We start from the raw sequence: 57,171 nt of genomic DNA, 5'->3' as shown, positions 1-57,171 counted from the left end.
GATGACGCGATCGAGTCGCGGGGGAGTCGAGGACTAGGCGGCCCCACCCTTGGGGAAGCGCTTTCCATGAGTCGAACCACCCGTCACCGCGCCGCCGTCGTCGGCACCGGCCACCGCGCCCAGCTGTTCACCCGGGCCCTGGCCGAACGCCCCGGCCACCGCGTCGCCGCCCTCTGCGATCCCAGCCCCACCCGGATGGCCTTCCACAATTCACTGCTGACCGCGGCCGGTGAACCCGTCGCCACGACGTGGGAGCCTGACCGCTTCAGCGACATGCTGGCCGCGGAGGACATCGACGAGGTCGTCGTCACCACGGTCGACGCCGAGCACGACCGCTTCATCGTCCCGGCCCTGAACGCCGGCTGCCGGGTGGTCACCGAGAAACCGATGACGGTCGACGCGGACCGCTGTGCCCGCATCCTCGACACGGTCCGGGACACCGAGAACTCCCTGACCGTGGCCTTCAACTACCGCTTCAACCCCGTCCACGAGAAGGTCCGCGCGATGCTCGCCGACGGCGCGATAGGCGAGGTCCTGTCCGTCCACTTCGAGTGGCTGCTCGACGTACGGCACGGTGCCGACTACTTCCGCCGCTGGCACCGGGACAAGCACCGAAGCGGCGGCCTCATGGTGCACAAGTCCGGCCACCACTTCGACCTGGTCAACTGGTGGCTCGCCGACGAGCCGCAGGACGTCTTCGGCTACGGGCGACTCGGCTTCTACGGCCCCGAGGCGGGCGCCCGGCACGGACTGCGCCGTGACTACGACCGCGCCCATGACGCCGCGCCGGCCGCCGACGACCCCTTCGCGCTGGACCTCACCGCCGACGACACCCTGCGCGCCCTCTACCTGGACGCCGAACCCGACAACGGATACGTCCGCGACCGCAACGTCTTCGGCGGCCCCGTGACCATCGAGGACGACATGGCCGTCCTGGTCCGCTACGCCCGGGGCGCCACGATGACGTACCACCTCACCGCGTACTCCCCGTGGGAGGGCTACCGGGTGATGTTCAACGGCAGCGCGGGCCGACTGGAGCTGGAGGTGGAGGAGAGCCGCTGGCAGCCGCCCCGCAGCCGGATCACCTCGGGCAGCGGCGCGGTGCACGGCGACACGGCCGCCGAACACGCGGGCGGGGCCCGTCTCACCCTCCGTCCGCTGTGGCGGCCACCGGTCGACGTCCCGCTGGTCACCGCGCACGAGGCCCACGGGGGCGGTGACCCGCGCATGCTGGACGCCCTCTTCGGGCCGGTGGGCTCGGGACAGCCGGCGGACACCGGGGCCGAAACCCACCCGACGGCCACCGAACGGGACGGCGCTCTCGCGCTGGCCGTCGGTCTGGCGGCCAACCAGTGCTTCGAGTCGGGGCTGCCGGTGCGGGTGCGCGACCTGGTGCCGGGGGTGTGGCGGCGGTAGGGCTTGTCGTGTGCGAGGCCTGCGGGTGACCTGCGTGAGGGAGGTTTCCCGGACGGCCGGGCAGGGGGAGGAGGGTTCGTCAGATCCAGGCCCGGTAGGGCTCGTCGAGCAGTTGGAAGACCGGCTCGCCGCGCACCGGATCCTGAGCCGTGGACAGTCGCACCCGGTCACCGCTGTGGATGCCGATGAGCGGGCCCATGACCCGGCCGCGCACGACGAAGCCCTCCGACATCTCGATCAGCGACACGTTGCGTGCGGCGGGAGTGTTGCGGTGCACCACCGTGGCGTGGCGGACCGTCCCCGTGCCGCCGCTGCGCTCCGTCCGCAGATCGCTGCCCTGGCAGACCGGGCACAGCAGTCGGTGGTACATGGCGGTGGCACACCAGGTGCAGCGCTGGAAGAGGATGGCCTCGCTGTCGGCGCTCCGCAGGGCCTCGCTCCTGGGTTCCAGCAGGCCCGCGGCAGAACCGGCTGTCTGACGAGCAACGCTTCCTGAAGGGTGGTACATGCTGGTCAACTCCCTGCACTCGGCCGGAATCCCGCGCCCGGATCACCGTGCGCGCACGTGCCCGGCTCACCGTGCCACCGTGCACGCGCCCAGCGTATGGCACTGAGTGCCACTCGTAAAGGCACTCCGTACCCCCGATCTCGGTCACACTGATCTCGTCCCTGAATCGGACCCTGATGTCGGTCACCCTGCGATCGGTCAGTCGCGCCCCAGCGTGGTCTCGATCTCCTGGACCACCCGCCACAGCGGGGCCCCACGCCGGGAGACGACGACCACCACGTCCTCGGGCTGCTCGGCGACGAACGGCTGCGGAGCGGCGCCGAAGGCCGACCGCACGTACCCGAGGGCGTGGTCGACCGTGGCGCTCGCGTCGCCCTGGCCGTCCGAACGCAGCCAGGACCGCAGCGCGTTGTTGTGGGCCGCGACCACGGCGGCGGCGATCACGTCGGCCTGCAGGGTGCCGTCGGGCCGGCCCGCGAACCGGGCCCGCAGGTACTCGGCGAGGGCACGCTCGTAGCGCCACACCACGGACAGCTCGTACGCGCGCAGGCCCGGTACCTTCTTGGTGAGGCGGTAGCGCTGGACCGAGAAGGTCGGGTTCTCGGCGTACATCCGCAGCACCAGCCGGGCCGCGTCGCAGACCCGCCCCACGGGTTCCTCGGTGTCGTCGCCGGAGGCCAGGAACTCCGTCATGTCGGCCAGACAGCGCTCGTGGTCGGGGAAGACCACGTCCTCCTTGGAGGGGAAGTAGCGGAAGAACGACCGGCGGCCGACCCCGGCGAGCGCCACGATGTCGTCGACGGTGGTCTGCTCGTATCCCCGCTCCAGGAACAGTCGGAAGGCCGCCGCGACGAGCGCGTCCCGCATGGGCGGCTTCGCGGCCGCCGCCTGCGCCTTCTCACCGCGGCGGGGCGTCGCGCTGCTGGAGCTCATGGACGGGAACGTAGCACCTGGTCGGACCAGATGGCACTCAGTGCAGTGGACTGAGGGAACTGAGTGCTCTGTGCCGACCGGGGCGGCCGACGCTGAACTCCTCGCCCCACCGCGACGTATCCCTCCCCGGGGGATGCCGCAGGTCCCTGAGCAGGGGACGGAAGGAGAGCAGCGTGCCGACACCGCCCGACCAGGGCTCGCCTCAGGACAGGGAGCCCCTGGAACCGATCCGTGTGCTGCGTCCGCGCCGCACCGACGCCCTCGCCGAGCTGATCAGGGAGTACCGGGAGCAGAACGGCATCTACGACCGGGAGCAGCCAGGCCCCCAGGACCGGGAGCAGCCAGGCGCCCCCCACCGAGAGCAGCGAGGCGCCGACGACCGGGAGCGGAACCGCGTCTACGAGTCGGTGGCCCTGGTCACAACGCCGCCGCACGCCGAGGAGGAGACACAGGAACTCCCACCCGTCGCGCCCGTCCGGCGCCCGGCCGCACGCGGGGCTCGCCGCGACCGGCCAAGGCATCTGCGTCGCTCGGCCGTCGTCGGTGCCGTCGCAGCCGCCGCGGTGATCGGCTTCGGCTGCGCGTTCCTGCTGCCCGGCCGCAGCGACACATCCGCCGCGCCGCCCCCCGCCCCATCCGCCCCGACGTCCGTCCCGACGTCCGCCGCGCCCGCCGCACCCACGTCGGCCGCGCCCACGCCGACCGCCCCGTCCGGCGCGATCGACCCCGACGGCGCCGGAACCCTCCGCGAAGGAGCCGACGGTCCCGAGGTCACCGACCTCCAGCAGCGCCTGCTGCGCATCCCGGACGTCTACACCGACGGCTCCACCAGCGGCCGCTACGACGCCACCCTGACCGAGGCGGTGGCCCGCTTCCAGCTCTGGTACGGCATCCGCGGCGACGAGACAGGCGTCTACGGCGACGACACCCGCCGCGACCTGGAGTCCCGTACCTGAGGCGGACGAGCCGGCGGCTGCCAGGACGACCTCTCCTGCCCGGTATGTCATTCCGGACGGCGTGGGTACCCGTGCCGTGATGGGCTGGGGCCGGGACACCGGCCGCGGGTGACAGGACGAACGGATGCGGAGCGGTATGACGGGCATGGACGCGTTCATCGACCGGCTGAACCCCGACATGTGTGTGGTGACCGCGACCGCGGACGGAGAGCGGGCCGGGTGTCTGGTGGGCTTCTCCTCCCAGTGCTCCATCAACCCGGCGCGCTTCGTGGTGTGGCTGTCCAGGATGAACCACACCTACCGGGTGGCCCGCTCGGCCCGACACCTCGGCGTGCATCTGCTCACCCGCGAACAACGGGACCTGGCCGAGCTGTTCGGCTCCCGCACCGGCGACCGTACGGACAAGTTCGAGCACGTCCGCTGGCAGGAGGGGCCACAGGGAGCGATCGTGCTGCGGGACGCGGCGGCCTGGTACGTCGGCACCGTCATGCTGCGTGCCGACGCGGGCGACCACGTCGGTTTCGTCCTCGACCCGGTGGCGGCCGGCGCGCGGGAGGACGCGGACGACGGACCGCTGCTGCGACTCGACGAGGCGAAAACGATCCCGCCCGGTCACCCGGCCGACTGAGATCCCGCCGCGAACTCGAACATCAAGCAACGGATGGGGAAAACCACGGCGAAAACACCCCGCGGACGCCAGCATGGGCGCACCCCCGTCAGGGGCCCCGTACGTCCTGAACGAAGGCCACGCCGATGAGCGGCTCCCGTATCCCGGGCCTGGTGCTGCCCGCCGTATTCCTGCTGGCCCTCGTGGTGGGCGTGGTCTGGTACTGGCGACACCGTGACGAGGAGTGACAGCGCGGCGGGCGCGGCATGGTGCCGCCGCCCGTCACTCCGGCTCGGTCGGCACCCGGATGTCGACGACGCAGACGTCGTCCCGCGGGTCGTCCCGGAGCAGGGCGGCGAGCAGCGGTCCCAGGGAGTCCAGCCCGTCGGGGTGGTGGCTGACGACAGCCTCCGCGAGCCGCTCCAGGCCGAGGTCGATGCTCTCCCCGGGCCGCTCCACCAGACCGTCCGTGTACAGGATGAGCCGGTCGCCCGGTTCCAGACGGAACTCCGACTCCGTGTAGAGCGGCGAGGAGCTCGCACCGAGCAGCATTCCGCGTGGGCGCTCCAGGTAGCGCACGACCCCGTCGCGCAACAGCAGCGGCGGAGGATGGCCCGCCTGCGCCCACACCAGACGGCGCTTGCCCGGGCTGTAGCGGGCCAGGACCATGGTCGCGGCGCCGTGGGAGTCCCGGGAGTGCAGCAGCAGGGTGTTGAGCCGGGCCAGCGCGCCGGTCAGGGACGATCCGGTGATGACCATGCCCTTGGCGGTGAAGCGGAGCTGGGCCATCGTGGCGACGGCGTCGATGCCGTGACCGGCGACGTCGCCGACCACGAACAGCGCGTCGCCGTCGGGCAGTTCTATGGCGCTGAACCAGTCGCCGCCGACATGCAGCCCCGTCTGGGCGGGCAGATAGGCGACCTCGACGCGCAGCCCGGCCAGCCGCACCGGCCTGGTGGGCAGCGGCAGCAGCGCGTGCTGGAGCCGGGCGGCCAGGGTGCGCTCGGCGCGCAGCACGCCGTGCTGGGTGAGGTTCTGCTGCTCGCTCTCCACCAGGGCGAGTTCCACGCTGCGTTGCGCGGTGAGGTCCTGGACGAAGCCGTGCACCTCGACGGGCGTGCCGTCGAGGTCCGTGAGTGCCTCGGCGACGACCCGCAGATGCCGGATCCCGCCGCCCGCCCGGATCCGGAACGGCACGTCGAACGCCCGTCCCGTCTCCACCAGTTCCCGGATGGCGCGGGCCAGGGCCGGCGCGTCCTGGGGCAGGGTGTGGGCCGGGAGCTCGGCGAGGGGGATCGTCCCCTGATCGGGGGCCCGGTCGAAGATGGCGAAGACCTGGGACGACCAGCTGCCCTCGTGCGTGACCAGGTTCCAGTTCGCCCAGCCCAGATTGCCCAGCCGCTGCACGTCCGCCAGCCGCTGCTCCTGTCGGTCCGAGGACTCGCGCCGGATCCAGGTGACCACCAGTCCGTCGCCCAGCCGGGCCGCCCGTAGGGTGTACAGGGAGAGTTCCGCGACCCCGGACACGATCTCCTGGCTGGCGAACGGTTCGCTTTCGAACGGCTCCCCGGTGGTGAGCGCGCGCAGGCAGCCCTGCCACAACTCCTCACCGGCCATGCTCGGGAAGCACTCCAGGATCCTGCGGCCGACCAGCTCGTCCCCGGCGCGACCGACGATGTCGACCGTGTCCGCCGTCGCCGCGTCGATGCGGTAGTCCTCGACCCCCAAGGCCCCTGTCCGCAGCGGGGTCACCAGGATCGCGACACCCGGCAGCGAACCGAACACGGCCTGTGCGGACCCGGTCGTGTCGTCGGCCGGTACCTGCTGGGCACCGAACGAGCGCAGCGGTCCGGCGCACAGCCGTGGCACCGCCCGCAACAGGCGCCGGACCGACGGTGTGAAGGCGCCCTCGCGGGTGCGCAGGACGCCGAGGCAGACATCGGCGGTCTTCCCTGCCGACAGGGGCAACCAGGCCCGGGAGCGCCAGCGCTCGGGCGGATCCCCGATGAGCAGGTACCGCTCCCGGTCCGCCTCGATGTCCTCCAGCCACTGCGGATCCCGTGCCCGCAGCGCCTCCAGCGCGGCCACCCCGGTCAGCGGTGGCACGTGGCACCACTGGGCGGCGAGCGTGTCGTCGATGCCGGCGTGCCCGATGAGTTCGAGGCCCCCGGTGGCCAGTTGCTGGTAGAGCATGATCCCGTCGGCACCGGCGGCCGGCGCCAGGTGTTCCAGCAGGCACCGGGCGAGTTCCTGCGGGGTGCGCACACCCACCAGGGCCTCACCGAGACGGCCCAGGGCGGCCAAGTCGTCGTCCGCGCCCTCGGCGTCGTTCGTGCCGTCGACGTCGGCGTCTGCCTCGGTGCCGGCCCTGTGGTGGGTGGTCGGGACGCCGGTTGCGTGCGCCGGGTCGCCGGGCCTGGCGAGGGTGGGCCGGGGTTCGTGCACGGCGCCGTGCACCGGGGGCACCAGGCCGCCCAGGGCGACCCAGCACTCTTCCGTCAGCGTGCGGTTGGCGGCCTTGGCCCGCCGCAGCAGCTCCTCGACGGCCTCGTCGGGAGTGCACCTGCTCAGCGCCATCAGCGCGCCCTTGGCCCGCTCCAGGACGGCGGACGTGACTGCCTGGTCCCGCAGCCGGTCCATCTCGGCACGCTGCCGGGCAACAACCTTGGCCAGCGCAACCATTTCAGGCAGGGTGCCGGGCTCGGCGGGGCCGGCGGGCTCGCTCGTCACACGACGAGCATTGCACACGAGGCCCGCTTGAATCGCCTGCTTGTGCATGGAGATCGCATGTACCGGAGAGACCGGTGAGACCGGTCGCCGCCCGCCGACCTGTCTGTCTGCCCGCCCACGACGTCAGCGGTCCGGCGGGGGGTACAGCCACAACCGCAGCAGGCGGCTGAGCCCCGGCATCACCAGGTACGTCAGGACGGGCAGCAGCACCAGCGGGAACACGGCGGCGCGCAGCGGCAGCGGCCAGCCGGCGGAGACGGGAGTCACCAGCCACTGGATCAGCAAAGTGAAGGGATAGGCACCGAGGAACGTGGTGAGCACCATCTTCCAGCGGGGCGGGGCCTGCACGGTGGTGCCCGGCAGACTGAACCAGGCCTCCATTCCGGTCGTCGACTGGCGCTCGCTGCCGATCTCCGTGGCGATGCCCTCGATCCGCTGGTGCCAGGTGCCGCGCTCGTCCGACTCCAGCCAGGCCGCGAGCCGACTGGGATCCGACCAGCGCAGCACGGCGTGATAGCGGTGACCGTCCTCGGGGCGCAGCCACGAGACGCCCTCGTTGCCCGGGAACCGTCTGGCGCAGTCGGCGATCTGGTGCGTCCACTCCTCGAACTCGTGCTCGTGGCCCGGGCGCACCTGCCAGGTGAGGACCGTGGTGATCGGCTCGCCGCGCCGTGCTTCAGTGGTGCTCATGTTCACCACGGGTGCCACCTGACCGGTTCGTCATGCCGCCCCGGGCCCGAGCAAGGCGTCCAGGCCTGGCCCTCAGCGACCGTGCGTGTGGTCGACCAGGGCCTGCGCGACCACACGGACGCTGCGGGCGATGTGCTGCAGTTGCCGGACCTCCGCCGCGTAGAGCTTGATGGTGTGCTCGATGACCGACTCCGGCAGGCCCAGCGCGGGCAGATCGGCCCGGGCCGTCTGCAGGGCGGTGCGGGCGACGCGGACCTCGTGCTGCACCTGGATCTGCGCGTGCCGGGCGAGCAGCACCGGGTGCCGGATCAGCGCCGGGTAGCTGGCATAGCGGGCCGGTACCAACTCGCGCAGCCACTTGGCGGCCGAGCGCTCCCAGTCGTAACTGCCGGGGGCCTTGACCTGGCACGGCCAGTCCGGGCCGGTGCGGGTGGTCGTCCGCGTGGAGGTCAGGGGCATGGTCATCGCTTCCGGGTGTGCGGCGTCGTGCGGGTGGTCCGACGGGTGGGCGGCCCCGGCCTAGGGGATGGCCGGGGCCGCGAACGGGCGTTCGCGCAGGCGATGCCCGGCCCGGACATCCTCGGCGCCGACGCGGGTAGGAGACGGCGGCTTCGGGTGTCCGTCGGTGTGGAACGGGTCCCGGTGCGGGCCGGGGCACGATCCGTGAGCAGTATTTATATATGCCGTTCGCTTTGCAAGGCGTATGAAAACATTCATACGTAATATGTCGCAGAAGACCCTTGATGTTCCGATCTGCCCTGATTGGCGGGGTGCTCTGATCGGCGAGGTGTCCGGACGTGGTGGTCAGTCCCGGAGGAAGAACTGGTGCTGATCGGAGATCTGCTCGTACTCCTCCAGCCGAGCCTGCGTGCGCTCCGGGTCGGCGTCGGTCATCGCCTGGAGCAGCGCGGCGGCCATCACACCCGGGGCCGCGTAGGAGTCGAAGACCAGACGGGAGCCCGTGCCGACGGCGAACACGGCGTCCGCCTCGTCGGCCACCGGCCCGAGAGCCAGGTCGGTGATCAGCGCGACCTGCAACCCGGCGCTGCGCGCGACGCGTACCGCGGTCAGGGTCTCCTGGGCGTGCCGGGGCATGGAGAACGCCAGCACCCAGGTGCCGCCGGCCTCCCGCGACTGGAGCAGCGCGTCGTAGGCGACGCTGCCGCCCCGTGTCACCAGCCGTACGTCGGGGTGGACACGGCGCGCCGCGTACGCGAAGTACTCGGCCAGGGACGCCGAGATGCGCAGCCCCAGCACCGTCAGGGGGGTCGACCGGGACAACTCGCGGCCCACACCGATCACCTGGTCGGGATCGACGAAGTCCCGCCGCAGGTTCTCCAGGTTCTCGATCTCGGCGTCGACGGCCGCCTGGAGTTCGTTGCTCCCGTTCTCCTCCGCCGCCGCGGGCCCGCCGGCGAGGGTGCCGAGCGCGATCGCCTGGAGCTTCTCCCGCAGCGCGGGGTATCCGCTGAAGCCGACGGCCGCGGCGAACCGGGTCACCGAGGGCTGGCTGACGCCGACGCGCTCCGCGAGATCGGTGATCGACAGGAAGGCGGCCTCGGTGATGTGCTCGATCAGGTACTGGGCGATCCGCCGCTGCCCGGGGGACAGCCGGGGCCGGTCGAAGAGCGCCCTGAGCTGGGACGTCGGGGAGGCCTCCGCCTCCGGTGCGGTCTTTCCGGAGGTGATCGAGGATGACTGTGCGCGTGCCTGCTGCGGCGATGGCACCGGTGCGCCTCCTTTGTCTCCCACGGACGTTCAACATAGCCCACCCACCCTGGTGACCAGGGCTTGCGCGGCGTCATCCGGCCGCGGCGAGAAGGACGGATACACGCGTGCACGTCGGGAACCCGCCTGGCGGACCGGTCGACATCAAGGAGCGGCACCGGGCGACTTCAAGGAGGAGCGAATGAGCGCGATCAGCGCGCTGGAACAGGCCCTGGAAAGCCGGTGGGAGGCGCTGTGGGCGCGGGTCGCCGACAAGGACCCCGTCGAACTCCTCGACGCGTTGCGGGCCGAGTGCGACCGCAACGTGGTCGTCTGCAGCGAATCCCGGGTGGTGGTCCCCAACGCCTACGACGTCGAACTCGCCGACGGCGTGCACGACGAGATCACCCGCCGGGGCACCAGCGTCGGCCAGGAGCTCACCGACGCCCTGATGCGGCACGCGGAGCAGAAGGGCTACGAATGGGCCGGCCCGCTCACCGTGCACATCACGAGGTCCTCGGCCGTGCCCAACGGCCGCTACCACGTGGCCAGCAGGGTGATGACCCACGTGAGCGCCGAGGGATTCCAGCATGTGACGCACTAGAAGCATGTGACGCACTAGAAGCGGACCACCTCGGGAGAAGCGGATCACCCCCGGAGAAGCGGATCACCGCCGGTAGATCGTGATCGAGTGACCGACCTCGTCGATCGGGCGACTGCTGTCGATCAACTCGGCCAGCCTGCCGGTCGCCTTGGCGGCCGAGGAGTCGGACACGACCAGCAGCCCGCGCACCGTACGCACGGGCACCCCCCGTGGATCGGCCGCGTCGATGCCGTAGTACGACGGCACACCACTGCCCTTGTACACGAGCCAGATCCGCTCGCCCCGGTACCGTTCGTGCAGCCGGTCGGCGAGCCGGCCCAGGTCCTGACCCCAGTCGACGTTGGAGTCGTGCAGGTGCAGCCGGGTCTTCGCCGGACCACCGAACGCCTCGTTGGAGTACGGCAGATAGTAGGGGTACGTCCGCAGTGAGCTCACCGCGACGAACAGCACCAGCGCCCCCGTCACGGCCGGCGCCCACCGCCACCGCACGGCGACCACACAACCCGCGGCCACCGCCAGGAACATCGGCAGGAAGACGACGTAACGGGTGCCGAAGTCGCGGGCCCCCTCCATGGCCGTGGCCAGCAGCAGAGCCGAGGGCACCAGCAGGTACGGCGCCGCGGGCCGCAGCCGGGGCACCATGCACACCACGACGGCGCCGGCGGCCCACAGGGCCAGCAGGCCGATCGGGGTCTTCACCAGCAGCGCGGCCGGCAGGTAGTACCAGAGGGCCCCGGTGTACACCCTGCCGAAGAGGAAGCCCTCCCACGGATGGTTCTCCAGACCGAACTGGATGCGCATCCCGTCCCGGTACGACTCCGGGAACGGCATCAACTCGACCAGCAGCCCCCGCTTCCCGTGCACCGAGGGCACGTACTGGACGGGCGACCAGCGCAGCCGCGGATCGACGGCCAGGTACGTCGCCCAGACCACGGCGACCGCGACCAGCGCCACCACGGCAGCGCCCACGGCCGCCCTCAGCAGCGCCCGGCGACGGTCCGGGGACCGGCCCGCCGGAGAGGACCACACCGACACCCCGGCCAGGACCAGCAGCACCGGAATCGCCGCCAGCGTGCTCATCTTGGTGGCCAGGGCAGCGCCGAGCGCCACCCCGGCGAGCGGCAGGAACAGCCGGGGACGTCGACGCGCACGCCACAGCAGCCACACCGACGTCAGCAGGAACCCGGCCGCCGGGACGTCCAGGGTGGCCAGCGAACCGTGCGCGACGACGTCGGGGGAGAAGGCGTAGAGGGCGAGAGCGACCAACCCGGCCACCGGACCGGCGAGTTCGCGGGCGAAGGCGAGGACGACCAGACCGAACAGCAGGGTCAGCACGATCACCGGGAGGCGGGCCCACAGCATCAGCCGCCAGGGGTCGTTGCCGGACTCGTACAACAGACGCTGTCCGAGCAGGCTCTGATTGCCGGTGAAGGACGGATCGACGTGCGGGTCGGCGAGCGCCACACCGACGGCGATGACCAGCTTGCCGAGCGGCGGATGCTCCGGGTTGTGGCGCAGGCGGTGTTCGTGCAGGTACTCGGCGGCGGTGCCGACGTACACCGGTTCGTCGATGGTCGGGGTCTGCTGCACGGCGGTCGTCACCATCGCGACGGCCATCTGGCCCAGCAGCAGCACCACCAGGAACGGCACCAGCCACCGCCTGCCGGGCCGCCCCGGAGACCGGTCGCCGGACCCGTCGACAGCCGTCCTCGGGTCCAGGACCGTGTGCGTCACGCGCGCCATCATCCGCCCCGCGGCGACGCCGGGCGGGCGGTGGCGGGAGCCATCGAGCGGCGTGTCATGCGCCTACTCTGCACCAGCTCCCGCCACCCGGGGCGTCACCGCTTCAGGAGTCGTACCGACAGACCTTCCGCCGTGTACACGGGTACGGCCCGCAGGCGCTCCGAGTTCAACTCGACGCGGTCGAACTGCCCACGCAGCACCGGGGCACCGAGCACCCGGACCGTACGGCCCGCGGCCGGCGGCCGGTCGGCGTCCAGTCGCAGCACCAGCGTGCTGCCCCGGCCCAGCACCGCCCGCCGCGTCACCTCCAGGACCGGCTCCTGGCCCGAGCGCAGGGTCACCTCCAGCGTGCCGGACTCCTGGGTGTAGGTGCCGTGGACCTGCAGCGACTTGCCGAGCCGGAGAGTGCCGCCCTGCACCCGCACGTCGCCGTGGCCCAGCGCGTGCGCCGACCCCGCGACGAGGACACCGTCCGCCAGCACGGTGCCGCCCGTGTACCGGTTGTGCCCCGTCAGGGTCAGCGCGCCGGTGCCGCGCTTGGTCAGCCCGCCCGGCCCGTCGATGTCGTTGCGCCAGCTGTCCGCGGCCTGGAAGCCGCCGGCCGCCGCGTCGAGCGTGACGCTCACGTCGGACTCGAAGGAGCCGTAACCGTCGGCCGCGGCGAACAGGTTCAGCCTGCCCCACTGCTCGAAACCGTCCAACAGGACGTACCCGGAGGGCAGCGCGGTGCTGCGCAGCACCGCACGCCGCTGGGCCGCGGTCAGGTACGGCAGCCGCGTCTCCAGCAGCACCTCCGCGCCCTTCGGCACGGTCAGCGACTTGTCCTCGCCACGCCTGGTGAGCACATACGTCAACCGGGGCTTGACCGCACGGGCGTTGGTGTCCCGGTCGGCGTACGCATCGGAGCCGTCCGAGTGGGCGTACGCGTACAACGTGTCCGCCGTCGTGCCGGTCTCCTGCTGGAAGTACGCCAGGGCCTGGGCGCGTGCCGCGGCCTTGAGGTCCGCGTTCGCCGGGTCGGCCAGGGTGGCGGCGGCCAGGGCGGTGGCCATGATCCGGCCGCCCAGTACGTCGACCGTCGAGTGCATGCCCGACATGATCCGGGTGTGGCTCAACTCGAAGGCGCGCGTCACCAGTTCCTGGAAGCGCTCCGGCACCGCGTACGCGTAGGCCAGCGCCGCCAGGTGGAAGGCGTTGGTGTGGCCGCTGGGGAAGCCGCCGTCGTCCACCGGAGAGGTGCTGCGCTGACGCAGCAGCTGCGTCGCCACGATCACCTCGGAGTCGTAGACGGGGTAGCCGAGCGCGTCGGTCCTGCCGGTGTCGACGACCTCGCTGTCCTCGTTCATGCGCCACGGACGCGGGTACTGGAAGGCGTACTTGCCGGGGTTGCCGGAGGCGAACGGGCCACGCACCGTGTCGACCAGTTCGGCCACCTTGCCGAGCGCCGAGTCGTGCGAGCCCGCGCCGAGCGCGGACCCGGCCGGGGCGCCCGCCGGTACCGCGTCGTCGATCTTGGTGGGCGGTGTGCCGTCGGGCGCGCCGGTGATCGACGTGACCGCCTTGGCGCCCGTCCGGTACAGGTCGGCCAGCGGCCCCAGGCCCGCGATCATCGCGTAACTCTGGTGCTGGCGGTCGTAGAGGAACGCCTCCTTGGCCTGCGCCTCGGTGCGCGCCGAGGTGAGCCGGGCGCAGTAGCGCATGTTGGCCCGCAGCACCTCCGGCATCAGCGGCGTGCCGGTGTTCCAGGCGCCGCCGGTCTTCCACACGTCGGCCATGCCGCCGAGGACGCGGACCACGGCGTTGGTCTCGGGCGTCAGGTTCGCCATGACGTTGGTCCGGTAGTCGTCCACGAACGCGACGGCGCCGGTCGCGGCCTTCGCGTCCGCGGCGGCCAGCCAGGTCACGAGGGTGGGCGCGGCCAGCACACCGGCCGAGGCACCCAGGGAGGTTTTGAGGAACCCCCTGCGGTTCACGGCGGGTTGACGGACCGACGAGGGGGAGCGGTGCCCGGCTGATGACGGCATACGTCTGCCTCTCTTGAGTTCTTCGGCCCTGCGGCCGCGGAAGGAGGTGGAGCGGTCGAACGTGACTCATGGTGCGGCACGTGACGTACGCGTCGAACGCGCTTTCCCGAGTCCGGTGAGCGAAGATCTACGGGCGAGTCGTGTCGGATCAGGGGGGATCCGGCGTCCGCCACATGTCATACGAGTGAACGGGCCATCGCCACCGCTCCGTCGACCGGCGACGCGTCCAGGGGCCGCGGACGGGCCCCGGGCACACTCTCGGCCAGGGAGGTCACGAAGGCTTCGTACAGGGCGGGTTGGGCGAGCACGGTGCTGCCGGCGACCACCACGTCCTCGACCAGGACTCCGCGGTCGGCGAGTCGTCGGATGAGCGCGGCCAGGCAACGGCCGCCCTCGGTGATCACCGCACGGGCGAGGGAGGAACCCGCCTCGGCGGCGGTGAAGACCACGGGTGCGTGCCGGCCCCACTCGGCGGACACGTCGGTGGCCCGCTCCAGGGCGGCGCCGAGTGCCGGCACCTCGTCGACACCGAACGCGGCGATGAGGCACTCGGCGAGCTCGTCGGGGCTCTCGCCACGGTCGTGGGCCGCCCAGACGGACCGTACGGCCTCACGCACGAGACCCGCCGAGCCGCCCTCGTCCCCGAGCACCGCGCCCCAGCCGCCGACCTGGACCCAGGTGTCGTCGGCGAGGCGGCCGACCGCGACGGAACCGGTGCCGGCGACCAGGCCGACACCCCGCTCGAGCCCTGCGGCGGGTACCAGGAGTTCGGCGTCGCCCATGACGAGCGCGGGCGCGTCGAAGTGCAGGTGCAGCGCGGTGCGTATCTGCCGGCACTGCCGTGGCGTCTCACAGGCGTGGCCGCCCACGGCGACGGCGGACGGGCGCGCGCCCGTCGGCAGTGCCCCGGCGACCAGCGCCGCGATCCAGGCGGCCGCGGCCACGGGGTCGTGCGGCCGCCAGCCACTGCTCGGGCGGACATGGTCGGCGACCAGGTCGTCCCCCGCGAAGGCGCGAAGGTGTGTCTTGGTGCCGCCCACGTCGATACCGACCACGAGAGGGCAGGAGGGAAGAGCGTCCGGCACGGCTCCTCTTTCGTCGTTGCGCTGGGCTGCGACGGCGGGCGAACCGTGCCTGGGACATGGGGAGTTGCTGAACTAGGGAAGCCCCGGGACGGGCTTCTGACGGGCACGGCAGGCGAGTACCGTGACGTTCGTTAGGAAGTTAACTAACGAAGTACAGTTCGTGTCAAGAGGTGTCCCGCGCTGAGCCCCGCAGTGCCCCTCAACGGGCCGCGGCGGGGTGGGGGCCGTGGACGCCAGGGCATCCCGTCGCCGCGTCCCGGAACACGATCGCACCGGGAGCGCGGCCCATGACCCGTGTGGGAGAACTGTGGAACACGACGTGGCGAGAGCCCCTCGCCTGACCGAGAGCGCGAGCGCGGTGTTCGCCGTGCTGGCCGGCGCGGGCACCGCGACCCGGCCGCAGCTCGCGACCCTGGCGGGTCTGTCCAAGCCGACGGTGTCCTCCGCCGTCGCGGAGCTGGAGAACGCCCAGCTCGCCGCCCACTCCGGCACCGCCTCCAGCGGCACCGGCCGTTCCGCCGCCGTATACCGCCTGGGCCCGGCCGCCGGGGCCGTCCTCGCCGTCGACCTCGGCCCCGCCTTCACCCGGGTACGCGGCTGCGCCCTGGACGGCACCCTGCTCGCCCAGGCCACCGGCTCCCGCCAGGACGCCGCCGACGTGGTGCGCCAGGCCCTGGACGCGCTGCCCGAAGGTGCCCCGCTGCGCACCATCGTGGTCGCCGTCGGTGATGTCACCGCGCCGCAGGAGCGGGGGACCGGCGTGCGTCCGGCGACCGCCAAGGCGGGCCCCGTGTTCGACGCCATGGCCGTCGCGCTGCCGCCGGGCGTACCCGTCCACCTCGAGAACAACGTCAACTGCGCCGCGCTCGCGGAACTGCACGAGGGCGCCGCCCGCGGCCGTGACACCTTCGGCTACCTGCGGATCGGCGTCGGCATCGGCCTCGGCATCGTGGTCGGCGGCCGGGTGCTGCGCGGAGCCAACGGCGCGGCCGGTGAGCTGGCCCGGCTGCCCTACCCGTGGGACGACGGCCGTGAACCGCGCCAGGAGGCGCTGGAGGACTACATCGGCGCCCGCTCGCTCCTGCGACGGACGGCCGAGGCCTGGCAGGACGCCGACGGCCCGTGCCCCAGTACCGCCGAGCGGCTCTTCGCGCTGGCCGGGGAGGGCCGTGCCGCGGCCCGTGCCGTTGTCGACCGGCACGCCGTGGACGTGGGTCGCCTGGCCGCCGCGGTGACCGCCGTGCTCGACCCGGGGCTGGTCGTGCTGGGCGGCAGCACCGGCGCGGATCCGCAGCTCCTGCCCGGTGTGCGGGCCGAACTGTCACGGCTGAGCTGGCCCACCGAGGTGGTCAGCAGCACGGTCGGTGACCTGGGCACGGTGGTGGGTGCCGCCCGGCTCGCGGTCGCCCGGGGAGTCCAAACCGTGACCGAAGCCGCGCGGACTAAGGATTGACGGCCTCCGACTCGGTCTGCCAATGTCCGGACAAGCGCTTTCTAAGTCGGTCGGGACACCGGCTTGGGGTGAGCGTCCCGACCGTACGTGAGGTACGGCAGCCACGCGAGGGCGTGTTCGCGAGGCCACGGCCGTGAGGGCCGGGGATGCCACCCGCAGAGGCGATGCGGCCGGGCGAGGCCGTGCCCCCGGAAAGCGAACCTTCCTGCACAACGCACCCGTGCCGCCTCGGCTGGCGCCGTGCTCCGTCCCCTACGACGACAAAGGATCGAACATGACCAGTGTGGGTGTGCGGCGCTCCCGCCGACTCGGCCGCGGCGGCATACGCCGCCTGGTTCCCGTCGCTGCCGTGGCCACGGCAGGGGCCCTTCTGCTCTCCGCCTGCGGGGGGTCCGACTCCGGCGGAACCTCCAAGTCGCTGACGTTCTGGATCTCCACGGTTCCGGGGCAGGACGCGGGCTGGAAGAAGATGGTGGCGCAGTACAAGAAGGAGACCGGCGTCTCCGTCAAGCTCGTCAACATCCCCTACGACGGCTACTCGACCAAGCTGCACAACGCCGCGCAGGCGAACTCCCTGCCCGACGTGGCGGCCGTGCCGGCGCTGGACCCGATCTGGTCGAACAAGCTGATCGACCTCAGCTCCATCGCCAACAAGAAGAGCAACAACATCAACCCCAACTTCCTCGCGAAGGACTCGTCCGGGAAGGTGCTGTCCATCCCCTCGGACGTCACCGCGTCCGGCATGTTCATCAACAAGTCGTTGTTCAAGAAGGCCGGCGTCTCCTTCCCGACCTCGCCCCAGAAGACCTGGACCTGGGACGACTTCATCAAGGCGGCGAACGAGGTCCGGGAGAAGACCAAGGCCAAGTACTCCCTGACCTTCGACCAGTCCCCGTCCCGCCTGCGCGCCATGGTGTACGAGATGGGCGGGAAGTACGTCCACGCGGACTCCTCCGGCAAGTTCTCGGTGGACAGCGCGACCAAGAAGGCCGTGAACACCTTCGTCGGGTGGAACGACAACAAGACCATGCCGAAGTCGGTGTGGACCAGCGGCGCCGACCCGTCGGCCATGTTCCAGAGCGGTGACGTGGTCGCCTACTGGTCCGGCGTGTGGCAGGTGCCCGCCTTCGCGGACAGCATCAAGAAGTTCGAGTGGGCGAGCGTCCCGACACCCGCCCAGCCGGTCCAGGCCAGCGACGTCAACAGCGGCGGCATGACGGTGGGCTTCAACAACAACGGCGACGCGGCCAAGGCCGCGACGAAGTTCCTGTCCTGGCTGTACGAGCCGGACCACTACCGCGAGCTGTGTGAGACGTCCGGGTTCCTGCCGGTCGAGAACGATCTGAACCCGAAGTACCCCTTCACCTCCGAGGCGGCACAGGCGGCGTTCAAGCTGTACAACGAGGAGATCCCGCTCTACGCCCCGATCTCCGGCTACTTCAACAGCGCGCAGACGAAGTGGGTGCTGAAGGGCAAGAGCCTCCCCGACGACCCGACCAAGGCGGAGCTCGGCAAGGCGATCAACGGCCAGCAGTCGGTCGGTAAGGCCCTGGACAACATCGTGTCCATCTACAACCAGCAGGTCGGCGGCTGAGCGTGGGCCAGTGGGCCCGGGCGGCGGAGTCGATACACCGTCGCCCGGCCCCGGCGCCCATGTGACGCCGGGCTCATGGCGTGAGCCCAGAGGAACCCATTCCACCAGCACGGAGTCAGGAAGATGACAAAAAGCGCCTCGGACGTGTCCGCGAGCCCGCCCAGGAGACGCAGTAAGTACACCCTTGCGCCGCTCGTCCTGATCGCGGCCAATGTCGTGCTCTTCGCGCTGTTCTTCGTCTGGCCGGCGGTGATCGGGCTCGTCTACTCCTTCACGAACTACACGGGCGTGGGGGTGTTCCAGTGGGTCGGGCTGGACAACTACCACAACCTGTTCGGGGACTCCACGTTCTACGACGCGCTGTCCCGGACCCTGCTGTACACCGTCCTCTTCGTCCCGCTGAACTTCGCCGTCTCGCTGCTCGCCGCCAACCTGGTGGTGAGCAAGCACGCCAAGGGCTCGTCGGTCGCCCGTGTCATCTTCTTCATCCCGTGGCTGCTGTCGCCCATCGTCGTGGGTGTCCTGTGGCGGTGGATGTTCGGCGAGAACTTCGGACTGGTCAACTACGTCATCGAGAAGTTCGGCGCAGACGCCGTTCCCTGGCAGTCCAACGCGGACCTCTCGTTGCTCGTGGTGGTGATGGCGGCGGCCTGGGCCTGGACGGGTTTCACGATGCTGCTGTTCATCGCGGCGATCAAGAACGTACCGGTGTCGTACTACGAGGCCGCCTCGCTCGACGGCGCCGGCCCCTGGCGCCAGTTCTTCAGCATCACCCTGCCGAGCATCGCGCCCACCTCGTTCATCGTCATCCTGCTCAACACGATCAACTCGATGAAGGAATACCCGGTGTTCGTCGCCCTCAACAACGGCGGACCCGGAACGTCGAACAACCTGATGGTCCAGTACATCTACGAGACCGGCTTCAAACGGGGCCAGATCGGCTACGCGAGCGCCGCGTCGTTCGTGCTCATGCTCATCCTGATGGCCGTCGCGATCATCCAGCTGATCGTCAACCGGCGGGTGGAGAACCGATGACAACCACTGACATCCCGCGCCCGGCCGACGTCGGCTCCGGACGGCGAGTCTCCAAAAAGCGGCCCCGTAAGACGGCCACCGGTGGGCTGCGGCAGGCGGTGTCCGCGACGACACTGCTGTGGATCATGGCGTGCTTGTACGGGATTCCGGTGCTGTGGTTCGTCCTCAGCTCCTTCAAGCCTGCCAGCGACCTGTTCTCCTATCCGCTGACGCTGGTCCCGCACAACCCCACCCTGTCTGGATTCGAGGCGGCCTGGGACAGCGCGAACTTCTCCCAGTACTTCATCAACACGGCCATCGTGTGCGTGATCACGACGATCCTCACGGTGGGTGTCAGCTGCTGCACCGGGTACGCGCTGGCCAAGTACGACAACAGATGGCTCAAGGCGTTCTTCCTCTGCATCCTTGCCACCACGATGCTGCCGGGCGAGGTCATGCTCGCCCCGGAGTTCCTGGTGGTCCGCAACCTCGGCCTCTACAACTCCTTCGCCGGCATCATCCTCCCGGCCGTGCTCACCGCGACCGGATGCTTCATGTTCCGCCAGTTCTTCCTGACGGTTCCCGACGAACTCGTGGAAGCCGCCCGCATCGACGGCGCCCGCGAACTGGCGATCTTCGCGCGGATCATGGTGCCGCTCTCCAGGCCCATCATGCTGACCCTCGCCATCCTGTCCTTCCAGTGGCGGTGGAACGACTACATCTGGCCGCTGCTGATGCTGAACGACCCCAACAAGTTCACCGTGCAGATCGGCATCCAGAGCATCGTCGGCGCGCAGAACATCAACTGGTCGGTACTGCTGGGCGCCTCGGTCATCTCGATGATCCCGCTGATCGCCATCTTCCTGGTATTCCAGCGCTACGTCATGGGCGCCGACATCAACGCCGGACTCAAGGACTGATCTTGCACACCCAGCTCGACCACGAGTTCGTCCGGTCGGTGGCCCGCGCCGCCGACCGGCTGGCCGTCCCGCTCACGGCCGACCCCGACGAGGAACCCGCCGGTGTACCGCACCGTGGTCTGGCGCGGCGGGTGAAGACCCTGGTCGCGGCATACCGCTCCCCGGACTCCGCCCTGCACGGCAGCGGGCAGGCCGTCGCCGCCGCGACGACCCACCTCCGCGCACTGCGGGCCGCGCAGACCACCACCGGCCTCTTCGCCGGCGGCGACAACGTGCAGTCGCCGCCGGACTCCGCGTTCACCGTCAACGACGTGTGCGACGCGCACGCCCTCGCCGCTGGTGCGGGGCCGGAACTGCGCGACGTCACGGCCACGCTCGCCGAGATCGCCCGCGCCTCCTCGGACAGTCTCCTGACCGGTGGGGTGCACACCCCGAACCACCGTTGGGAGCTGTGCGCGGCGCTGGCCCGGCTGCACCGGTCGTTCCCCGACGACCGGCTGCTCCACCGCGTCGAGGAGTGGCTCTCCGAGGGCGTCGACATCGACGCGGAGGGTCTGTACTCGGAACGCAGCGCCAACTACGCGGCCCACGTGTCCAACCCTTCACTGCTGCTGCTGGCCGACGTGCTCGGCCGTGCCGACCTGCGGGACGCCGTCGAACGCAATCTCGCCACCACCCTGGACCTCATCAGGCCGGACGGCACGGTGGAGACCGTCCACTCGCGACGGCAGGACCAGAACGACCCGTTCCCGCTGGCGCCCTTCCTGCCGCACTACCGGCTGATGGCGGTCCGCACCGGCCGGGGCGACTTCAGCCGGGCGGCGCGGCTGGCGGCCGCCGGCGGCATCGACGACCCCGACCTGCTCGCCGAGACCCTGCTCACCCCGGACCTGTGCCGCACGCTGCCGGCACCGGCCGCGGAGACGCTGCCCCGCGCCCGGTACCTCACCACCGCGCGTCTCGCCGCACATGCCTCGACCACCGCGCACACGGTGGTGTCCGGCGGCTCCGACGTGCCCGAGCACCGGCGCATCCGCTCGGGCCTCGCCTGCAATCCCACCTTCCTGCGCCTGTTCGCCGGCGACGCCGTCCTCGACGCGGTCCGTCTCTCGCGGGGCTTCTTCGACCTGGGCCCGTTCCGCGCCGCCGGCATGCGACAACTGTCCGACAGCCGGTACCGGCTCACCGAAACCCTCACGGCCGCCTACTACCAGCCGCTCCCGCCGGACGGGCGACGGGACGGCGGCGACTACCGGATGGCGGACGAGGGTCGCTTCTCGGCCGCGATGGCCTTCGCGGACCGGCCTCGGGACGAGGTCTCGCACACGACCCGCGTCGAGGTGGACCTGCGGGAAGACGGTGCCGACCTGCGGATCGACATCAGCGGGCCACGGGTGCCCTGGGCGCTCGAGCTGACCTTCCGGCCGGGCGGCGTGCCGGAGGGCGCCGTACCGATCGGCGACGGACGCTGGTGCCTGGCGAACGGACCGATGACCTACCGGGTCGGGGACGACGAGATCCGGGTCGAGGCGGGCGTCGAGGCAGGCGAACCGCTCGTCGGGCCGGACCGGGGCGATGTACTGCGGTACGACCCGGGTCAGGACTACACCGTTGTGGGCGGCACCGATGCGACGACCGGGAACCGCGTCTACATCGGTGGACATGGCCCGCACACCCTGACCGTGGCACTGCACGCCCGCCGGTCCGCACCTGCCAAGAATCACGCCGTGGAGTAGCGGTAATCCCCCCGCTCAGCAGCCGGTGTCCGTTCCAACTGGCCCCGGTTCACCGCCAGTACGGGGGCGCCCATGCCGATCCGGCCACCCAACGAGGTCGCGCACCACCAGGTCCGCCCGCTCACGGGTCGCCGCGACCAGCCGCGCGTTGCGCTCGTCCGAGCGCAGCACCCAGGCCACCGCCTCCTGGTGGCTCTTGCCGAACTCCTCGTGCCGGGCCACCAGCCGCCGAACCCGCTCGTCCTCGTCCGGCGCGCAGAACCACACCTCGTCCAGTTGCGCCCGGACCCGGGACCACGCGCCGGTGTCGAGGAGCAGATAGTTCCCCTCGGTCACCACCAGCCGGGCCGTCGGCGGCACCGCGATCGCCCCCGCGAGGGGCTGCTCCAGCACTCGTTCGAACCCGGGCGCGTACACGACCTCACCGCCCTCGTCCCGCTCCTCACGCAGCCGCCGCAACAACGCCGCGTACCCGGCCGCGTCGAAGGTGTCGGGCGCGCCCTTGCGGTCCCGTCGCCCGAGCCGGTCCAGCTCGACGTCGGCGAGGTGGAAACCGTCCATCGGGACGTGCGCCACCCACGGCTCCCCCTCGCCGTTGAGCGTACGCACCAGCTGCTCGGCCAGCGTCGACTTGCCCGCGCCGGGGCTGCCCGCGATGCCGAGCAGGGCACGGTGGCCCAGGCGGGGGAGGGCCCGGGCCCGCGCGAGGAGGTCTTCGAAGGTCAGCGGCACAGAGCCGAGTGTGTCAAAGAGCGGGGGACACCTGTCGTGAAGGCACCCCTTGTGGCGTGCGCCACCCACTGGATGCGGTCCAGCGGGGAACCGGGTTTTGTATGACGGAGCTCGGACTTCCCGAAGACATCCTGGCCTGCCTCTTCGACCTCGACGGCGTGGTCACGAGGACGGCCGTCGTGCACGCCGCCGCCTGGAAGGAGATGTTCGACGCGTTCCTGCGCGAACGCGACGGCGAACATTTCCGGCCTTTCGACGACAGCGACTACGACGAGTACGTCGACGGCCGCCCCCGCGCCGACGGCGTCCGCGCCTTCCTCGCCTCCCGCGACATCGAGTTGCCCGAGGGCCGGCCGGACGACCCGCCGAGCGCCCCGACGGTCCACGGACTCGGCAACCGCAAGAACGAACGGGTCCTGGAGAAGATCCGCACCGACGGCGTGGAGGCCTACGACGGCACCCTGCGTTACATCGCCGCGGCGCGCGCCCGGGGCCTGCGCACCGCGATCGTCTCCTCCAGCGCCAACTGCCGCGACGTCCTGCGCGCGATCGACGCCGAGGGCCTCTTCGACGTACGCATCGACGGAGTCGTCGCCGCCGAGCGCGCGCTGCCGGGCAAACCGCGCCCCGACACTTTCCTGGCCGCCGCGCGGGACCTGGGCGTGGACGCCGCGCACTCCGCCGTCTTCGAGGACGCCCAGGCCGGCATGGACGCGGGCCGATCCGGCCACTTCGGATACGTCGTCGGTGTCGACCGGGTCGGACAGACCGATGCCCTGTACGCGCACGGCGCGGACGTCGTCGTCAAGGACCTCGCCGAACTGGGGGGCAACGCGTGATCAGCAACCGGTCCTACACCGTCGAGCCCTGGGCGGTCCGCGAGACCGACCTCAACCTCGACGTGCTCGCCCAGAGCGAGTCCGTGTTCGCGCTGTCCAACGGCCATGTCGGCTGGCGCGGCAACCTCGACGAGGGCGAACCGCACGGCCTGCCCGGCTCCTACCTCAACGGCGTGCACGAACTGCACCCGCTGCCCTACGCCGAGGCCGGCTACGGCTACCCCGAGTCCGGGCAGACCGTCATCAACGTCACCAACGGCAAGGTGCTGCGGCTGCTGGTCGACGACGAGCCGTTCGACCTCCGCTACGGCCGCCTCGTGAGCCACGAGCGCACCCTGGACCTGCGCCGGGGCGTGCTGGAGCGGACCTGCGAATGGGTCTCGCCGGCCGGTTCCCGGGTCCGGGTGCGCTCGACGCGGCTCGTCTCCCTCACCCAGCGGGCGATCGCCGCGGTGGCGTACGAGGTGGAGCCCGTCGACAGCCGCACCCGGGTGGTCATCCAGTCGGAACTCGTCGCCAACGAGAGCCTGCCCGAGCCGAACGGCGACCCGCGTGCCGCCCGCGCCCTGAAGTCGCCGCTGGAGCCGGAGGAGGACTTCGCCTCCGGCTCCCGGCTGCGCCTGGTGCACCGCACCCGCCGCAGCGGCTTCCGGGTCGCCGTGGCCGCCGACCACGTCATCGACGGACCCGAGCGGACCACGACCAGCAGCGAGAGCAACGTGGACGTGTCCCGGCTGACCGTCACCTCCGTCCTGGAACCCGGACAGCGGCTGCGGGTCGAGAAGGCCGTCGCCCACGGCTGGTCCGCGGTGCGTTCCCGGCCCGCGATGAGCGACCAGGTCGAGGCGGCGCTGGCAGCGGCGGCGCACGGCGGCTGGCAGGGCCTGCTGGACGAACAACGGGAGTACCTCGACGACTTCTGGGCCCGTGCCGACGTCGAGGTCGACGGCGACGAGGAGATCCAGCAGGCCGTCCGCTTCGCCCTCTTCCACGTGCTCCAGGCCGGCGCCCGCGCCGAGCAACGGGCCATCCCCGCCAAGGGACTGACCGGATCCGGCTACGACGGCCACGCCTTCTGGGACACCGAGACCTTCGTCCTGCCCCTGCTCACCTACACCGCCCCCGACTCCGTCGCCGAGGCGTTGCGCTGGCGGCAGCAGACGCTGCCGGCCGCCCGGGAACGCGCGGCCCAACTCGGCCTCGGTGGCGCCGCGTTCCCCTGGCGGACCATCGAGGGCTCGGAAGGGTCCGCGTACTGGCCAGCCGGTACGGCCGCCTTCCACGTCAACGCCGCCATCGCGGACGCGGTGGTGCGCTACACGGAGGCCACCGGCGACACCGGCTTCGAACGTGACACCGGCGTCGAACTCCTGGTGGAGACCGCGCGGTTGTGGCGCTCGCTCGGCCATCACGACCACCACGGCGTCTTCCACATCGACGGTGTCACCGGCCCCGACGAGTACAGCGCGGTGGCCGACGACAACCTGTACACCAACCTGATGGCCAGGGCGAACCTGCTGGCCGCCGCCGACGTCTGCGAACGCCACCCCGAACAGGCCGCCGCTCTCGGCGTCGACGACGAGGAGAGCGCCACCTGGCGGGACGCCGCCGAGGCCGTGCACGTCCCCTACAACGACGAACTCGGCGTCCACGAACAGCACGCCGGCTTCACCCGCTACCAGCGCTGGGACTTCGCCGGCACGAGCGCCGACCAGTACCCGCTGCTGCTGCACTTCCCCTACTTCGACCTCTACCGCAAGCAGGTCGTCAAACAGGCGGACCTGGTGCTGGCGATGTACATGTGCAGCGGCTTCTTCGAGAAGTACTGCGACGAGGAGCAGATCGCCCGCAACTTCGCCTACTACGAGCCGCTGACCGTACGGGACTCCTCGCTCTCGGCGTGCTGTCAGGCCGTCGTCGCCGCCCAGGCCGGACATCTCGGCCTCGCCTACGACTACACCGCCGAGGCGGCGCTGATGGACCTCGCCGACCTGGAACAGAACACCCAGGACGGACTGCACGTCGCGTCCCTGGCCGGCACCTGGACGGCCCTGGTCGCCGGTTTCGGCGGCCTGCGCCGGGACGGCACGTCACTCAGGTTCACCCCGCGCCTGCCGGACCGGCTCAGCCGTCTCGCCTTCAGCCTGCAGATACTCGGCAGGCGGCTGCGCGTGGAGATCGGTCCGGACAAGGCCACGTACACCCTGCTGTCCGGTGAGCCCCTGACGATCCGCCACCACGGTGGCGCCCTGACCGTGAACGGCGACGGCCCCGTGGTCCGCGCGATCCCGGCCCACAAGCCCCGCCCGGCCCCGGAGCAGCCTCCGCACCGCCGCCCCGACGTCCGGCGCTGAACCCTGGGGCGGGCGCCGCGGACCGCGCACCCCCTAGGGCCGACGACTTCCGGACGAGGCGTCAGGCACCTGGCCGAATACGACCCTGCACATCCATGCGCCGCGGGTTAGTTTAGCCGTGTATTTCAACATTTGTTCGAACCTGCCTTCGGCTCGACGGGCTGCGAGGCCTGGACATCCTACGAGACGTAGGAGTGAGGGTGGACGATGACGCACGGCACGAACGCCATGCTCGTCGGTGTGAGACGAGGCGACCCGGCGACCGTGCCCGGCGCGTTCTGGCGCAGGCGTGACAGCCGGTTACTCGCGGCCGTCGCCGGCGCCTTCACCCTCGCCCAACTGCTCCTCGTCCGCCCAGGACTGGGCCTCGGCTGGGACGAGACGGTGTACGTCAGCCAGGTCGGCGCCCAGGCCCCGGCGTCCTACTTCAGCGCACCGCGCGCCCGGGGCATATCCCTGCTGGTGGCGCCGATCGCGTCCTGGTCGACCTCCACCGAACTGCTGCGCGTCTACCTCGCGCTGCTGTCCGGCCTCGGCCTCTACCTGGCGCTGCGGGTCTGGCGCGGACTGTTCAGGACCCGGGTCCTGGCCCTGGCCGGGGCGCTCTTCGCCAGCCTGTGGGTGACCCTGTACTACGGCCCGACGGCCATGCCCAACCTGTGGGTGGCCCTCGGCGCCCTGATCACCGTCGGCTGCTTCCTGCGCGCCCGCACGGACCGCCTCGACCGGCGCGCCCTGTGGGGCGTCGCGGCGGGCGCCACGCTCATGGCGTGGATGCGGCCGACCGACGCCGTATGGGTCACGCTGCCGCTCCTCGCCCTGGTGGCGGCGGACCGCCTGTGGCGCCCCGCGCTCGCGCTCCTCGGCGGGCTCGCCGCGGGCGCGGGGGAGTGGGTGATCGAGGCGTACGTCAGCTACGGGGGCCTGGGCCGGCGGCTGTCCGACGGCTCCGACATACAGGGCGGCCTCGGCCTGTACTTCGCCGTCGACGACCAGTTACGCAGCCTGGGCGGACGGGGCCTGTGCCGTCCCTGCAGCGGCCCGCTGCCCCACCCGGCGGTGATGGCCTGGTGGTTCGTCCTCCCGCTGCTCGCCGTCGTCGGACTGGTGATCGCGGTGCGGGCCCGGCGCACCGGACCCACCCTGGTGCCGCTGGCCTGCGCCGCGACCGCCGCCGTGCCGTACCTGTTCATGATCGGTTACGCCGCCCCGCGTTTCCTGCTGCCCGCCTACGCCCTGCTCGCGATCCCCGTCGCCGACGCGCTTGTCCACCTGGTCACCGGGCCGAACGGCCGATGGCGCCCGGTGGCCGCCGCCGTGGTCGCCTTGGGGCTGGCAGGACACCTGGCGGTGCAGTACGCCGTCCTGGAGCGCACCGTGGACCGCACCGGCGCCGACCGCCGTGTCTGGGCCCGCACCGCCGACGAACTGCACCGCCTGGGCATCCGTCCGCCCTGCCTGCTCACCGGACACGAGGCCCTCCCCGTCGCCTACTACACCGGCTGCTCATCGGCGGCGACCAGCGGCCCCAACGCCAACAGCACCGAGGCGGACATCCTGCGCACCGCCCGCCGTATCCCGACCGCCACCCTCGTCCGGCCCGGCGGCACCCCACCGCCGTACGCCCACGACTGGAAAGCCCGCCGCTCCCCGGGCCCCGACCTGCGCCTCGCGCCGCCCCCGGCCGATGGCGGGCACCGGTGACGTCCGGCGCGAGGCGCTGTGCGGCGCACCGGCGTTTCCGGTCCGCACACACCTGGTAGGACTCACGTTGTCGGTGCACGGACGAGACGAGGGGGGACGGCCATGACATGGAACGAGGACGGCGGACGCTTACCGGAGGAGTTCTTGACCCCGGGGACGTCGTCGTTCACCGATTTCCTGGCCGCACACCGCCCCGAACTCCTGAGCACCCGCCGTGTCCTGCCGGACGGTGTGGCCGCCGCACCCGACCGGGTCCCGCACGGCACCACCATCCTCGCCCTCACCTTCCGGGACGGGGTGCTGATCGCCGGGGACCGACGGGCGACCATGGGCAACCTGATCGCCCAGCGCGACCTGGAGAAGGTGCACCCCGCCGACGACCACACGGCCGTCGCCTTCGCCGGCACCGTCGGACTCGCGCTGGACCTGGTGAAGCTCTACCAGGTCGAGCTGACGCACTTCGAGAAGATCGAGGGCGTCGCCATGACGCTCGACGGCAAGGCGCGCCGCCTGGCCGGCATGATCCGGCAGAACCTCGGCCAGGCCATGCAGGGCCTCGCCGTCGTACCGCTGCTCACCGGCTACGACGCCGCGGCACCCGAGGGCCGCGAGGGCCGCATCTTCAGCTTCGATGTCGCCGGCGGGCTGTACGAGAAGACCGACTTCCACGCCGAGGGCTCCGGATCGCCCTACGCCCGGGGCGCCTTGAAGAAACTGTTCCGTCCGGGCATGGACCGGCGCGAGGCCGCCCTGGCGGCGCTCCAGGCCCTGTACGACGCGGCCGACGACGACTCCGCCACCGGCGGCCCGGACCTGAACCGCCGGATCTTCCCCATCGTGTCCGTCATCACCGAGGACGGCTTCGAGCGGCTGCCCGAACCGGAGACGGAAGCGCTGAGCCGCGACATGGTCGAGCAGCGCGGCAACCGGCCCGACGGACCGAACGCGGCGCCCTGACACGGGCCGTGACAGGCGGCTTTCCCCACTCGTGGGGAAGATCTGCCACGGGCTTTTACCGCACACGGCTTGTAGCCGCCCAAGGATGCCACCAGGCTGCTGGACGCGGCCGTGGGACCCGACGGCAAGGATCCACCTCCCGAGGACGGCCGCCCCTGACTCCGCTCCGTCCCTCCTCCCCGCGACCGCCCCCGAGAGGGGCCCGGCCCGGCGCCGCGTCCGTGGCTCCATGACGCGGCAGGAGTGGGTCAGGGTGGGCCGAACAGCGGCCTCGCGACAGGGGGAAAGCTCCGGCGCGGGAAAACGGGAAACGATCACACCATTGGCCTAGCGACAGAACGATTCGCCAGGTGAACGGCACCGCGAATGATCACATCGTGGGCCGCGCAACGACGATCCTGGGGCGGAAATCCACCGATCGGCAACAGGGCTCCGGCCCCGCTGCCTCCCCTGCCCAAGGAGATCGTCTTGCGTGTTCGTCGTATGGTCACCAGCGCCCTCGGTTCGGCCGCCCTCGTGCTCGCCACGATGGGCGCGGTGACCACCGCCGCGGGCCCGGCGGCCGCCGCCCCGTGCGGTTTCTACGAGACCGGATCCGACGCCTACTACAACCACTGCACCTCCGACGGCTCACGGGTCGTCATCAAGGTGGAGGTCGCCTGGGCGCCCGACTACGAGCGGTGCGTCGCGCCCGGCACGACCTGGCTGGGCGGCGCGAGCAAGATCGACGGCGCCTACTACGTCGGCCGCACCTGCTGACCTGCGCGCACCGTGCTCCGTACCGTCCGGCCCGCACGGTACGGAGCACCACCCCACCACGACGCGGGTCCCCTGAGCCGGGGACGCGGCTCAGGCCCGCAGTCGGAACTCCTTGCGCCACTTCACCAGTTGCTTCTCCGCGTCGCCGGTGTACGACCACGGGGTCCGGGTGGCGCGTCGGTCCAGCATCCGCAGCAACGAGGAGGCGACGTCGTGGACCCCCGCGTGACAGGCCGCGTGGGTCAGGTAGTTGACGTCACGCAACTCAGCCGGCGTCACCTCGCTCTCCGTCCGGCCCACGATCCAGGCCTGCCAGGTGCGCCACACGTCACTGACGGCCCCGTCGTTCTTCCAGTGCTGCGCGAGGCTCACGGACGCCCGCCCGTCCTGCGCGGCGTCCTGGGCGAACCGGAACTCCTCGACCCGGGCGTACTGAACCAGCACCGGCAGCGCGGAGCCGGCCGGGGCCACTCCCGCCGCGTCGCGGGCGAAGTCGTACATGAGGCCGTGCGTGCCGTGCCAGCGTGACGAGTAGTAGTGCAGGATCTGCAGGTGGCCCTCGACGTTGTACGGGTCACGCCCGAGCAACTCGTCCCACCAGCGCTCCAGTTCCTGCACCCGCACACCCGCCGGGTACAGCCGGGCCACCGAGATCAGGGAGACCCACGGCGTGGGGTCCTCCGGATAGGCCTCCGCGGCCTGCAGGCAGGCCAGCACCGCGCCGTCTATGCGGTGCTGGTCGATCGGCGCGCCCCGGCCGGCGGCGATCGCCAGGCTGAACGCCCGGGCCGTCTCGGTGGCCGCGCGCAGCACCAGCGCGTCCCCGCGACGCGGCTCGGCGGCCACCCACGACTCCACCGACGAACTGCTCGCGCAGGCCTGGGCGAGCAGCCGCACCCGGTGGCCCCGGGACGGCCAGTCGGGGCCGGTGGTGTACAGCAGTTCACGCAGTCCCTGCCAGCGGCCGATGACGATGTCGTGGCGCGCCGAAGTGAGCGCCGTGTCTCCACAGTCGGGGTCGAAGTGGGGAGCGAAACGGTCTCGCGCCATCGGGGTCTCCCTCAGAAGTCGGTGGGCAGACCCTCGTAGAACGGGGTGCGTGGGCCTGCGGCTTCATCGAGGACGTAGTCCGTCTCGACGGCACGGGAGGCGTCCAGCTTCGCGGGCCGGTAGTAGTCGCTGCCCTGCCGCCAGTACCAGAACATCGGGATCAGGCCGACCGCGAGGCCGCCGATGCCGATCGTGATCGCGGCCGAGCTCAGCTCACCCAGCGACTCGACGAACACCCAGAACATGAACAGGGCGCCCAGCAGCGGCCACAGCCCGCCGAAGACGAAGTTGGACACCGACGTCAGCAGCGTCCTGCGGTAGGCGACGACCACGGCGAGACCGGCGAGTCCGTAGTACACGGCGATCTGCAGACCGATCGCCGATATGGCGTCGGTGAGGATGTCGCCGACCGTGCCCAGGGCGTTGGAGGCGATGAGCATGCCCAGCGCCACCGTGCCGACGACCACGATCGCGACCCACGGGGTGTTCCAGCGGGCGTGCACCCGGCCCAGCGCCGACGGCATCGTACGGTCGCGGCCCATCGCGAACAGCGAACGGGTGACCTGGATGAGGGTGGTCTCCAGCGTCGCGATGGTGGACAGCATCACCGCCACGATGAGCAGTTTGCCGCCCCAGCCGGGCCAGATCTCGTCCCCGAGGACCGCGAGCACGTTGGCGTCGTTCGCCTCGATCTGCTTGGCGGAGAGGATGATGTTCACCGCGATGGTGAACGCCTCGAACAGCAGGAAGACGATGCCGACGCCGATCAGGCCCGCGAGTCCCGTCGTACGACGGCTGTTGCGGGTCTCCTCGCTCAGGTTGCTGGTGACGTCCCAGCCCCAGTAGTAGAAGGCGGCGATGAGCGCGCCGGACGCGAAGCCCCCCACGCCGTCGAAGTGGCTGAACCCGAGCCACGACCAGTCGAAGGCGAGGGCGTTGCCGCTGTGGAAGAGGGCGAGGACCACGAAGAACGCCAGGATCGCCAGCTCCACACCGGACATGACGAGCTGGGCGCGCACGGTCAGCCGGGCACCGCCGAGCACCACGAGCACCATGACCACGAACCACAGCCCGCCCACCGCCGTGGACAGCCCGGTGTTGTCGGCGAGCCCGTCGTCGAACAGGGCCAGCGTCATCGAACCGGCGGGCAGTGAACCGGCCACCATGAAGATGGTCGCCGAGATCACCAGAGCCCAGCCGCTGATGAAGCCCAGAAAGGGGTGGAGAGTGCGCCCCACCCAGGAGTAGCTGGCTCCCGCGTTCACGTCGATCCGGCCGAGATAGCTGAACGCCAGCGCGATGCCCAGCATCGGTATCGCGCAGTACAGCAGGGCGGCCGGACTGGCCAGCCCCACGGCGCCGACCAGCACCGCGGTGGTCGCGGCCAGCGAGTAGGCCGGCGCGCTGCCCGCCACCGCCATCACGACGGTGTCGAACGTGCCGAGGGCGTTGGCCTGTAGCCCTCTGCCCCTCACATTGCTCATGGTTGCGCTGCTTTCCGTCGTGCGCGACGCGAGGGCCACGAGGCCGTGCGACGTAGTGGGTGAGGCGGGACCCGTCCAGAACCGACAGAGGGGTGGCCTCGGGGCACGGGCGGCGAAAAGCGGGTGGCGGACATCGGCTCTGCCTCCGCGTCGGCAGCCGGTCACACCGTGTGTTCGAGTGATGATAGCGGCACATATTTAACATTCAAGGTTGACTGGGGAGTAACCTCCCGACCGTCCCCAGGGCCACTTCCGTCCCACGTACGGGATTGGGCTCCGCGTACCGGGAAACGCGTGCAGGGCACCCGAGCCAAGCCGGCCGACGCAGCGAACGAAGGAGGCAGCCATGGGCACGCAGCCGATGGCGGACGACGCGTACCAGCCCACCGGAACCAACGAGGAGCAGGAGGACGCGGGCCCGCTCGATCTCCAGGACGCGCTCGACGAGCGCACCTACGACGAGACCCTCGACGAGGGCTACTCCCCGCCGGAGAAACCGCTCGGCGTCACCAAGCACGGCACCACCGCCGCCGAACAGCACGACGGGGAGAGCCTCGACCAGCGACTGTCCCAGGAGGTTCCGGACGCCGCGGAGACCGTGGGGGACGGGGTCGGCGACATCCCCGGCGGCGAGGGCGAACCGGTCGACGCCGAGGTGGGCGCCGACCGCGCGGGCCGGCTCGTCGCCCCGGACGAGGGCGCCCATTCCGACACCACCAAGGAGGCCGTCGCCTCCGACGTGGGCATCGACGCGGGAGCCGCCGGGGCGGAGGAGGCCGCCGTCCATGTCGTCGAGGACGACACGGACGGGGACGACCTGGACGGCATGGACGACCTGGAATACGTGAGCGACGAGAAGAACTGAGCGGGGCGGGGCGCTCAGTCCCCGATACGGTCGATCAGACGGAGTTTGTTGGTGGCGTCCAGGGCGGCGACCTTGTAGGACTCCGCGAGCGTCGGGTAGTTGAACACCGCGTCGACCAGGTAGTCGACGGTGCCGCCGCAGCCCATCACCGACTGTCCGATGTGGATGAGTTCGGTGGCGCCGGTGCCGAAGCAGTGCACCCCGAGCAGGGTCCGGTCCTCGGGCGAGACCAGCAGCTTCAGCATGCCGTGCGAGTCGCCCATGATCTGCCCGCGGGCCAGTTCCCGGTACCGGGAGATACCGACCTCGAACGGCACCCGGTCCTCGGTGAGCTGGTCCTCGGTCCGGCCCACGAAGCTGATCTCGGGAATGGTGTAGATGCCGATCGGCTGGAGGTTGTGCATCCGCGGGACCGGCTCCCCGCACGCGTGGTACGCCGCCGCCCGGCCCTGCTCCATCGAGGTCGCCGCCAGCGCCGGGAAACCGATGACGTCGCCCACGGCGTAGATGTGCGCCGCCTCGGTGCGGTAGTGCTCGTCGACCGTGATCCGGCCGCGGGCGTCCGCCGACAGCCCCGCCTTGTCGAGGTCGAGGTCGTCGGTGAGGCCCTGGCGGCCCGCCGAGTACATCACGGCGTCGGCGGGGATCTTCTTGCCGCTCTCCAGCACGGTCAGCGTGCCCCTGGGATGACGCTCGACGGCCGCCACCGTCTCCCCGAAACGGAACGTCACCGCGAGGTCCCGCAACTGGTACTTGAGTGACTCGATCACCTCGACGTCGCACATGTCGAGCATGCCGGCCCGCCGTTCGACCACGGTGACCTTGCTGCCGAGCGCGGCGAACATCGACGCGTACTCCATGCCGATGACCCCGGCGCCGACGATCACCATGGAGCGCGGCACCCGTTCGATCGCGAGCACGTTGTCCGAGTCCATGATGGTCCGCCCGTCGAACTCGACGCTGTCCGGACGTGCGGGCCGGGTGCCGGTGGCGATGACGAAGTGGTCGGCGCTGATCAGGCGTTCGTGGCCGGTGACCTCGCGCAGGGCGACGGTGTGGTCGTCGACGAAGCGGGCGGTCCCGGCGTACAGGGTGATGTCGTTGCGGGACAGCTGGCTGCGGATGACATCGACCTCGCGGCTGACCACGTGCTGGGTGCGGGCGGTCAGATCGGCGACGGTGATGTCCTCCTTCAACCGGTAGCTCTGCCCGTACAGATCGCGCTGGGTGAGGCCGGTGAGGTACAACACCGCCTCGCGCAGGGTCTTGGAGGGGATGGTGCCGGTGTGTATGGAGACCCCGCCGACCATGTCGGGGCGGTCGACGACGGCGACCCGGCGGCCCAGTTTGGCCGCGGCGATGGCGGCCTTCTGACCCCCGGGTCCGGATCCGATGACGAGCATGTCGAAGTCGGGCACCCTCAGGAGTCTGTCAGCCCCGGCGCCCCCTTCGATAGGGCGCCGGGACAAACGACGGCCCCGAGTCCCGGGCCGGGCCCGCCGCGGACGCGGCGGCACACGCCACCGCGTCGCGGTCCGCTACGGCAGCAGCTTGTCGAGCGCGGCCGGGCCCTCCGCCGCCAGCTTGCGCCTGGCCCATTCGAGGTTGTGCGGGGTGAGGTCCTTACCGGACGCGAGCACCACGTCCTCGGGTGACACGTCGGTGCCGGTACGGGCGTGCAGCAGGGCGTCCGGGGTGACGCGGTCCTCGGACGGCTCGGACGCGTCGGGCTGTGACGTCGGCATGATGTCTGCTCCTCGGATCCGGATCGTTCCTCGACCCCGGTTTCCCTCACCGGGCCCGATATCACCATTCAACGCCCGGGCGCCCGGTGCATCCCGAGGGAGCCCGCGGCACGCACCCCGGCCGGCGGACGCCCGAAATGCCCGGACGATCACTCGGGCGTCTAATGGGGATGACCGAAGACCCGGCCGGCAGAAAAGGCCCGTGCATGCCAGCAACCAGGACAACCGAAGAGGGGGAAACGGACAGCGTCGCTCCGGGGGGTCTGCGGCGGCTGGGCGAGTGGTGCGCGCGGCACTTCGTGGTCGTGATCATCGCCTGGCTGGTGGCCGTCGTCGCCCTCCAGGTGGTCAGCAGAGCCGTCGGCGGGACCTACGAGGACAACTTCCAGCTGTCGGGCGTGCAGTCCACGGAAGGCCTGGACGTGCTGAAGGAGCACGACCCGCAGGCCGGGGGCTACAGCAGCCAGATCGTCCTGCACGACGACCAGCAGCCCGTGAGCGCGCTGAGTTCGCAGCTGTCCACGACCGTCGGCGACCTCCAGAAGCTCCCGCACGTTCTCTCGGCCCAGAACCCGCTGTCCGTGACGTCGTCGAAGGTCGGCCCGGTGTCGAGCGACGGCAAAACCGCGTATGTCACCGTCCGCTTCGACGTGCAGCCCTCCACCCTCGGCGACGACTACCTGACCGGCGTCGACAACGCCGTCCAGCCGCTGCGGGCGGCCGGCGCCGAGGTCGAGTACGGCGGTTCGCTGGGCGAGCTCGCCCGTCCGAACGCGGACGACCGGGTCAGCGAACTGATCGGCTTCGCGGTCGCCGTCGTCGTCCTGCTCGTCGGTTTCGGCAGCGTCATCGCGGCCGGACTGCCCCTGCTCACCGCCCTGATCAGCGTGGTCGGCGGGCTCGCCTGCCTGGGGCTGCTGGCCGCCGCCTTCACCTTCGCGACCGTCTCGCCGACCCTCGCCACCATGATCGGTCTGGGTGTCGGCATCGACTACGCCCTCTTCCTGATCACCCGGCACCGGCAGAACCTGATGAACGGCGCCGACCCCGTGGAGGCCGCCGGACGCGCCGCCTCCACCAGCGGCCGTGCCGTGCTCGTCTCCGGCACCACCGTGATCATCGCGCTCTTCGGTCTGTACGCGTCCGGGGTCTCCTTCATCGGCAAACTAGGCCTCGCCGCCGCCATCACCGTCGTCTCCGCCGTCATCGGCGCCCTCACCCTGGTGCCGGCCCTCCTCGGACTCATCGGCAGACACATCGACCGCTACCACGTCCGCGAGCCGGTCGCCGAGACCGACGCCGAGCCGGGCGCCACCCCGCACGGCACCTGGCACCGCTACGCCAAACGCGTCGAGCGCAGGCCCTGGGAGTACCTCGGCGCCGGTGTGGTCGTCATCGCGATCCTCGCGATCCCGGTCTTCTCCATCCAGCTCGGCCACATCGGCGACGGCGCCGACCCGACCTCCTTCACCGACCGGCGGGCCTACGACCTGATGACCGACGCCTTCGGGCCCGGCTCCAACGGCCCCCTCACCGTCGTCATCGACCAGACGTCCGTCCCGTCCGACAAGCGCTCCGACCTCGCCTCCCAGGCCGGGAAGACCCTGGGCGCGGTGTCCGGCGCGGGCACGGTCACCCCGCTGAAGCCCACCAGCGACGGCGACCTGCTGCTCGCCACCGTCTACTCCGAGGTCTCCCCGCAGAACGCCGACACCACCGACCTGACCAACCGCCTCGTCGACCACACGCTCCCCGACGCGGTCTCCGGCTACGACGCCAAGGGCTACGTCACCGGCACCACGGCCGCCCAGGTCGACTTCCGTGACATCGTCGCCAGCCGGCTGCCCCTGATCATCGCCGTGGTCGTCGCCCTCGCCTTCCTGATCATCCTGGCCGTGTTCCGCGGCCTGCTCGTCGCGGTCAAGGCCGCCGTCCTCAACGTCCTGTCGATCACGGCCTCGTACGGCGTCGTCGTCGCCGTCTTCCAGTGGGGCTGGGGCGGGCCCGCGCTGGGCGTGCACGGCAAGGTGCCCATCGAGAGCTATGTGCCGATGATGATGTTCGCGATCATCTTCGGGCTCAGCATGGACTACGAGATCTTCCTGCTCTCCCGCGTCCACGAGGCCTGGCTGCGCACCGGCGACGCCAAGGACTCCGTCGCGCACGCCCTGGAGATCACCGCCCGGGTGATCACCTGCGCGGCCCTGATCATGGTGAGCGTGTTCGCGGCGTTCATCATCAGCGACAACATCGTCGTGAAGATGCTGGGGCTGGGCCTGGCCGTCAGCGTACTGATCGACGCCACCGTGGTCAGGCTGCTCATGGTGCCCGCCGTCATGACCCTGCTGGGACCGCACGCCTGGTGGACACCGCGGTGGCTGGACCGGATCCTCCCGCACATCGACGCCGAGGGGACGGGCCGACGGGGGTGACCGTCAGGGGCCCGCGGTCCCTGGCATGAGGACGAGCATCGTGACGTCGTCCTGGAGGGTCCTGCCGTGCCTCAGAACGTCCGTCCAGACCTGGTGGGCCAGCGCGGCCGGGTCCTCGGCGGCGAAGCCGGCGAGCCGATCGGTGAGCGGGTAGAACGCGCCGGCGGCGTCCCTCGCCTCGGTGACCCCGTCGGAGGCGAGGAAGAGCAGGTCCCCGGATTCCAGCGGCACGGTGAGACCTGCGGGCGGCCCCCCGTCGGGCAGTCCGAGACCGAGCGGCGGCTGCGGGGCGAGCTCGATCTCCACCAGCCGGCCCCGGCGCAGCAGCAACGGCCCGGACTGGCCGCACGCCACGATCCGTACCGCCCGCGCGTCCGCGGCGAACTCCAGCAGCACCGCCGTCGCGAACAGCTCCGAGTCCGGCGTCTGGGCGGAGTCCAGCAGCAGCCGTCGGTCCAGCCGGGCCGCCACCGACTCCGGGTCCGGTTGGTCCAGCACCGCCTCCCGGAACGCCCCCAGCAGCGAGGCGACCGTCGCCACGGCCGACAGTCCGTGCCCCTGCACGTCGCCCATCACGGCCCGTACCCCGAACGGCCCCTGCCGTACGTCGAAGAAGTCGCCCCCGACCAGCGTCCCGCGCTGCGCGGCCCGGTACAGGCCCGCACACCGCACCGACCCCACCCGCGGCGGCAGCGGCGGCATGACAGCGAGCTGCGCCGCTTCGGCGACGGCACGCTCGGTGAGCAGCTGGGCGTCCCGACGGCTGCGGACGAACGACACGAACACGCTCAGCGCGGCGACGAAGCCGACGGTCAGCACATCGGTGCTGCCTGGATCGTTCAGGTGGAACGCGGGAATGTTCAGCACCGCCAGCACGAGCCCGCCGAGCACCGCGGTCGCCAGCGGCCCGTAGGACAGGACCGCCAGCGGCGGGATGGCACCCAGCAGGAAACCGATGTCGAGGGGATCGGGGCTGATCAGGGTCGCCGCGCACACGGCGACGAGCAGGGCGGCCGGCAGCACCCGCACCCAGCCCGGCGGCGGCGCGCCGCCCCGCAGCCAGCCCCGCCGGCCCCGCTCTGGACGTGACCGCTCACCGCGCACTCTGCTCACACCCTCTACGCTGCTACGACGCCCCCCGGGCCGCATGCCGGGGCGTCGGCAGGACGAGACGGGCAACCGTGTCCCGGTGGGGCGCCCTGTCCTGCCCTCGCAGCTACAGCGCTCGTTAATTCGGCCGCATGGTCCGCGTGAGCCATGTACGGTGAGGCGCACGCCCCGAGCGATGGAAGGAGGCGAGTGCCGTGAAGTCCACAACCACCCAGCGCTCCCTTCCCGTTGCCCCGGCGTGCCGCATCTGACCGGGAGCGCTCCGCGCAGTACGCATCCCGGAGGATTACGTGACCGATCTGGTCATCCGTGCGCTCGACGAGCGCGACGCCCCACTGTTCGACACCATGCCGGACCCGCTGAGCGCCCGCGAGGGACACCGGCTCACCCGACACCGCCCCGACTGGAAGCGGGTGGCCCTGCGCGACGGCGAGGTCGTGGCGCGCGGCGCCTGGTGGGGCGGCCCCGACGACACCGAGCCCCTCAACGTCAACTGGTTCGACGTGGCCGAAGGCGAGGAGGAGGCGGGCGCCGAACTCCTGCGCACCGCCCCCTGGCAGGTCGAACTCGAAATGAGTTTCCCCCCGGGCTGGCGCGAGGACCCCGCGTTGCGTGCCGCGGCCGAGAGCCGCATCACCGCCGCACGCGGCGCCGGATACGAGCTCTTCGTGGAGCGCTTCCTGTACCGGTGGACCTCGGAGTGCGCGCTGCCCGATCGGCCGGGACGCCTGGAGTTCCGGTCCGAACCGGACGACGAGGTGTTCCGCGACCTCCTGCGCCGCATCCACTCCGTCACCCTCGACGCCCACGCCCTCAAGGCCATAGAGGAGGGCGGCCTCGACCGGGCCGCCCAGGAGGAACTCGACTTCTTCCACTGGTGCCCGTCGCCCCGGGAGTGGTGGCAGATCGCGTACACGCCCGAGGGCCGGCCGGTCGGCGTCCACATCCCGGCGCACAACCCCTCGGGCCCCTGCGTCGGCTTCATCGGGGTGCTGCCCGACCACCGGGGACACGGTTACGCCTACGACCTCCTCGCGGAGTGCACCCATTTCCTGGTCGAGCGGGGCGCGGAGTTCATCGCCGCCGCCACTGACCAGGGGAACTTCCCGATGGCCGCCAACTTCACCAGGGCCGGCTATCCCGTCGTACGGGAACGTGTGCAGTACCTCCCTGGGCGCACCGGCTGAGACAGCCACCCGGCACCGACAGGCGGCCAGGTCCGTCTGTCGGTGCCGGGCGGCATCAGGTTCAGGCCTCGTCGAGCAGGGCCTCGGCCGCCGTCAGGATCTCGGTGACCCGCAGACCGAACCTGGCGTCACAGGCGTGCGGGCGACCTGTGCGGGCGGCTTCCAGCAAGGCGTCCGCGGCCCGGGCGACGGCCGGTCCCAACCCCTCGGAGCTTTCCGGAAGGGCGGTCACACCCGCCTCGCCCCGCAGCTCGACCGCGGTGCCCGCCGCCGCGGTCGGCGCCGTGAGACTCAGGGTCAGGGTGCTCGACGCGCCACCGGCATGGTTCAGCACCAGATGCGCGGTGTCCCCGGGACCGGGCGCAGCCGCCGCCACCCGCCGGACATCGCCGAGCACCGGAAGCAGCACGGACAGGGCATGCGGTCCGACGTCCCACAGGGCGCCCTTCTCGCGCCGCCATGGCGAGTCCGCGAACGGGCTGTCGCTCGTGAACACCGAGCCCAGCCACTGCGCCCGCGCGGTGAACCAGCCCTGAACGCCCGCCTGTTCGGTGATCCACGCCTCGGTCTCGGCCAGGAAACGGGAGGTGAAGAAGACGACCGAGGCGACGCTCGCGTCCTCGACGGCGTCGAGAACCGCCCGCCCCTGTTCGACCGTCATGGCGAGCGGCTTGTCCAGCAGCAGATGACAGCCCGCCCGCGCGGCCCGCGCCGCGAGCCCCGCCTGCACGTCCGGCGGCAGCGCGACGGCCACGGCCTCCACGTCGGCGAACAGCGCGTCCACGTCGTCGTACGCCCTTACACCGTGTACGTCGGCGAGTTCCTTGGCCGCGTCCGGGCGGCGGCCCCACACCCCGACGAAGTCCAGCGCCGGGTGTTCGCTCAGGGCGGGGGCGTGAGCCATCCGGGCCCAGGGGCCGGTGCCGAGCAGTCCTATGCGCATACCGCTGCCTCTCCACGCCGATACGACCTCGTGATGACCGGCGCGGGTGGGGACCGGTCGGGGCGAGCGTTTCACATCGGTGGTGGTGCCGCGCAAGACCCTTCGGCCCCTGACCTCGGGATCCCGGAACGGCCCGGTCACCGGGCGGGCCCGCCGCGGTCCGGGCGGCCGCCGGGATTCAGCGACCCGGGTGCTGAATCCGTTCTCGATCTTCTATTGGACCGTCGGGGTGCGGGCCAGCGAGGCTGGAACGCGTCCGTCGTGGTGGGCTCCCAGCCCGGGTTTCGTCGGACGCCGTCGGTATCGCCGGACCACCGAGAGAGGTCACGAGGTCATGCACACCCGCCGTATCGGTGATGTCGAAGTGAGCGCGATCGGCCTGGGCGGCATGCCCATGTCCATCGAGGGGCGACCGGACGAGACCCGTTCCCTCGCCACGATCCACGCCGCACTGGACGCCGGCGTCACCCTCGTCGACACCGCGGACGCCTACCACCGGGACGCCGACGAGGTCGGCCACAACGAGGCCCTGATCGCCAAGGCACTCGCCTCCCACGACCGCGGCCGGGATGTCCTGGTCGCGACGAAGGGCGGCCATCTGCGCCCCGGCGACGGGAGCTGGACCCTCGACGGCAGTCCCGAGCACCTCAGGGCCGCCTGCGAGGCCTCTCTGCGGCGGCTCGGCGTGGAAGCCGTCGGGCTCTACCAGTTCCACCGCCCGGACCCGAAGGTGCCCTACGCGGACTCCGTGGGCGCGATCCGGGACCTGCTCGACGAGGGCAAGATCCGCATGGCCGGCATATCCAACGCCGACCCGGACCAGATCCGTCAGGCGAACGAGATCCTCGGCGGCCGGCTGGTCTCGGTACAGAACCAGTTCTCCCCGGCCTTCCGCTCCAGCGAGCCGGAACTGCGCCTGTGCGACGAACTGAGCATCGCCTTCTTGCCCTGGAGCCCGCTCGGCGGTATCTCCCGGGCCGGCGAACTCGGCTCAGCCCATGCCCCGTTCGACCGGATCGCCACGGCCCACGGAGTGAGCCCGCAGCGTGTCTGCCTGGCCTGGATGCTCGCCAAGTCGCCGGTGGTCGTACCGATCCCGGGCGCGAGCCGGCCCGAGACCGTCCGCGACTCGGCCGCGGCCACCGACCTCGTGCTCACCCCTGAGGAACTCGCGGAACTCGACGCCGGCTGACCCCGCCCGGTTCCTCGTCGTGGCCGTCGCGGGCCCGGACCGGCATCGGCCGACATTCGGCCCCTGGTGCCCGCCACCTGACTAGGATGGACTCCCTGTCCTGCCAGGCCAGTTGGCGCGGCACGAAGCTGGGGGAAAGATGCAGACCGGTAAGCAGCTGTCCACATCGATCGACGCCGCGGTACCCACGGCCGCGCGGATGTACGACCACTATCTGGGCGGCAAGGACAACTACGCGGCCGACCGGGCGGCGTGCGAGGAACTCGACAAGGTCGTGCCCAGTACCCGCCGGCTGGCCGTGAACAACCGGCGCTTCCTGCAACGGGTGGTGAAGGTGCTGGCGGCCGACCACGGCATCCGGCAGTTCCTCGACCACGGCTCAGGTCTGCCCACCCAGGACAACGTCCACCAGGTCGCCCAGCGCGTCGATCCGGACACGCACGTCGTCTACGTGGACAACGACCCCATGGTGCTGGTCCACGGCCGGGCCCTGCTGGAGCAGGACGAGCGCACCGCCGTCATCCACGCGGACATGCGGGAGACCGACGAGATCTTCTCGCACCCCGACACCCGGCGTCTGATCGACTTCAGCCGGCCTGTCGCGGTGCTGTTCAACTCGGTCATGCACTGCATCCCCGACAGCGACACGGACGGGCCCCTCGCGGTGGTCCGCCGGGTCACCGAACGGCTGGTGCCCGGCAGCTACATGGTGATGTGCCAGCTGGTCAGTGAGGACCCCGAGGTCCGCACGTTCGTCACCGACTTCATGGACCAGGCCACCCAGGGCCACTGGGGCCGGGTACGCCAGGAGAAGGAGGTCGCCGAGTGGTTCGAGGGCACGGAGATCCTCGACCCGGGCCTGGTGGAGGTCTCCACCTGGCGGCCCGACTCCGAGGTGGCCCCTCGCCAACTCTCCCACGAGTGGATCGAGTTCGGCGGCGTCGCCCGCATCCTCTGACCCGGCACCGTCCTCCCCTCCGGCGGTCCGGAGTTGCCCTGACGCCACGACGCCCCGTCACGTGACTTCCTCGGTCCCGTGACGGGGCGTTCCAGGTACCCGGCGCGGGAGCCGGTGGCGCCATGCTCAGCTGTAGCGCTGCTCCCTCGTCTCCCGCAGCAGCCGCAACGAGTCCCGGGGTTCGAGGGCGTCGTCGGCCAGCCGGTCCAGGGCGAGCCGGTACTCCTCCGTCTCGTCGCGGTCCTCCAGGAAGTTGGCGCTCTTGATGTGCTCCAGATACACCACGTCGGTCAGGTCGAGACCGCCGAAACGCAGATAGGTGATCGGGATGGCCGGGGCGGACGCGTTCGTCACGTCCAGCGGCACGATCTGCACCGTCACATGGGGGCGCTGGGCCATCGCGATCAGATGGTCGAGCTGGTCCCGCATCACCTCACGACTGCCCAGAACCCGCAGCAGCACCGACTCGTCGAGGATCGCCCACAACTGCGGAGCGTCCGCGCGCTCCAGCAACTGCGCCCGTCGGGTACGCAGTTCGACCCGGCGCCGGACCTCGCTCTCGGCCGCCGAGGGCAGCCCCCGCTCCACCACGGCCCGGGTGTAGTCGGGCGTCTGCAGCAGCCCGGGCACGTACTGGATCTCGAAGGTACGGATCGCGGCCGCCGCCTCCTGGAGGCCGACCAGACGGTCGAACCACTCGGGCATCAACCGCTTGTCGTACCGCTGCCACCAGCCCGGATCACCCGCGCGCCGGAGCAGTTTGAGGAGCACCGACGCCTCGTAGTCATCGGTGCCGAACAGCTCCAGCAGGGCACGGACGTCGGTCTCGGCCGGGGGCCGTCGGCCCTTGCCCGACTCGATGCGTGACAGTTTCGCCGGACTGAACTTCAGGGCTCGCGCCGCCTGTTCCTGCGTGAGCCCCGCGTCTTCGCGGAAACCCGCCAACTGCACGCCCACGAGCATCTTCAGCAGGGTCGGAGCCGGCTCGGGCCGGTCCAGGTAGGGCTGTAGACGGGAGATGCGGTGCGACTCGGGGGACATCCTGGCTCCCATTAAACCGGCACAGAGACGACTCAGACTATCGCACTGCGTAGTGTCGCACCGCATCCCCGCGCAGACGTAAGGGAGTTGACCGCCCGGCTCACAGCAGGTGGTCGAACTCGCCCTCCTTCGCTCCGGCGACGAACGCCGCCACCTCGGCCGGCGTGTAGATCAACGCCGGGCCGTCGGGGTCACGGGAGTTGCGCATCGCGACATCCCCGTCGAGCAGCGTGGCCACTTCCACGCAGTTGCCCTCGGCGTTGCTGTGCCGGCTCTTGATCCAGCGGGCGTCCAGCGAACTCGCCCGCACTCCGTTCCGCACTGGTGGCACCGCACTCTCCTTGGTGTTCACGTCTCCGCCGGGCGCCGCGCCCGGTCGTCCGGGTGGCACGGACGGGTTCCCCAGGTCCCTCCAGTCCCACCTGAATTCGTGCAATTTCTCGTGCAATTGCACGCGGATGCTTTCTGCGTGGATAATAGCTACGGCGTCAACCCCTCAGATGACGCCACCTCTTGACGTCGCATCAGGGAGATGCCGTGCCGTCACCTGCGAACCATGTGCTCCAGCAGCCGGGTCAGGCTGTGCCCGGCGCAGGGGGAGCGCCCCTGATCGGTGGTCTCCCGTCGCAGCGGCGTCCGGCGGATCTCGGTGAGCCGTCGTCCCCGAGTTCGGCGACTTCGAGGCGGAACACCCCCGGCCGGACGCCCCGGAGCGACACTCCGGACGCCGTCGCACTGCGCATCGGATGCAGCGGGGAGGGATTCGCCCTGGCCCGGGCCTTCACCCGGGACACCCTGCACCGCTGGTCGCTCGGTCACCGCGGCGACGACGCCGCCCTGGTGATCACCGAGCTCGCGGCCAACGCCGTGGCGCACGCGGTACCCCGAGCCCCGGTGGGCGAGGCGGAGGTGTGGCTGGGGATCGCGCCCGGCCCCGGCCTCGCCGACGTACTGCTCACCGTCACCGACTGCGGAGAGGATCCGCCCGAGTGCACGGCCACCGACGGCTCCGCCCTCCTGGACCACGGACGGGGCCTGTTCATCGTCGACGCCCTGGCCGAGGAATGGGGCTGGACCCTGAAGCCCCCGGCCGGCAAGACCGTCTGGGCCAGGCTGTCGACCTGCCCTCCCATCTGACCCGACCGCCGCGGAAAGGCCCACGCCATGCGCACCGCTCCGAAGCACCAGCAGAGCACCGAGCGCACAGACCCCCAGGAGCCGCCCGCCGGGGTGGCCAGGACCACGCCCCTGACGGCCCTGGACCGGGTGCCGTGGGGCGAGATCCAGGACTCCACCGGTAGCGCCGCCGCCGTCCCCCTGCTGCTCACCAGCGTGGCCTGCGGCGACCCGGAGACGGCCCGAGCCGCCCTCGCCGATCTGCGGCAACGCGTCTGCCAGTACGGCTTCGTCGTGGAACAGGCGACGGCCGCCACGGTCCCCTTCCTGTGGGAACTCGCCCAACTGCCCGAGGTCACCTGCCGCGCCGAGATCATCGAGCTGCTCAGGAACATCGCCGCCGCCCGGCAGTGGGAGAACACGGCCGCGGTCTACCCGAAGCTGCTCAACCACCGTGAGAACCACGTCGTATGGGAGCGCGAGGCGCGGCAGGCGGTCCGCGACCGGCGCGGCGCCCTGCGGGAGCTGATGGCCGAAACGGACACCGAGATCGCCCGCGCGACCACGGAACTCGCCCGCGCCCTGGGGGACTGAGCCCCGGGCCGCTCGGTACCGGTCGAGGTGCTGGCGGGGTGGGCGATCACCCAACTGCCCCACCGGCGCACGAGGGGCGCACGACGGTGGTGGGTGCGTACGCCGGGCAGGAAGTAATGCTATTGCGCCAATTGTGCGCGGTACGGCACCGGAGGTGAATGGTCCGCCACCATTCGGGCATACGGAGCGCAAAACTCGAGAGAGGGGCGCTACGTGCTCGTTCCGGACCCGAAGGTCGTCAGAAAGCTGCTGACTCGGTACGCATCGCTGCGGATCGCCCAGGCGGAGAGGTCCCAGGCGCAGGGGGACAGGGAGGCGATCGCACGTGAACTGGACGACGTCACCTATACGCTCTGTGTGATGGTGGGAGCCACCAACATCCACGAGGCGGTCGCCAAGGCGGACGCCCTGCTCATCGCCGCCGGACGCACGGCACCGGACGCGACGGACGTGGACGGGGAGGAAGACGGGCTGCGGCTGGCGGTGTGACACCGTGCCGTCCCGCAGCCGCGGGCCCCAGGGCAGGTCCCAGGGGAGCGGCTGCGGGACGGGGGCCAGTCCTCGCATGCCGGTCGGCTGGTGATTTCCATCGCCCTCGCCGCAGCCTGGGGCCGGAATCCTGGTCGCCTTCGTGCCGCCCGCCGGCGCCGACTCCTCGGACAGTCGGGCGCAGACAGAGCCGCCGAGCATCGCAACGCGGTTCAACTCGGCTTGTGTATCGGCTCGTTCACTCTGTTGTGAGCGACCGTCACCGTCCGGCCGTAGTCCCACGACCGGCTTCCGAGCGCGCACCGCCGTTCCTACCCCGCGTCAAGTCCTCCACCGGAATTCGCCTTCCGGCGGGTGAGGGCGCCTACACTCGGAAGCCGTGCCCGTGCTGATGGGCTGTGACTCGAAAGGCGCGTTGACGGGTGTTCCAGGATTCCCCCATCTACGACCGACTCGTCGCGGAGCGTGGCGACGTCCCCGCTCAGACACGCAGGGAGGCCGAGCGCGTGACCAGGGAACTGGAGTACGCCATGCGCCCACTGCAGTCCTTCGGCTCCGGACCTGCCTCCCATCCCGGCCTGCCCACCGACCGTCCGGCGTCCCCCGGCGCGGGCTGGCAGCGGGCGGCGCTGCCCGGCCCACGCCCCTACTGACCCCGACGCCCGGCCCGGACCTCAACGCACCGCCCGGTTCGTTCCGTTGACCCGGCCCGGTCGATCCGGCCCGGGATCCGTCAGCCACTCCGCGACGCTGCGCGCGATCGGCTGACCGGTGTCCACCTCGACGAACCCGAACTGTCCCGACTGATTGCACTCCAGGAACCACCAGGTGCCGTCCGCGTCCTCGGCGAAGTCGAAGGCGCCGTAGGCCAGTTCCGCATCCCGGAGATACGCCCGGACGGTGTCGGCGACGCGCGGCGGAACGTCGGTCGGGCACCAGGACGCGGTGTTCACCGCGAACCGCACATCGACCTCGTCCGGATCCGCGTCGTCGGCGGTGGGCTTCCGGGCGGCCAGCATCCGCTCGCCCACCACCGTGAGGCGGATGTCGGCCCGTTTGGCGATCCGCCGTTGCAGCAGCGTCGGACCGTAGGCGACGGCGGAGAAGTCGGTGTCCGGGGCGACCCTGCTGGTCGGCACCGCGCGGGGCGGATCCTGCGGATGGGCGCCCGAGACCGGCTTGACCACCAGGTCCGGGTAGCGCTCCGCGAACTCCCGGGCCGCCTGCGGGAACGTCGTGATGAGCGTGGCCGGCACGGGCAGCCCCGAACGCTGGGCGAGCCGCAGCTGCCAGGGCTTGTGCCGGGCCCGGCGGGCCGCGTCGGGATGGTTCATCCAGCGGGCGTCACTGCTCCGCAGCATGCCGTACAGCGCCTGCGTCGACTCCTCGGTCAGCCAGGACGAGGGCGCTGCGGCCCGGGCGGCCGGGACTCCGGGCCTGCGCACCCAGACGGAACGCAGCCCGCCGATGCTCACCAGGCGGCCCGCGGCCGAGAGGTGGCCGCGGAACGCGCCGTGCACGTACTCACCGGACAGGGCGACCTCGCCGGTCAGGTCGGCGGGGTCGAGCCGGACCACCGGGACCCCCGTTGCGTTGAGGTGCACGACCACCATGTCCGCGGTCACGTCCTCTTCACTGGTCAGAATCAACACGGTCATATGTCGCGGCTCGTGTTCAGTCGTCGAAGTGCGTCTTGGAGCCCGCGGTGGACGTGGTGGTCCCCAATTCCCTGATCAGGCTGTGGTCACGGACGGCGATCCGCCCGTCGAAGAGTACGTTCAACTGCCGCCCGGAGTCGTAGACGTACGGAGTGGTGGCTTCCAACTCCGGCGCTGGGCGTGCGTAGTTGAGCGCGAACGGTTGCATCGTCTCTCCCCTTAGCGGTGCTGCTCGATCGAACGGCGGTAGCCTCCGCGGCCCCCCATGGCCGCCGACTTCTACGGGCTCCCAGAGACTTATACGAGTCGAACGGGTGATTGGTTTCCTTACGCTGCGTGATCAAAGTCGCTTCGGCGCTCCGGGCTCGCTCCCCTCGGGGGAGGCACGAAGGGTGCGCAGCGCCAGAAGCAGTACGCCGATGTCATCCAGATACACCGGGTCGGGCAGCAGGTCCGTCGGCAGAACGAAGTACAGCAACGCGCCCCAGAAGACCCAGCGCGGTCCCGTCGGAAGGCCCGCGCGCCGCAGACTGCGCCGGGCCCGCACCAGCCGCACCAGCAGCGCGATCGCGACGGCCAGCACCAGGGCCGCGAGGATCGCGACGGCGACGAACACTGTGGTGGTCGTGTCCACGGGCGGTCCTCCTCGTCCGGGCGGGCCGCGTCCACGGCCGCCACTTCTCGGATTCCCGCTACCGGCGACGGTATTGCCCGCCGACCGCGTGCCGCTGGGGCGAGGGGCGCGCGACCGGGGCGCGTACGCCCGCCGACGCCCCGCTCATACCACTGGGTCACCCGGGTGGCACGCAGCCGCGGGGGAGCCTAGAAAGGGTCGACGTACCATCGCGTGTCGTACGTCGGGGCGTCGACCGCGGCAACACCCTGCCCCTGGAGCTCAGCATGACCACCGGCCCTGCATCACCTGAGTCGAACCCCGCCGACATACACGCCCTGCTGACCCGGCCGCCGGTCGAGGCGGGCCCGGTGTCGCTCGGACTCGGAGCGGTCCCCGTGCGCCCGGTCGGCACCCCCACCGGCCCCCTTCGGCCGACGGCTCCGCCGTCCCCCCAGGCCCGGCTCGCCGTCGTGGTCCTGGCGGTGTGCGGTGCGCTCAGTTTCCCGCTGTACCGCAACGGCGCGTCCGCACGGGTCTACGGCCTCGCCCTCGCGGTGTCGGTCCTGTGCGTGTTCCTGGCGCTGGTGCTGGCGGTACGGTCGACCGCCCCGGTGCTCGCCGCGGCCGTCGTGGTCCCGGCGGCGGTGGCGGCCGGTCAGCTGTTCGAGGGCACGCTGGTGCACTCGGCCGGGCTGTCACGCGCGCTGGACCTCGCCCTCGCGCCGTCCTGGCTCGCCGGTACGGCCGGGGTTGTCGCCTCCCTGACGGCGCTGGCCTCCCTGGTGGCCCGCCTGACATGGCAGTCGCCGCGCGGCACGACCGCCCGGCCGACGTCCGACGCCAGCCGCTCCGCGGACTGACCACCCGCCGTGAGCCGGACGAGCGACCCTAGGGGGTGTCCCTCGTCCGCGCGGTGCCCTTGAGGCGTTCCAGGGTGCGGGTCAGCTGCTGGAGCGGGGAGGCGGTGGGCGCGGCGGGCGGCTGCGGCGGCTCGGGGAGGGCGGCCGCGGTCTCGCGGTACGCGGTCAGCGCCTCGTGGGCCCGTTCGGCGGCCTCCCGGTACAGGTCCCGGGACTTCGTCATGGCGTCCAGCGCCTCGGCGTACATGGCGACCAGTGCCCGCTCGCGGACGAGTTCCTCCTCCACGGTCAGCAGATGCCACTGCTCCCGCAGCGCGGTCACCGCGTCCTCGCCCCCGTCCGGCAGCGGTCTCGGCTCCGCGGCGAACCGGGTGAGCGCGTCGACCAGGTCCGAGGGCTCGGAGCCGTCGAGGAAGACACTGCGCACGGCGAACTCGTCCGTCTCGCGACCGGTCTTGCCCGGTGCCGCGGGAAGGACCACGGCACCGCCCCGCGGCACCTGCACGCCGGTCTCCTTCAGGGCCCAGTTCACGGCCCGCAGCTGCTGCGGCGCGGCGCGGTGCTCGACCACCCGGTGCCGCAGGCTCTCAGGGAGCAGTGGGGTCAGGGGCCGCCGGCCGCGGTCGTCCGGGGTCATCGCCTCGTGCACCACGACGTGGATGTTCCAGCTGCCGCGCACCGCGTCCCGGAACAGCCGGCGCATGGCCTTGTCGTCCTCGGGGAGGCGGTTGACGTCCCGCAGACGCAGCCCGGTGGGGAGGTCGTGGTCCCAGTCGGCGTCCGGTCCGTCCGGCCAGAACACGGTGGCGGGTGAGGGCCACCGCTGGTCCCACGGCTCTTCCGCCTCCGCCGCCAGCACCCACTCCGTTCCGTGGTCCGCTTCGGTGTGAGCCTCGGTGTCCGCGACGCGCACAACCGTCAGTCGGGCCCGGACCGTCACCCCCTCGGGGACCCGCCAGCGGGCTTCGACGACCGGCTTCGGGGCGTCCTCGGCCTCGGGGGGCTCCAGGAAGTCGTCGATGGTGCCCGCGTCCTTGAGCCGTTGCAGATTGCGGCGGACGACGTCCAGCGGGTCGGATCCGGTGTGGCGGCCGCGGGCCAGCCACACCGTCGGAGGGTGGGTGGCACGGACGGCGGGGGAGATCGGCATGAGTCCATCTGGTGGCGGAGGGGCACGTGCGCCTTTCAGTATCGTCGCTCGCCCGCTTCGACGATCACCGGGGGTCCCCGACGCGGACCGGCGCGCTCAGCCGGCCTGCGGCGACTGCTGCGATGACCTCGCCGCGTCGGAGAGCTCGGCGGTCACGTCGGCCGTCTGGGCCGAGGGCGGCGGCTGCACGCTCACCCGGGTACCGAAGTCGTCGAACCGCAGGGTCGTCGTGCTGGTCACCCGGGTGTCCTCGCGGTCCGTCGGCGAGCTGTCCCGCAGCGGCCGCAGGGTGAGGCGCACGGTCTCCTGCCGCAGCCGCCCCTCCTCGTCGAGCCACAGGTCCACCGGAATCGACGAGGTACCCAGCTGCCTGCGCAGTTCCCGTGCCTGACCGCCGTCGCCCCGCGCCAGTGTCGACACATCGATGTTCACCCGGTAGCGGGTGGTGCGGGTGCCGTTCAGCGTCTGGGTGCCGATCCTGGTCACCTCGCCGGAGTCGAGCTTCTCGACGTATCCGAACGGCTGCACCGGGTCGCTCACCCGCGCGTCGCCGGATCCGGAGCGGGGCAGCCGGGCCGGGTCGATCTTCATCCAGGCCTTGCCCTCGGGCAGCGGCTCCCGCTGCCCGGCGGGCGGCTTCTGGTACACGATCCCGTCGACGACCCGCTGCTCGATCCGGCTGCCCTGCGAGACGAGGGTCATCCGGCTGTCGCCCTTGGCCAGGTCCACCGCGCCGGTGCCCTGGGCGGTGACGCTCCGGCCGTCGGCGACCGCCTTGGTGGAGACGGTCAGCTTGGCCGTGTCCGCCGCCCTGGTCCTGTCGTAGGCCGCACGGACGACGCGCGAGTCGCCCGTCTTCTCTGGCCCGTTCGACGGGCTGCCCGCCGCGTCGGCCGTGTCGTTCGTACCGCCGCAGCCGGCCGCCCCCGAGACGAGCATCACCACGGCGACGGCACTTCCCACACGCGTCCTGGACACCGCACACACCCTCTCAAGTTGGGAGGTAACGCTTTGACGTGTGATGCCGGTTGCCCTTTCGGCGGGGCGCCATGCGACCTGTTTCGGTCGTGTGCGGCCGGGCCCCGCGGGCGAACCCGTGCCCACTCGCCCGCACCCGGGGCGCGCGCCGTGCGAGCGGGGTGTGTGAGTGCCGCTCCGGTCGGTGGGCGTTCACTCCTGCCCCGCACGAGGCGGCCCCCGCACAATGGCTCCCCGGACAGGGCCCGCTCACCATCCGCATTGGGGCGGGCCCTGTTCGCCCAGGCCTGGTCGGTCGTGCTCCTGCGACACGAAGGACGGGGCCGGGGATCACTCCCCGGCCCCGTCGGTGCCCCTCGTCCGGCGTCACCGCCGACGGCTCACAAGTCCCTACGCGCCGCTCTCCCGGAGCATGTCCTCACGCTCGACGATCTTCACGCGCTCACGGCCCTGCGGCTCGCCCAGCGCCTTCTCGGCGGCGTCCAGCCGGTACCAGCCCTCCCAGGTGGTGAAGCGGACCTCGCGCTCGGTGAGGAACGCCTCCACGGCCTCCGGAGCGGGCGACGACGGCGTGTGCAGACGGCCGTTGGTGAAGTCGTCCAGCAGGTTGGCCACCGTCTCGTTGGCGTCGCCCTTGGTGTGCCCGATCAGGCCCACCGGCCCGCGCCGGATCCAGCCGGTGACGTACGTCGACTGGAGGTGCTCGCCGCTCTCCTGGACGACCCTGCCGCCCTGGTCCGGGACCGTGCCCGAGTCGATGTCCCAGGGGAGCTTGGGCAGTTTGTCGGAGAGGTAGCCGACCGCGCGGTAGACCGCGCTGACGTCCCAGTCCTTGAACTCGCCGGTGCCCTTGACGTTGCCGGTGCCGTCGAGGACGGTGCGCTCGGTGCGCAGGCCGACGACCTCGCCGTTCTCGCCGAGGATCTCCGTCGGCGACTCGAAGAAGTGCAGGAACAGCTTGTGCGGCCGGTCGCCGACGTCGCGGATGGCCCACTTCTCCAGGGTCTTGGCGACCATGTCGGCCTGTTTGTTGCCCCGCCGGGTCTCGATCGAGCCCTCGTCGTAGTCGATGTCCTCGGGGTCGACGATCACCTCGATGTTGGGGGAGTGGTCAAGCTCCCTCAGCTCCATCGGGCTGAACTTCGCCTGCGCCGGGCCACGGCGCCCGAACACATGGACCTCCAGGGCCTTGTTGGCCTTGAGCCCCTCGTGGACGTTCGGCGGGATCTCCGTCGGCAGCAGCTCGTCCGCGGTCTTGGCGAGGATGCGCGCCACGTCGAGCGCGACGTTCCCGACGCCGAGGACGGCGACCTTCTCCGCCTCCAGCGGCCAGGTGCGCGGCACGTCCGGGTGACCGTCGTACCAGGAGACGAAGTCCGCGGCTCCGTACGAGCCGTCGAGCTCGATGCCCGGTATCGCCAGCTCGCGGTCGGCCGTCGCGCCGGTGGAGAAGACCACGGCGTCGTAGAACGCGCGCAGGTCGTCCAGGCTGATGTCGGTCGGGTAGTCGACGTTGCCGAAGAGACGGATCTGCGGCTTGTCGAGCACCTGGTGGAGGGCGGTGATGATGCCCTTGATGCGCGGGTGGTCGGGAGCGACGCCGTAACGGATCAGCCCGAACGGGGCCGGCATCCGCTCGAAGAGGTCGATGGACACCCCGGGTTCGGCGGCCACTTCGGACTTGAGCAGTGCATCGGCGGCGTAGATCCCGGCGGGGCCGGCTCCGACGATTGCTACCCGCAGGGGGCGGGGCATGATCAGTTCCCTTCGAGTGACGACAGATCGACTCGAGGTGAAGCCTAAATTAAGGCAAGCCTTAGTTGGTACGGGGGTCCCGTCTATGAGCTCATAAGGCTGATTTATGAGGGAGAGGGCAGGTTCTGCTCGGACCAGATGACCTTGCCGGCGGGCGTGTAGCGGGTGCCCCAGCGCTCGGTGAGCTGCGCCACCAGGAACAGTCCGCGTCCGCCCTCGTCCGTCATGGCCGCGTACCGCAGATGGGGTGAGGTGTTGCTGCTGTCGAAGACCTCGCAGATCAGGGTGCGGTCGTACAGCACCCGGACCTTGATGGGGTCGGCGCCGTAGCGGATCGCGTTGGTGACGAGCTCGCTCAGGATCAGCTCCGTGGTGAACGTCAGCTCGTCCAGGCCCCATTGGGTCAGTCGGTGGCTCACCGAGGCTCGCACCTCCGACACGGCCGCCGGGTCGGTCGGAACCTGCCACTCGGCGATCCGGTCGGCGGCCAGGGCCCGGGTGCGCGCCACGAGGAGGGCGATGTCGTCGCTGGGTTTGGCCGGCAACCGGGAGTCGAGGACGGTGCGGCAGGTGTCCTCGGGAGACCGGTCGGCCCGCTCCAGCGCGCCCCGCAGCAGTTCGAGGCCCTCGTCTATGTCGTGCTCCCGGTCCTCGACCAGCCCGTCCGTGTAGAGCACCAGCCGGCTGCCCTCGGGCAGTTCGAGATCGACCGTCTCGAACGGCAGGCCGCCGAGCCCGAGCGGCGGACCGGCCGGCACGTCCGGGAACTCCACGCGCCCGTCGGGGTGGATCAGGGCGGGCGGCGGATGGCCCGCGCGGGCGACCGTGCACAGCCGGGACACCGGGTCGTAGACGGCGTACAGACAGGTCGCGCCGGTCACGGGGGCGGTGTCACCCTCCTCCGTCTCGTCGGCGTCGATGCGGGAGACCAACTCGTCGAGGAGGGAGAGCAGTTCCTCGGGGGCCAGGTCCAGCGCGGAGAAGTTGTGCACCGCCGTGCGCAGCCGCCCCATCGTGGCCGCCGCGTGCAGTCCGTGCCCGACGACATCCCCCACCACCAGCGCCACCCGGGCGCCGGACAGCGGCAGGACGTCGAACCAGTCGCCGCCCACACCCGCCTGCGCGGGCAGATAGCGGTAGGCGATCTCCAGGGCGTTCTGCTCGGGCAGGGTGCGCGGCAGCAGACTGCGCTGCAGCGTCACCGCCATGCTGTGCTCGCGGGTGTAGCGGCGCGCGTTGTCGATGGAGACGGCGGCCCTGGCCACCAACTCCTCGGCGAGCGCCACTTCCTCCGTGTCGAACGGCTGGGGCTTCTCGGACCGCCAGAAACTCGCCACCCCCAGCACCAGACTGCCCGCCCGCAGCGGCACCGTGATCAGCGAGTGTATGCCGAACTGCATTACCTGGGCTGAGCGTTCGAGGTCCTGCGCACGCCAGCCCGGAGCCTCACCGAGCCGCGGCTCGACCACGGCCTGCCCGGTACCGAGGCAGCGCGCCTGCGGGGAGGAGTCGACGAGCCGTATCTCCTCGCCCACCGGATACAGCGGCACGTCCTTGCGGATCCCGCTCATCGCCGTACGGCTCAGTCGGCGCGCGGCGTCCGGCTGCCCCCCGCTCAGGACGGTGTCGAACAGGTCCACGGTGGCGTAGTCCGCGAACCGGGGCACGGCGAGGTCCGCGAGTTCCTCGGCGGTACGGGTCACGTCCAGGCTGGTTCCGATCGCCACCCCGGCGTCGTACAGCATGTTGAGGCGCTCCCGTGCCGCCTCGGCGCGACCGGAGAGCGCGCGCAGCTCCGTGGAGTCGCGCAGGGTGGCGACGGTGCCGGGCGGCCCGCCCTGGCTGTCCGTGGTCCGTTGGTTGATCGCCAGCAGCCGGTCCTTGACCCGTTGCACCTCGTCGGTGGCGACCTCGCCGGACGCCAGCAGACCGGCCGTGTCCGGCGGCAGACCGAGGTCGCGCACATGCCGGCCCTCGGCGTCGGCGGGCAGGTCCAGCAACCGGTGCGCCTCGTCGTTGGCGAGCAGCAGCGTGCCCTCGTCGCCGACGATCAGCACGCCCTCCCGTACGGCGTGCAGCACCGCGTCGTGGTGCTCGTACATCCGCGTCATCTCGTGCGGGCCCAGGCCGTGCGTCTGCCGCAGCAGACGGCGGCTCACCAGCGCGGTCCCCGCGGTGGCCAGGGCGAGGCCCGCCGCGGCGGCGGCCAGCACCAGCGGCATCTGCCGGTTGGCGGCCCCGCCCACGCTGGCGGTCGTGATCCCCGCCGACACCAGGCCCACGATTCTGCCGTCGTCCGCCCTGACGGGCACCACGGCCTGCACCATCGGCCCGAGGGTGCCGTCGATCTTCTCGGTGACGGTCCGTCCGGCCAGCGCCGGAGCGATGGTGCCGACGAACTTCTTGCCGATGCGATCCGGCTTGGGATGCGTGAAGCGGACACCGTCGGTGTTCATGACGACGATGAAGTCCACCTTCGTCGCCAGCCGGGCCGCCTCCGCCCGTGGTTGCAGAACCGCCGTCGGGTTGGAACCGCGCAGCGCGGCGACGGTGCCGGGGGCGTTCGCGAAGGTCTCGGCGACCGCGACCGAGCGGTTGCGCGCCTCGGTGGTGCTGTCGCGGCGGGCCTGCAATACCAGCGCGAGGACCGCGGCCACCACCAGCAGCAGCACGATCACCACCTGCAGGACGAAGACCTGTCCGGCGACGCTGCGGCCGCTCAGCGCCGCCCGCAGCCCCGACGCCGGTCCCCGCCGTTGTCCGTCGGCGCCGCGCGGCCCGGCGGGCGGGCTGCCCGGCGCCGGCCGCGCCCGGTGCTGGTGCGCCCCCTCGGCGCGGTCGGGCGCGTCGGAGGAGCGCGGACCGCTGGGAGGACGGATCGGCCGGGCCCCGGAGCGACCCACGAGTCGGACCATGTGCCCATGTCTACACTGCCGCGCCCCGCGAGGCGAGAGGCACCCCATGGTGCGACAGGCCCAGCCCCTGTCGCGAGCGGAAACCTGTGCAGGTCAGCCGCCTTCACCACGTGACGGGGTGGGCGGGTCGGAGCGCGATGTCAGCCCCCGGCGCGCGTTCGCGCGGACGGGGTCGGCGCCGGCAGCACGGCCCGCACCCCGCGGCCCGGAAGTGCGCGCCGCGATCTTCGGGCGGGGCCGCGTGACACATCTCGCTCCGCGCTCCGTTTGCGTCCGCCATGAGTGAGCAGCCGATCTTGTGGAACCCCTGGCCGGCGGAAAGGAACCACGATGGCGGCCGACGAACCCGATACCCAGCAGATCGCTGCCGATCCGGCGGCGGTCAAACGTCACCGCACCCTGTTCAGAGCCGTACGACGGCGCAGGAACCCGCCGCTGCGGCGGACGGACATCACGGTGACCGACGAGGCGGCCGTGAAACGCGCCGTGAAGGCGGCCTCGCTGGGCAACGCCATGGAGTGGTTCGACTTCGGCATCTACAGCTATCTCGCCGTCACCCTCGGCCATGTCTTCTTCCCGTCCGGGAACGACACCGTCCAACTGCTGTCCTCGTTCGCGACGTTCGCGGTCTCCTTCCTGGTCCGCCCGCTCGGCGGCATGGTCTTCGGACCGATGGGGGACCGGGTCGGCCGTAAGAAGGTCCTGGCCCTGACCATGATCTTGATGGCGGTCGGTACCTTCGCCATCGGCCTGATCCCTTCGTACGAGACGATCGGTTTCTGGGCCCCGGTCCTGCTGATCCTCTTCCGTCTGGTCCAGGGCTTCTCCACCGGCGGTGAGTACGGCGGAGCCTCCACCTTCATCGCCGAGTACGCGCCGGACCGCCGCCGCGGGTTCTTCGGCAGCTTCCTGGAACTCGGCACGCTCGCCGGATACGTCGGCGCGGCGGGCCTGGTGACCGCGCTGACCGCGGCGCTCGGCGATGCCGGGATGGAGACCTGGGGCTGGCGCGTGCCGTTCCTGGTGGCCGGGCCGATCGGACTGGTCGGCCTGTATCTGCGGCTGCGGCTGGACGAGACGCCGGCCTTCCAGAAGCTGGAGGACGAGTCCGTCCACCGGGCCTCCGAGGCCGCCTCCACCGTGGAGACCACGGCCAAGGGCGACCTCGGGGCCGTCTTCCGGCAGCAGTGGCCGGCGCTGATCCTGTGCATCTGCCTGGTCGGCGCCTACAACATCACCGACTACATGCTCCTGTCGTACATGCCGACGTACCTGTCGGACGAGATGGGCTACTCCGAGGCGCACGGCCTGCTCATCCTCATCGCCACGATGGTGGTGCTGATGCTGCTGGTGAACCAGGTGGGTTCGCTCTCCGACCGGCTGGGCCGCAAGCCCCTGCTGATGGCAGGCATGCTCGGCTTCCTGGTCCTGTCCGTCCCGGCGTTCCTGCTGGTCGGACAGGGCAGCCTGGTGGCGGTGTCGTGCGGCATGCTGATGCTGGGCCTGTCGCTGGTGTGCCTGCTCGGCACGATGTCCGCGGCGCTGCCCGCCCTCTTCCCGACCCAGGTGCGCTACGGCGCCCTGTCCGTGGGCTACAACCTCTCCGCCTCCCTGTTCGGCGGCACCACCCCGCTGGTGATCACCGCGCTGATCTCCGTCACCGGCAGCGACCTGATGCCCGCGTTCTACGCGATGGCCGCCGCCCTGGTCGGCACGGTCTCCGTCGCCTTCATGAAGGAGACGGCCCGCAAGCCGCTGGCGGGCTCCCCGCCCGCGGTCGCGACACCTGAGGAGGCGGCCGACCTGGTGGAGAGCCGGGCACCGGCGCCGCGGTTCTGAACCCGGCTCCGAGCGTCACCGAACGGCGGCGGGGGCAGGCGGAAAGTGAAGAGGAACAGAGCTCGTTGGCGCGGACCCGGTCGCCGGGCTCCGAAACAAGTTCCGTACGCATTCGGCCTCAAATCCGGG

General features: G+C 71.3%; 50 protein-coding genes. 25 read left to right on the top strand and 25 right to left on the bottom strand.

Annotated features, from left to right (window positions below):
* The first annotated feature begins 66 nt into the window (after positions 1-66).
* Complete coding sequence (locus ABZ027_RS24975) at positions 67-1,416, top strand: Gfo/Idh/MocA family oxidoreductase (protein WP_356771962.1); 1,350 nt, start codon at positions 67-69, stop codon at positions 1,414-1,416.
* Positions 1,417-1,495: 79 nt separating this feature from the next.
* On the opposite strand, the gene ABZ027_RS24970 is transcribed toward ABZ027_RS24975, so the two are convergent.
* Together ABZ027_RS24970 and ABZ027_RS24965 are read right to left on the bottom strand one after the other, a co-directional pair.
* Positions 1,496-1,924 (bottom strand): zinc ribbon domain-containing protein, encoded by a 429-nt coding sequence (locus ABZ027_RS24970; RefSeq protein ID WP_356771960.1) that lies wholly within the window; start codon positions 1,922-1,924, stop codon positions 1,496-1,498.
* A 198-nt stretch (positions 1,925-2,122) separates the two neighbouring features.
* The gene (locus ABZ027_RS24965) at positions 2,123-2,857 is read right to left on the bottom strand and encodes a TetR family transcriptional regulator (RefSeq protein ID WP_356771958.1); all 735 of its coding nucleotides are present in this window, start codon (positions 2,855-2,857) and stop codon (positions 2,123-2,125) included.
* Between the two features lie 173 nt (positions 2,858-3,030).
* Here ABZ027_RS24965 and ABZ027_RS24960 point away from each other — a divergent pair, with 173 nt between their 5' ends.
* Complete coding sequence (locus tag ABZ027_RS24960; protein WP_356771956.1) at positions 3,031-3,813, top strand: peptidoglycan-binding domain-containing protein; 783 nt, start codon at positions 3,031-3,033, stop codon at positions 3,811-3,813.
* Positions 3,814-3,949: 136 nt separating this feature from the next.
* Positions 3,950-4,441: a flavin reductase family protein gene (locus ABZ027_RS24955; RefSeq protein ID WP_356772060.1), complete on the top strand. Its 492-nt coding sequence runs from the start codon at positions 3,950-3,952 to the stop codon at positions 4,439-4,441.
* A gap of 261 nt (positions 4,442-4,702) precedes the next feature.
* On the opposite strand, the gene ABZ027_RS24950 is transcribed toward ABZ027_RS24955, so the two are convergent.
* From ABZ027_RS24950 to ABZ027_RS24935, 4 genes are all read right to left on the bottom strand, one after another.
* The gene (locus ABZ027_RS24950; RefSeq protein ID WP_356772058.1) at positions 4,703-7,102 is read right to left on the bottom strand and encodes a SpoIIE family protein phosphatase; all 2,400 of its coding nucleotides are present in this window, start codon (positions 7,100-7,102) and stop codon (positions 4,703-4,705) included.
* Between the two features lie 171 nt (positions 7,103-7,273).
* Positions 7,274-7,840: an antibiotic biosynthesis monooxygenase gene (locus ABZ027_RS24945; RefSeq protein WP_356771954.1), complete on the bottom strand. Its 567-nt coding sequence runs from the start codon at positions 7,838-7,840 to the stop codon at positions 7,274-7,276.
* Positions 7,841-7,912: 72 nt separating this feature from the next.
* Positions 7,913-8,305 (bottom strand): hypothetical protein, encoded by a 393-nt coding sequence (locus tag ABZ027_RS24940; RefSeq protein WP_356771952.1) that lies wholly within the window; start codon positions 8,303-8,305, stop codon positions 7,913-7,915.
* A gap of 339 nt (positions 8,306-8,644) precedes the next feature.
* On the bottom strand, positions 8,645-9,568 hold the full coding sequence (locus ABZ027_RS24935) for a MurR/RpiR family transcriptional regulator (protein WP_356771950.1): 924 nt from the start codon (positions 9,566-9,568) through the stop codon (positions 8,645-8,647).
* Between the two features lie 181 nt (positions 9,569-9,749).
* Between ABZ027_RS24935 and ABZ027_RS24930 the strand changes: the two genes are divergently transcribed.
* The gene (locus ABZ027_RS24930) at positions 9,750-10,151 is read left to right on the top strand and encodes a DUF3662 domain-containing protein (protein WP_356771948.1); all 402 of its coding nucleotides are present in this window, start codon (positions 9,750-9,752) and stop codon (positions 10,149-10,151) included.
* A gap of 63 nt (positions 10,152-10,214) precedes the next feature.
* On the opposite strand, the gene ABZ027_RS24925 is transcribed toward ABZ027_RS24930, so the two are convergent.
* The 3 genes from ABZ027_RS24925 to ABZ027_RS24915 form a co-directional block, all read right to left on the bottom strand.
* Positions 10,215-11,897 (bottom strand): phospholipid carrier-dependent glycosyltransferase, encoded by a 1,683-nt coding sequence (locus ABZ027_RS24925; RefSeq protein WP_356771946.1) that lies wholly within the window; start codon positions 11,895-11,897, stop codon positions 10,215-10,217.
* 92 nt (positions 11,898-11,989) lie between these two features.
* Entirely contained in the window at positions 11,990-13,918 is a 1,929-nt protein-coding gene (locus ABZ027_RS24920; protein ID WP_356771944.1) for a phosphatase PAP2 family protein, read from the bottom strand.
* A gap of 176 nt (positions 13,919-14,094) precedes the next feature.
* Positions 14,095-15,003, bottom strand: a complete 909-nt coding sequence (locus ABZ027_RS24915; RefSeq protein ID WP_356771942.1) for a BadF/BadG/BcrA/BcrD ATPase family protein — start codon at positions 15,001-15,003, stop codon at positions 14,095-14,097.
* A gap of 319 nt (positions 15,004-15,322) precedes the next feature.
* Here ABZ027_RS24915 and ABZ027_RS24910 point away from each other — a divergent pair, with 319 nt between their 5' ends.
* The 5 genes from ABZ027_RS24910 to ABZ027_RS24890 all read left to right on the top strand — a co-directional run bounded on the left by ABZ027_RS24910 (position 15,323) and on the right by ABZ027_RS24890 (position 21,720).
* On the top strand, positions 15,323-16,456 hold the full coding sequence (locus ABZ027_RS24910) for an ROK family transcriptional regulator (RefSeq protein WP_356771940.1): 1,134 nt from the start codon (positions 15,323-15,325) through the stop codon (positions 16,454-16,456).
* A 274-nt stretch (positions 16,457-16,730) separates the two neighbouring features.
* Positions 16,731-18,050, top strand: a complete 1,320-nt coding sequence (locus tag ABZ027_RS24905; RefSeq protein WP_356771938.1) for a sugar ABC transporter substrate-binding protein — start codon at positions 16,731-16,733, stop codon at positions 18,048-18,050.
* Positions 18,051-18,173: 123 nt separating this feature from the next.
* Positions 18,174-19,085 (top strand): sugar ABC transporter permease, encoded by a 912-nt coding sequence (locus ABZ027_RS24900; RefSeq protein WP_356771935.1) that lies wholly within the window; start codon positions 18,174-18,176, stop codon positions 19,083-19,085.
* Positions 19,082-19,984, top strand: a complete 903-nt coding sequence (locus ABZ027_RS24895) for a carbohydrate ABC transporter permease (RefSeq protein ID WP_356771933.1) — start codon at positions 19,082-19,084, stop codon at positions 19,982-19,984. Before ABZ027_RS24900 ends, ABZ027_RS24895 begins: the two co-directional genes overlap by 4 nt.
* A gap of 2 nt (positions 19,985-19,986) precedes the next feature.
* Positions 19,987-21,720, top strand: a complete 1,734-nt coding sequence (locus ABZ027_RS24890; protein ID WP_356771931.1) for a hypothetical protein — start codon at positions 19,987-19,989, stop codon at positions 21,718-21,720.
* A 15-nt stretch (positions 21,721-21,735) separates the two neighbouring features.
* Here ABZ027_RS24890 and ABZ027_RS24885 read toward each other — a convergent pair whose 3' ends face one another.
* Positions 21,736-22,452 carry a nucleoside/nucleotide kinase family protein gene (locus tag ABZ027_RS24885; protein ID WP_356771929.1) on the bottom strand — a complete coding sequence of 239 codons (717 nt, stop codon included), beginning with the start codon at positions 22,450-22,452 and terminating at the stop codon, positions 21,736-21,738.
* Between the two features lie 101 nt (positions 22,453-22,553).
* On the opposite strand from ABZ027_RS24885, the gene ABZ027_RS24880 reads away from it, so the two are divergent.
* From ABZ027_RS24880 to ABZ027_RS24860, 5 genes are all read left to right on the top strand, one after another.
* A complete protein-coding gene (locus tag ABZ027_RS24880; protein ID WP_356771927.1) occupies positions 22,554-23,291 on the top strand; it encodes a beta-phosphoglucomutase family hydrolase in 738 nt (245 codons plus the stop codon).
* A complete protein-coding gene (locus tag ABZ027_RS24875; protein WP_356771925.1) occupies positions 23,288-25,645 on the top strand; it encodes a glycosyl hydrolase family 65 protein in 2,358 nt (785 codons plus the stop codon). The genes ABZ027_RS24880 and ABZ027_RS24875 overlap by 4 nt, the downstream gene beginning before the upstream one ends.
* Before the next feature lie 207 nt (positions 25,646-25,852).
* A complete protein-coding gene (locus ABZ027_RS24870) occupies positions 25,853-27,349 on the top strand; it encodes a hypothetical protein (RefSeq protein ID WP_356771923.1) in 1,497 nt (498 codons plus the stop codon).
* A gap of 102 nt (positions 27,350-27,451) precedes the next feature.
* A complete protein-coding gene (gene prcB / locus ABZ027_RS24865; protein ID WP_356771921.1) occupies positions 27,452-28,306 on the top strand; it encodes a proteasome subunit beta in 855 nt (284 codons plus the stop codon).
* A 468-nt stretch (positions 28,307-28,774) separates the two neighbouring features.
* Positions 28,775-29,065 (top strand): DUF6355 family natural product biosynthesis protein, encoded by a 291-nt coding sequence (locus ABZ027_RS24860; RefSeq protein WP_356771919.1) that lies wholly within the window; start codon positions 28,775-28,777, stop codon positions 29,063-29,065.
* A 90-nt stretch (positions 29,066-29,155) separates the two neighbouring features.
* On the opposite strand, the gene ABZ027_RS24855 is transcribed toward ABZ027_RS24860, so the two are convergent.
* Both ABZ027_RS24855 and ABZ027_RS24850 read right to left on the bottom strand, forming a co-directional pair.
* The gene (locus tag ABZ027_RS24855; protein WP_356771917.1) at positions 29,156-30,115 is read right to left on the bottom strand and encodes a hypothetical protein; all 960 of its coding nucleotides are present in this window, start codon (positions 30,113-30,115) and stop codon (positions 29,156-29,158) included.
* Positions 30,116-30,126: 11 nt separating this feature from the next.
* Positions 30,127-31,599 carry an APC family permease gene (locus ABZ027_RS24850; RefSeq protein ID WP_356771915.1) on the bottom strand — a complete coding sequence of 491 codons (1,473 nt, stop codon included), beginning with the start codon at positions 31,597-31,599 and terminating at the stop codon, positions 30,127-30,129.
* 346 nt (positions 31,600-31,945) lie between these two features.
* Between ABZ027_RS24850 and ABZ027_RS24845 the strand changes: the two genes are divergently transcribed.
* Complete coding sequence (locus tag ABZ027_RS24845; protein ID WP_356771913.1) at positions 31,946-32,464, top strand: DUF5709 domain-containing protein; 519 nt, start codon at positions 31,946-31,948, stop codon at positions 32,462-32,464.
* A gap of 14 nt (positions 32,465-32,478) precedes the next feature.
* On the opposite strand, the gene sthA is transcribed toward ABZ027_RS24845, so the two are convergent.
* Positions 32,479-33,882 (bottom strand): Si-specific NAD(P)(+) transhydrogenase, encoded by a 1,404-nt coding sequence (gene sthA / locus ABZ027_RS24840; RefSeq protein ID WP_356771911.1) that lies wholly within the window; start codon positions 33,880-33,882, stop codon positions 32,479-32,481.
* 120 nt (positions 33,883-34,002) lie between these two features.
* The gene (locus ABZ027_RS24835; protein ID WP_356771909.1) at positions 34,003-34,209 is read right to left on the bottom strand and encodes a hypothetical protein; all 207 of its coding nucleotides are present in this window, start codon (positions 34,207-34,209) and stop codon (positions 34,003-34,005) included.
* Between the two features lie 206 nt (positions 34,210-34,415).
* Here ABZ027_RS24835 and ABZ027_RS24830 point away from each other — a divergent pair, with 206 nt between their 5' ends.
* Positions 34,416-36,641 (top strand): MMPL family transporter, encoded by a 2,226-nt coding sequence (locus ABZ027_RS24830; protein WP_356771907.1) that lies wholly within the window; start codon positions 34,416-34,418, stop codon positions 36,639-36,641.
* Positions 36,642-36,644: 3 nt separating this feature from the next.
* Here ABZ027_RS24830 and ABZ027_RS24825 read toward each other — a convergent pair whose 3' ends face one another.
* Positions 36,645-37,745 (bottom strand): PP2C family protein-serine/threonine phosphatase, encoded by a 1,101-nt coding sequence (locus ABZ027_RS24825; protein WP_356772056.1) that lies wholly within the window; start codon positions 37,743-37,745, stop codon positions 36,645-36,647.
* A 296-nt stretch (positions 37,746-38,041) separates the two neighbouring features.
* Between ABZ027_RS24825 and ABZ027_RS24820 the strand changes: the two genes are divergently transcribed.
* A complete protein-coding gene (locus ABZ027_RS24820; RefSeq protein WP_356771905.1) occupies positions 38,042-38,938 on the top strand; it encodes a GNAT family N-acetyltransferase in 897 nt (298 codons plus the stop codon).
* A 61-nt stretch (positions 38,939-38,999) separates the two neighbouring features.
* On the opposite strand, the gene ABZ027_RS24815 is transcribed toward ABZ027_RS24820, so the two are convergent.
* Positions 39,000-39,881 carry a Gfo/Idh/MocA family oxidoreductase gene (locus tag ABZ027_RS24815; protein ID WP_356771903.1) on the bottom strand — a complete coding sequence of 294 codons (882 nt, stop codon included), beginning with the start codon at positions 39,879-39,881 and terminating at the stop codon, positions 39,000-39,002.
* A 334-nt stretch (positions 39,882-40,215) separates the two neighbouring features.
* Here ABZ027_RS24815 and ABZ027_RS24810 point away from each other — a divergent pair, with 334 nt between their 5' ends.
* Positions 40,216-41,073: an aldo/keto reductase gene (locus ABZ027_RS24810; RefSeq protein ID WP_356771901.1), complete on the top strand. Its 858-nt coding sequence runs from the start codon at positions 40,216-40,218 to the stop codon at positions 41,071-41,073.
* A gap of 139 nt (positions 41,074-41,212) precedes the next feature.
* Positions 41,213-42,031 (top strand): SAM-dependent methyltransferase, encoded by an 819-nt coding sequence (locus ABZ027_RS24805; protein WP_356771899.1) that lies wholly within the window; start codon positions 41,213-41,215, stop codon positions 42,029-42,031.
* 126 nt (positions 42,032-42,157) lie between these two features.
* Here the strand turns inward: ABZ027_RS24805 and ABZ027_RS24800 are convergent, their stop codons facing one another.
* Together ABZ027_RS24800 and ABZ027_RS24795 are read right to left on the bottom strand one after the other, a co-directional pair.
* Positions 42,158-43,072 carry a helix-turn-helix transcriptional regulator gene (locus tag ABZ027_RS24800; RefSeq protein ID WP_356771897.1) on the bottom strand — a complete coding sequence of 305 codons (915 nt, stop codon included), beginning with the start codon at positions 43,070-43,072 and terminating at the stop codon, positions 42,158-42,160.
* A gap of 100 nt (positions 43,073-43,172) precedes the next feature.
* The gene (locus ABZ027_RS24795; RefSeq protein ID WP_356771895.1) at positions 43,173-43,403 is read right to left on the bottom strand and encodes a DUF397 domain-containing protein; all 231 of its coding nucleotides are present in this window, start codon (positions 43,401-43,403) and stop codon (positions 43,173-43,175) included.
* Positions 43,404-43,609: 206 nt separating this feature from the next.
* Here ABZ027_RS24795 and ABZ027_RS24790 point away from each other — a divergent pair, with 206 nt between their 5' ends.
* The 4 genes from ABZ027_RS24790 (at position 43,610) to ABZ027_RS24775 (ending at position 45,924) form a co-directional block, all read left to right on the top strand.
* A complete protein-coding gene (locus ABZ027_RS24790) occupies positions 43,610-44,209 on the top strand; it encodes an ATP-binding protein (RefSeq protein ID WP_356771893.1) in 600 nt (199 codons plus the stop codon).
* Positions 44,210-44,236: 27 nt separating this feature from the next.
* On the top strand, positions 44,237-44,782 hold the full coding sequence (locus ABZ027_RS24785) for a hypothetical protein (protein WP_356771891.1): 546 nt from the start codon (positions 44,237-44,239) through the stop codon (positions 44,780-44,782).
* Between the two features lie 213 nt (positions 44,783-44,995).
* On the top strand, positions 44,996-45,271 hold the full coding sequence (locus ABZ027_RS24780) for a DUF5133 domain-containing protein (protein ID WP_356771889.1): 276 nt from the start codon (positions 44,996-44,998) through the stop codon (positions 45,269-45,271).
* Positions 45,272-45,693: 422 nt separating this feature from the next.
* Complete coding sequence (locus tag ABZ027_RS24775; protein ID WP_356771887.1) at positions 45,694-45,924, top strand: hypothetical protein; 231 nt, start codon at positions 45,694-45,696, stop codon at positions 45,922-45,924.
* Positions 45,925-45,945: 21 nt separating this feature from the next.
* On the opposite strand, the gene tgmB is transcribed toward ABZ027_RS24775, so the two are convergent.
* The 3 genes from tgmB to ABZ027_RS24760 form a co-directional block, all read right to left on the bottom strand.
* Positions 45,946-46,929, bottom strand: a complete 984-nt coding sequence (gene tgmB / locus ABZ027_RS24770) for an ATP-grasp ribosomal peptide maturase (protein WP_356771885.1) — start codon at positions 46,927-46,929, stop codon at positions 45,946-45,948.
* A 16-nt stretch (positions 46,930-46,945) separates the two neighbouring features.
* Entirely contained in the window at positions 46,946-47,137 is a 192-nt protein-coding gene (gene tgmA / locus ABZ027_RS24765; protein ID WP_356771883.1) for a putative ATP-grasp-modified RiPP, read from the bottom strand.
* A gap of 132 nt (positions 47,138-47,269) precedes the next feature.
* Positions 47,270-47,563, bottom strand: a complete 294-nt coding sequence (locus ABZ027_RS24760) for a YkvA family protein (protein WP_356771881.1) — start codon at positions 47,561-47,563, stop codon at positions 47,270-47,272.
* Positions 47,564-47,829: 266 nt separating this feature from the next.
* Here ABZ027_RS24760 and ABZ027_RS24755 point away from each other — a divergent pair, with 266 nt between their 5' ends.
* A complete protein-coding gene (locus ABZ027_RS24755) occupies positions 47,830-48,405 on the top strand; it encodes a hypothetical protein (RefSeq protein WP_356771879.1) in 576 nt (191 codons plus the stop codon).
* A gap of 28 nt (positions 48,406-48,433) precedes the next feature.
* On the opposite strand, the gene ABZ027_RS24750 is transcribed toward ABZ027_RS24755, so the two are convergent.
* The 4 genes from ABZ027_RS24750 to ABZ027_RS24735 all read right to left on the bottom strand — a co-directional run bounded on the left by ABZ027_RS24750 (position 48,434) and on the right by ABZ027_RS24735 (position 55,203).
* Complete coding sequence (locus ABZ027_RS24750; protein ID WP_356771877.1) at positions 48,434-49,555, bottom strand: hypothetical protein; 1,122 nt, start codon at positions 49,553-49,555, stop codon at positions 48,434-48,436.
* Positions 49,556-49,651: 96 nt separating this feature from the next.
* A complete protein-coding gene (locus ABZ027_RS24745) occupies positions 49,652-50,533 on the bottom strand; it encodes a hypothetical protein (RefSeq protein WP_356771876.1) in 882 nt (293 codons plus the stop codon).
* Between the two features lie 390 nt (positions 50,534-50,923).
* Positions 50,924-52,288, bottom strand: a complete 1,365-nt coding sequence (locus ABZ027_RS24740; protein WP_356771874.1) for an FAD-dependent oxidoreductase — start codon at positions 52,286-52,288, stop codon at positions 50,924-50,926.
* A 104-nt stretch (positions 52,289-52,392) separates the two neighbouring features.
* Positions 52,393-55,203 carry a SpoIIE family protein phosphatase gene (locus ABZ027_RS24735; RefSeq protein WP_356771872.1) on the bottom strand — a complete coding sequence of 937 codons (2,811 nt, stop codon included), beginning with the start codon at positions 55,201-55,203 and terminating at the stop codon, positions 52,393-52,395.
* Between the two features lie 330 nt (positions 55,204-55,533).
* On the opposite strand from ABZ027_RS24735, the gene proP reads away from it, so the two are divergent.
* On the top strand, positions 55,534-57,042 hold the full coding sequence (gene proP, locus ABZ027_RS24730; protein ID WP_356771870.1) for a glycine betaine/L-proline transporter ProP: 1,509 nt from the start codon (positions 55,534-55,536) through the stop codon (positions 57,040-57,042).
* Positions 57,043-57,171: the final 129 nt, after the last annotated feature.

It is taken from the genome of Streptomyces sp. NPDC006332, assembly GCF_040612855.1.
Taxonomy (GTDB): Bacteria; Actinomycetota; Actinomycetes; order Streptomycetales; family Streptomycetaceae; genus Streptomyces.
Note: the sequence above shows the minus strand (reverse complement) of the source record. Positions and strands in the feature narration are given on the sequence as shown.

What these genes read in the sequence shown, in the direction of transcription:
- ABZ027_RS24975 (WP_356771962.1), top strand. Translation starts at nt 67, where the DNA reads ATGAGTCGAACCACCCGTCACCGCGCCGCCGTCGTCGGCACCGGCCAC.
- ABZ027_RS24970 (WP_356771960.1), bottom strand. Translation starts at nt 1,924, where the DNA reads ATGTACCACCCTTCAGGAAGCGTTGCTCGTCAGACAGCCGGTTCTGCC.
- ABZ027_RS24965 (WP_356771958.1), bottom strand. Translation starts at nt 2,857, where the DNA reads ATGAGCTCCAGCAGCGCGACGCCCCGCCGCGGTGAGAAGGCGCAGGCG.
- ABZ027_RS24955 (WP_356772060.1), top strand. Translation starts at nt 3,950, where the DNA reads ATGACGGGCATGGACGCGTTCATCGACCGGCTGAACCCCGACATGTGT.
- ABZ027_RS24950 (WP_356772058.1), bottom strand. Translation starts at nt 7,102, where the DNA reads ATGGTTGCGCTGGCCAAGGTTGTTGCCCGGCAGCGTGCCGAGATGGAC.
- ABZ027_RS24945 (WP_356771954.1), bottom strand. Translation starts at nt 7,840, where the DNA reads ATGAGCACCACTGAAGCACGGCGCGGCGAGCCGATCACCACGGTCCTC.
- ABZ027_RS24940 (WP_356771952.1), bottom strand. Translation starts at nt 8,305, where the DNA reads ATGACCATGCCCCTGACCTCCACGCGGACGACCACCCGCACCGGCCCG.
- ABZ027_RS24930 (WP_356771948.1), top strand. Translation starts at nt 9,750, where the DNA reads ATGAGCGCGATCAGCGCGCTGGAACAGGCCCTGGAAAGCCGGTGGGAG.
- ABZ027_RS24925 (WP_356771946.1), bottom strand. Translation starts at nt 11,897, where the DNA reads ATGATGGCGCGCGTGACGCACACGGTCCTGGACCCGAGGACGGCTGTC.
- ABZ027_RS24920 (WP_356771944.1), bottom strand. Translation starts at nt 13,918, where the DNA reads ATGCCGTCATCAGCCGGGCACCGCTCCCCCTCGTCGGTCCGTCAACCC.
- ABZ027_RS24905 (WP_356771938.1), top strand. Translation starts at nt 16,731, where the DNA reads ATGACCAGTGTGGGTGTGCGGCGCTCCCGCCGACTCGGCCGCGGCGGC.
- ABZ027_RS24900 (WP_356771935.1), top strand. Translation starts at nt 18,174, where the DNA reads ATGACAAAAAGCGCCTCGGACGTGTCCGCGAGCCCGCCCAGGAGACGC.
- ABZ027_RS24895 (WP_356771933.1), top strand. Translation starts at nt 19,082, where the DNA reads ATGACAACCACTGACATCCCGCGCCCGGCCGACGTCGGCTCCGGACGG.
- ABZ027_RS24880 (WP_356771927.1), top strand. Translation starts at nt 22,554, where the DNA reads ATGACGGAGCTCGGACTTCCCGAAGACATCCTGGCCTGCCTCTTCGAC.
- ABZ027_RS24870 (WP_356771923.1), top strand. Translation starts at nt 25,853, where the DNA reads ATGACGCACGGCACGAACGCCATGCTCGTCGGTGTGAGACGAGGCGAC.
- prcB (WP_356771921.1), top strand. Translation starts at nt 27,452, where the DNA reads ATGACATGGAACGAGGACGGCGGACGCTTACCGGAGGAGTTCTTGACC.
- ABZ027_RS24855 (WP_356771917.1), bottom strand. Translation starts at nt 30,115, where the DNA reads ATGGCGCGAGACCGTTTCGCTCCCCACTTCGACCCCGACTGTGGAGAC.
- ABZ027_RS24850 (WP_356771915.1), bottom strand. Translation starts at nt 31,599, where the DNA reads ATGAGCAATGTGAGGGGCAGAGGGCTACAGGCCAACGCCCTCGGCACG.
- ABZ027_RS24845 (WP_356771913.1), top strand. Translation starts at nt 31,946, where the DNA reads ATGGGCACGCAGCCGATGGCGGACGACGCGTACCAGCCCACCGGAACC.
- ABZ027_RS24835 (WP_356771909.1), bottom strand. Translation starts at nt 34,209, where the DNA reads ATGCCGACGTCACAGCCCGACGCGTCCGAGCCGTCCGAGGACCGCGTC.
- ABZ027_RS24830 (WP_356771907.1), top strand. Translation starts at nt 34,416, where the DNA reads ATGCCAGCAACCAGGACAACCGAAGAGGGGGAAACGGACAGCGTCGCT.
- ABZ027_RS24815 (WP_356771903.1), bottom strand. Translation starts at nt 39,881, where the DNA reads ATGCGCATAGGACTGCTCGGCACCGGCCCCTGGGCCCGGATGGCTCAC.
- ABZ027_RS24810 (WP_356771901.1), top strand. Translation starts at nt 40,216, where the DNA reads ATGCACACCCGCCGTATCGGTGATGTCGAAGTGAGCGCGATCGGCCTG.
- ABZ027_RS24805 (WP_356771899.1), top strand. Translation starts at nt 41,213, where the DNA reads ATGCAGACCGGTAAGCAGCTGTCCACATCGATCGACGCCGCGGTACCC.
- ABZ027_RS24800 (WP_356771897.1), bottom strand. Translation starts at nt 43,072, where the DNA reads ATGTCCCCCGAGTCGCACCGCATCTCCCGTCTACAGCCCTACCTGGAC.
- ABZ027_RS24785 (WP_356771891.1), top strand. Translation starts at nt 44,237, where the DNA reads ATGCGCACCGCTCCGAAGCACCAGCAGAGCACCGAGCGCACAGACCCC.
- tgmB (WP_356771885.1), bottom strand. Translation starts at nt 46,929, where the DNA reads ATGACCGTGTTGATTCTGACCAGTGAAGAGGACGTGACCGCGGACATG.
- tgmA (WP_356771883.1), bottom strand. Translation starts at nt 47,137, where the DNA reads ATGCAACCGTTCGCGCTCAACTACGCACGCCCAGCGCCGGAGTTGGAA.
- ABZ027_RS24755 (WP_356771879.1), top strand. Translation starts at nt 47,830, where the DNA reads ATGACCACCGGCCCTGCATCACCTGAGTCGAACCCCGCCGACATACAC.
- ABZ027_RS24750 (WP_356771877.1), bottom strand. Translation starts at nt 49,555, where the DNA reads ATGCCGATCTCCCCCGCCGTCCGTGCCACCCACCCTCCGACGGTGTGG.
- ABZ027_RS24740 (WP_356771874.1), bottom strand. Translation starts at nt 52,288, where the DNA reads ATGCCCCGCCCCCTGCGGGTAGCAATCGTCGGAGCCGGCCCCGCCGGG.
- ABZ027_RS24735 (WP_356771872.1), bottom strand. Translation starts at nt 55,203, where the DNA reads ATGGTCCGACTCGTGGGTCGCTCCGGGGCCCGGCCGATCCGTCCTCCC.
- proP (WP_356771870.1), top strand. Translation starts at nt 55,534, where the DNA reads ATGGCGGCCGACGAACCCGATACCCAGCAGATCGCTGCCGATCCGGCG.